47 protein-coding genes and 1 pseudogene are annotated in these 57,541 nt (G+C 71.8%); 20 read left to right on the top strand and 28 right to left on the bottom strand.

Annotation, left to right across the window (positions count from 1 at the left end; genetic code table 11):
• Positions 1–253: 253 nt before the first annotated feature.
• The 4 genes from AB0G17_RS32260 to AB0G17_RS32245 form a co-directional block, all read right to left on the bottom strand.
• Positions 254–2,521 carry a hypothetical protein gene (locus AB0G17_RS32260; protein ID WP_361390342.1) on the bottom strand — a complete coding sequence of 756 codons (2,268 nt, stop codon included), beginning with the start codon at positions 2,519–2,521 and terminating at the stop codon, positions 254–256.
• A 9-nt stretch (positions 2,522–2,530) separates the two neighbouring features.
• Positions 2,531–2,986 carry a hypothetical protein gene (locus AB0G17_RS32255; protein WP_361390340.1) on the bottom strand — a complete coding sequence of 152 codons (456 nt, stop codon included), beginning with the start codon at positions 2,984–2,986 and terminating at the stop codon, positions 2,531–2,533.
• 130 nt (positions 2,987–3,116) lie between these two features.
• Positions 3,117–3,818 (bottom strand): response regulator transcription factor, encoded by a 702-nt coding sequence (locus AB0G17_RS32250; protein ID WP_361390338.1) that lies wholly within the window; start codon positions 3,816–3,818, stop codon positions 3,117–3,119.
• Positions 3,815–5,095: a PspC domain-containing protein gene (locus AB0G17_RS32245; protein WP_361390336.1), complete on the bottom strand. Its 1,281-nt coding sequence runs from the start codon at positions 5,093–5,095 to the stop codon at positions 3,815–3,817. Before AB0G17_RS32245 ends, AB0G17_RS32250 begins: the two co-directional genes overlap by 4 nt.
• Positions 5,096–5,381: 286 nt before the next feature.
• Between AB0G17_RS32245 and AB0G17_RS32240 the strand changes: the two genes are divergently transcribed.
• Complete coding sequence (locus AB0G17_RS32240; protein WP_361390334.1) at positions 5,382–6,731, top strand: PspC domain-containing protein; 1,350 nt, start codon at positions 5,382–5,384, stop codon at positions 6,729–6,731.
• The gene (locus AB0G17_RS32235) at positions 6,718–6,984 is read left to right on the top strand and encodes a hypothetical protein (protein ID WP_361390332.1); all 267 of its coding nucleotides are present in this window, start codon (positions 6,718–6,720) and stop codon (positions 6,982–6,984) included. The genes AB0G17_RS32240 and AB0G17_RS32235 overlap by 14 nt, the downstream gene beginning before the upstream one ends.
• Here AB0G17_RS32235 and AB0G17_RS32230 read toward each other — a convergent pair.
• From AB0G17_RS32230 to guaA, 4 genes are all read right to left on the bottom strand, one after another.
• On the bottom strand, positions 6,888–7,418 hold the full coding sequence (locus AB0G17_RS32230) for a DoxX family protein (protein ID WP_361390330.1): 531 nt from the start codon (positions 7,416–7,418) through the stop codon (positions 6,888–6,890). The genes AB0G17_RS32235 and AB0G17_RS32230 overlap by 97 nt on opposite strands.
• A 123-nt stretch (positions 7,419–7,541) precedes the next feature.
• Positions 7,542–8,792 carry a hypothetical protein gene (locus AB0G17_RS32225; RefSeq protein ID WP_361390358.1) on the bottom strand — a complete coding sequence of 417 codons (1,251 nt, stop codon included), beginning with the start codon at positions 8,790–8,792 and terminating at the stop codon, positions 7,542–7,544.
• Positions 8,793–8,906: 114 nt separating this feature from the next.
• Positions 8,907–9,722, bottom strand: a complete 816-nt coding sequence (locus AB0G17_RS32220) for a class II aldolase/adducin family protein (protein ID WP_361390328.1) — start codon at positions 9,720–9,722, stop codon at positions 8,907–8,909.
• A 113-nt stretch (positions 9,723–9,835) separates the two neighbouring features.
• Positions 9,836–11,425, bottom strand: coding sequence for a glutamine-hydrolyzing GMP synthase (gene guaA, locus AB0G17_RS32215; RefSeq protein WP_361390326.1), 1,590 nt, complete (start codon positions 11,423–11,425; stop codon positions 9,836–9,838).
• Between the two features lie 310 nt (positions 11,426–11,735).
• Between guaA and AB0G17_RS32210 the strand changes: the two genes are divergently transcribed.
• On the top strand, positions 11,736–12,023 hold the full coding sequence (locus AB0G17_RS32210; RefSeq protein WP_361390324.1) for a chorismate mutase: 288 nt from the start codon (positions 11,736–11,738) through the stop codon (positions 12,021–12,023).
• A gap of 790 nt (positions 12,024–12,813) precedes the next feature.
• Here the strand turns inward: AB0G17_RS32210 and AB0G17_RS32205 are convergent.
• The 7 genes from AB0G17_RS32205 to AB0G17_RS32175 all read right to left on the bottom strand — a co-directional run bounded on the left by AB0G17_RS32205 (position 12,814) and on the right by AB0G17_RS32175 (position 27,873).
• Complete coding sequence (locus tag AB0G17_RS32205) at positions 12,814–14,640, bottom strand: GMC family oxidoreductase (protein ID WP_361390322.1); 1,827 nt, start codon at positions 14,638–14,640, stop codon at positions 12,814–12,816.
• 70 nt (positions 14,641–14,710) lie between these two features.
• On the bottom strand, positions 14,711–16,327 hold the full coding sequence (locus AB0G17_RS32200) for a succinic semialdehyde dehydrogenase (protein ID WP_361390320.1): 1,617 nt from the start codon (positions 16,325–16,327) through the stop codon (positions 14,711–14,713).
• Between the two features lie 248 nt (positions 16,328–16,575).
• Positions 16,576–18,231, bottom strand: coding sequence for a serine/threonine-protein kinase (locus tag AB0G17_RS32195; protein ID WP_361390318.1), 1,656 nt, complete (start codon positions 18,229–18,231; stop codon positions 16,576–16,578).
• A 92-nt stretch (positions 18,232–18,323) separates the two neighbouring features.
• Entirely contained in the window at positions 18,324–19,949 is a 1,626-nt protein-coding gene (locus tag AB0G17_RS32190) for a serine/threonine-protein kinase (protein ID WP_361390316.1), read from the bottom strand.
• 296 nt (positions 19,950–20,245) lie between these two features.
• Entirely contained in the window at positions 20,246–21,829 is a 1,584-nt protein-coding gene (locus tag AB0G17_RS32185; RefSeq protein ID WP_361390356.1) for a serine/threonine-protein kinase, read from the bottom strand.
• A 178-nt stretch (positions 21,830–22,007) separates the two neighbouring features.
• The gene (locus AB0G17_RS32180) at positions 22,008–25,736 is read right to left on the bottom strand and encodes a serine/threonine protein kinase (protein ID WP_361390314.1); all 3,729 of its coding nucleotides are present in this window, start codon (positions 25,734–25,736) and stop codon (positions 22,008–22,010) included.
• 106 nt (positions 25,737–25,842) lie between these two features.
• Positions 25,843–27,873 (bottom strand): serine/threonine-protein kinase, encoded by a 2,031-nt coding sequence (locus AB0G17_RS32175; RefSeq protein ID WP_361390312.1) that lies wholly within the window; start codon positions 27,871–27,873, stop codon positions 25,843–25,845.
• Positions 27,874–28,121: 248 nt separating this feature from the next.
• On the opposite strand from AB0G17_RS32175, the gene AB0G17_RS32170 reads away from it, so the two are divergent.
• Positions 28,122–29,183: a serine hydrolase domain-containing protein gene (locus tag AB0G17_RS32170; RefSeq protein WP_361390310.1), complete on the top strand. Its 1,062-nt coding sequence runs from the start codon at positions 28,122–28,124 to the stop codon at positions 29,181–29,183.
• A gap of 13 nt (positions 29,184–29,196) precedes the next feature.
• On the opposite strand, the gene AB0G17_RS32165 is transcribed toward AB0G17_RS32170, so the two are convergent.
• Positions 29,197–30,903 (bottom strand): glycerol-3-phosphate dehydrogenase/oxidase, encoded by a 1,707-nt coding sequence (locus AB0G17_RS32165; RefSeq protein WP_361390308.1) that lies wholly within the window; start codon positions 30,901–30,903, stop codon positions 29,197–29,199.
• Between the two features lie 219 nt (positions 30,904–31,122).
• On the opposite strand from AB0G17_RS32165, the gene AB0G17_RS32160 reads away from it, so the two are divergent.
• Together AB0G17_RS32160 and AB0G17_RS32155 are read left to right on the top strand one after the other, a co-directional pair.
• On the top strand, positions 31,123–32,367 hold the full coding sequence (locus AB0G17_RS32160; RefSeq protein ID WP_361390306.1) for a nucleotide sugar dehydrogenase: 1,245 nt from the start codon (positions 31,123–31,125) through the stop codon (positions 32,365–32,367).
• A gap of 116 nt (positions 32,368–32,483) precedes the next feature.
• Positions 32,484–32,969: a hypothetical protein gene (locus AB0G17_RS32155; RefSeq protein ID WP_361390304.1), complete on the top strand. Its 486-nt coding sequence runs from the start codon at positions 32,484–32,486 to the stop codon at positions 32,967–32,969.
• Positions 32,970–33,080: 111 nt separating this feature from the next.
• Here AB0G17_RS32155 and AB0G17_RS32150 read toward each other — a convergent pair whose 3' ends face one another.
• The 4 genes from AB0G17_RS32150 to AB0G17_RS32135 form a co-directional block, all read right to left on the bottom strand.
• On the bottom strand, positions 33,081–34,205 hold the full coding sequence (locus tag AB0G17_RS32150) for a GuaB3 family IMP dehydrogenase-related protein (RefSeq protein WP_361390302.1): 1,125 nt from the start codon (positions 34,203–34,205) through the stop codon (positions 33,081–33,083).
• Positions 34,206–34,336: 131 nt separating this feature from the next.
• On the bottom strand, positions 34,337–35,842 hold the full coding sequence (gene guaB / locus AB0G17_RS32145) for an IMP dehydrogenase (RefSeq protein ID WP_361390300.1): 1,506 nt from the start codon (positions 35,840–35,842) through the stop codon (positions 34,337–34,339).
• Positions 35,843–36,067: 225 nt separating this feature from the next.
• The gene (locus tag AB0G17_RS32140) at positions 36,068–36,643 is read right to left on the bottom strand and encodes a sigma-70 family RNA polymerase sigma factor (RefSeq protein ID WP_067163238.1); all 576 of its coding nucleotides are present in this window, start codon (positions 36,641–36,643) and stop codon (positions 36,068–36,070) included.
• Between the two features lie 255 nt (positions 36,644–36,898).
• The gene (locus tag AB0G17_RS32135; RefSeq protein ID WP_003948568.1) at positions 36,899–37,510 is read right to left on the bottom strand and encodes a response regulator transcription factor; all 612 of its coding nucleotides are present in this window, start codon (positions 37,508–37,510) and stop codon (positions 36,899–36,901) included.
• Between the two features lie 406 nt (positions 37,511–37,916).
• Here AB0G17_RS32135 and AB0G17_RS32130 point away from each other — a divergent pair, with 406 nt between their 5' ends.
• Positions 37,917–38,249, top strand: coding sequence for a WhiB family transcriptional regulator (locus tag AB0G17_RS32130; protein WP_361390298.1), 333 nt, complete (start codon positions 37,917–37,919; stop codon positions 38,247–38,249).
• A gap of 213 nt (positions 38,250–38,462) precedes the next feature.
• On the opposite strand, the gene AB0G17_RS32125 is transcribed toward AB0G17_RS32130, so the two are convergent.
• Positions 38,463–39,359 carry a LysR family transcriptional regulator gene (locus tag AB0G17_RS32125; RefSeq protein ID WP_361390296.1) on the bottom strand — a complete coding sequence of 299 codons (897 nt, stop codon included), beginning with the start codon at positions 39,357–39,359 and terminating at the stop codon, positions 38,463–38,465.
• Positions 39,360–39,440: 81 nt separating this feature from the next.
• Here AB0G17_RS32125 and AB0G17_RS32120 point away from each other — a divergent pair, with 81 nt between their 5' ends.
• Positions 39,441–40,121, top strand: a complete 681-nt coding sequence (locus tag AB0G17_RS32120) for an MOSC domain-containing protein (protein ID WP_361390294.1) — start codon at positions 39,441–39,443, stop codon at positions 40,119–40,121.
• Between the two features lie 50 nt (positions 40,122–40,171).
• On the top strand, positions 40,172–40,945 hold the full coding sequence (locus tag AB0G17_RS32115; RefSeq protein ID WP_361390292.1) for an SDR family oxidoreductase: 774 nt from the start codon (positions 40,172–40,174) through the stop codon (positions 40,943–40,945).
• Here the strand turns inward: AB0G17_RS32115 and AB0G17_RS32110 are convergent.
• The gene (locus tag AB0G17_RS32110) at positions 40,908–42,578 is read right to left on the bottom strand and encodes a DUF2264 domain-containing protein (RefSeq protein ID WP_361390290.1); all 1,671 of its coding nucleotides are present in this window, start codon (positions 42,576–42,578) and stop codon (positions 40,908–40,910) included. The genes AB0G17_RS32115 and AB0G17_RS32110 overlap by 38 nt on opposite strands.
• A 30-nt stretch (positions 42,579–42,608) precedes the next feature.
• On the opposite strand from AB0G17_RS32110, the pseudogene AB0G17_RS32105 reads away from it, so the two are divergent.
• The 4 genes and pseudogenes from AB0G17_RS32105 to AB0G17_RS32090 all read left to right on the top strand — a co-directional run.
• A pseudogene (locus AB0G17_RS32105) lies at positions 42,609–43,271 on the top strand (sugar ABC transporter permease); the annotation flags it as partial.
• Positions 43,268–44,209 carry a carbohydrate ABC transporter permease gene (locus AB0G17_RS32100; RefSeq protein WP_361390288.1) on the top strand — a complete coding sequence of 314 codons (942 nt, stop codon included), beginning with the start codon at positions 43,268–43,270 and terminating at the stop codon, positions 44,207–44,209. The pseudogene AB0G17_RS32105 and the gene AB0G17_RS32100, both read left to right, overlap by 4 nt.
• A 116-nt stretch (positions 44,210–44,325) precedes the next feature.
• Entirely contained in the window at positions 44,326–45,354 is a 1,029-nt protein-coding gene (locus tag AB0G17_RS32095; RefSeq protein ID WP_361390286.1) for a hydroxyacid dehydrogenase, read from the top strand.
• A 135-nt stretch (positions 45,355–45,489) separates the two neighbouring features.
• Entirely contained in the window at positions 45,490–46,185 is a 696-nt protein-coding gene (locus AB0G17_RS32090) for an ester cyclase (RefSeq protein WP_361390284.1), read from the top strand.
• A 218-nt stretch (positions 46,186–46,403) separates the two neighbouring features.
• Here the strand turns inward: AB0G17_RS32090 and groL are convergent, their stop codons facing one another.
• From groL to AB0G17_RS32075, 3 genes are all read right to left on the bottom strand, one after another.
• Positions 46,404–48,032, bottom strand: coding sequence for a chaperonin GroEL (groL, locus tag AB0G17_RS32085; protein ID WP_266982706.1), 1,629 nt, complete (start codon positions 48,030–48,032; stop codon positions 46,404–46,406).
• A gap of 114 nt (positions 48,033–48,146) precedes the next feature.
• Positions 48,147–48,455 (bottom strand): co-chaperone GroES, encoded by a 309-nt coding sequence (groES, locus tag AB0G17_RS32080; RefSeq protein ID WP_361390282.1) that lies wholly within the window; start codon positions 48,453–48,455, stop codon positions 48,147–48,149.
• A 687-nt stretch (positions 48,456–49,142) separates the two neighbouring features.
• A complete protein-coding gene (locus tag AB0G17_RS32075; RefSeq protein WP_361390280.1) occupies positions 49,143–50,078 on the bottom strand; it encodes a polysaccharide deacetylase family protein in 936 nt (311 codons plus the stop codon).
• A gap of 92 nt (positions 50,079–50,170) precedes the next feature.
• Between AB0G17_RS32075 and AB0G17_RS32070 the strand changes: the two genes are divergently transcribed.
• From AB0G17_RS32070 to AB0G17_RS32040, 7 genes are all read left to right on the top strand, one after another.
• Positions 50,171–51,376 (top strand): class I SAM-dependent methyltransferase, encoded by a 1,206-nt coding sequence (locus tag AB0G17_RS32070; protein ID WP_361390278.1) that lies wholly within the window; start codon positions 50,171–50,173, stop codon positions 51,374–51,376.
• A gap of 142 nt (positions 51,377–51,518) precedes the next feature.
• The gene (locus AB0G17_RS32065; protein ID WP_361390276.1) at positions 51,519–51,914 is read left to right on the top strand and encodes a WXG100 family type VII secretion target; all 396 of its coding nucleotides are present in this window, start codon (positions 51,519–51,521) and stop codon (positions 51,912–51,914) included.
• A gap of 52 nt (positions 51,915–51,966) precedes the next feature.
• Complete coding sequence (locus tag AB0G17_RS32060; RefSeq protein WP_361390274.1) at positions 51,967–52,269, top strand: WXG100 family type VII secretion target; 303 nt, start codon at positions 51,967–51,969, stop codon at positions 52,267–52,269.
• Positions 52,269–53,990 carry an RNase A-like domain-containing protein gene (locus AB0G17_RS32055; RefSeq protein WP_361390272.1) on the top strand — a complete coding sequence of 574 codons (1,722 nt, stop codon included), beginning with the start codon at positions 52,269–52,271 and terminating at the stop codon, positions 53,988–53,990. The genes AB0G17_RS32060 and AB0G17_RS32055 overlap by 1 nt, the downstream gene beginning before the upstream one ends.
• 19 nt (positions 53,991–54,009) lie before the next feature.
• Entirely contained in the window at positions 54,010–54,675 is a 666-nt protein-coding gene (locus AB0G17_RS32050; protein WP_361390270.1) for a hypothetical protein, read from the top strand.
• Positions 54,676–54,692: 17 nt separating this feature from the next.
• Positions 54,693–54,998, top strand: a complete 306-nt coding sequence (locus AB0G17_RS32045) for an RNase A-like domain-containing protein (protein ID WP_361390354.1) — start codon at positions 54,693–54,695, stop codon at positions 54,996–54,998.
• Positions 54,999–55,050: 52 nt separating this feature from the next.
• On the top strand, positions 55,051–55,713 hold the full coding sequence (locus AB0G17_RS32040) for a contact-dependent growth inhibition system immunity protein (protein ID WP_361390268.1): 663 nt from the start codon (positions 55,051–55,053) through the stop codon (positions 55,711–55,713).
• Here AB0G17_RS32040 and AB0G17_RS32035 read toward each other — a convergent pair.
• The 3 genes from AB0G17_RS32035 to AB0G17_RS32025 form a co-directional block, all read right to left on the bottom strand.
• The gene (locus tag AB0G17_RS32035) at positions 55,697–56,062 is read right to left on the bottom strand and encodes a hypothetical protein (RefSeq protein WP_361390266.1); all 366 of its coding nucleotides are present in this window, start codon (positions 56,060–56,062) and stop codon (positions 55,697–55,699) included. The two genes, AB0G17_RS32040 and AB0G17_RS32035, sit on opposite strands and share 17 nt — an antisense overlap.
• A 46-nt stretch (positions 56,063–56,108) precedes the next feature.
• On the bottom strand, positions 56,109–56,738 hold the full coding sequence (locus AB0G17_RS32030; RefSeq protein WP_361390264.1) for a hypothetical protein: 630 nt from the start codon (positions 56,736–56,738) through the stop codon (positions 56,109–56,111).
• 111 nt (positions 56,739–56,849) lie between these two features.
• Positions 56,850–57,341: a VOC family protein gene (locus AB0G17_RS32025; protein WP_361390262.1), complete on the bottom strand. Its 492-nt coding sequence runs from the start codon at positions 57,339–57,341 to the stop codon at positions 56,850–56,852.
• Between the last annotated feature and the right edge of the window lie 200 nt (positions 57,342–57,541).

The raw sequence follows: 57,541 nt of genomic DNA, 5'->3' as shown, positions 1-57,541 counted from the left end.
GGTTGACTGGTTTGCCGGTTTTTTACGTGCGGGGACTCCGACGTCTTGGTGATACGGGCCAGATCCTCCGCCGAGCGCCCGGTCTCGGCCTTCCGGAGCGTCGCGTACGCGGGGTCGTCGGAGACCGCCCTCATGACCAGGATGAGCGACTGGGTCTCCACCGGCATGCGGACGACGCCGGAGGGCCGGGGCGCGCGTGGCGCCGACGGCGCTTGTGAGTTCGTGACTGTCACGGCTCCGTGGCGCCCCCGCGTCAGTTGGTGGTGTCGGTCAGATAGCCCTTGGCCTGGGACAGGCCGGTGGTGTGGCTGTCGTGCATGCGCCGGATGTACTCGTCCACCAGCTTCCGCGCCTCCGGGTCACCGGTGCCGTAGCGGCCCTCCCCCCAGGTGTTCACCACCGTGCGCATCTGGGTGTCGGCGTTGAGGTAGGTGTCGGAGATCTTCGCGTTGGCTTTGGCGTCCGCAGCCGCCTTCAGGTCGTTCCCCCACATCCATGCCAGTGTGTCCACACCGCGCTGCTGCCCGTCTCCGACGACGAACGTCCCGCCGCCGGCCATGGGGATCGACATCGGCGTGACGATTCCGCCGATGATGTGGTAGGCCACCTTCGCCTTCCAGTCCGCCGCCGAATAGGCTTTGACGCGGCCGTCGTTGAGCACGTCCTCACGGATCGCCGTGTACGTGCCCAACGCGTTGCCCGACTTGGCGAGGAGATCGTTCTGGTCGAGCGGACTGGCGCCCTTCGGGAGTCTGCCCAGCTCCTGGTCCAGATAGCGCAGTTCCGTCTTGCTGAGGTCCGCGAAGGCGGCCGGATCCTCGGAAAGCCCCCGCATGACGTGCACCAGCTTGTCCGGTGTCGTGGCCAGGTGCGCCATTCCCTGGTCGTCCACGAAGAACCCGCCGTTCATACCGCGGATGTAGCCGCCGCCGGCGTTGCCGAGGATCTGGTGGGTGTCCGGTGTGTACTCGGCCAGGGCCTTGGCCACCGCCGCCTGCATGTTCTTGTGCACCTCGGTACTGGTGCCCTGGTCGAGCGTGCCGATGATCCCGTTCATCACGCGGGCCTGAGCCCCGGTGTGCGTGGGCACCGGCCAGGGGTCCTGGTTCGGGCCGAAGGGCGGGTGTCCGGTCGCCGCCGCCTCCAGGGCGAGCCCCAGTCCGGCATGACTGTCGGGCAGGTCGAACGTCGCCGTGGCCACCACCACCACCCCGCCCGTCACCATCTGCTGCGGCCACTCGCGCGTACCGCTCCCGTGCCCCGCGAGGTAGTGGAGGTGGTCCGCGCCCGTCCTGTCCGCCGGGTCGAAGAAGAACGTCGCCGCGTCCGGGTTCTTGCTCATCACGCCCAGCAGCGCGTCGATCGGGTCCGGCGTGATGCCCTTGTAGTCGGCGCCCGATGTGTCGAAGCGGCCGTGCTTCTCCTCTTTCTCGGCGGCGATCATCTGGTCGCCCAGCGCGTTCAGATACTGGTCGTCGTACGGGGTGTCGGCCTTCTGCATCAGCGTGGTGAGGATCTGGTACCCGTGCAGCGGCCGCGATTCCTCCCCGTAGTTGTGGACCCCCGCCTTCTCCATCCCCTCCATCCACCCCTTGTAGAACTTCCCGTCCGGGCTGTTCAGCCACTCGTTGTACTTGGCCGAGCCCGGCGGCAGGTCCGCGACCCTGCCGGGGACCGTCGTCGCGGTGGCCAGGGACGTGGCGAAGCCGCGTTCCAGGGTCGCGTAGTCGTCCTTGTGGGACTTGCCGGAGATCGACCAGTCGTTCACGTGCCGGGTGAACTTGATCGCTCCGTCCGGCCCCAGGCTCTGCAGCAGGGTCTGGGTGAAGACCTTGTCGTGGGCGTTGTCCCGGAACAGGGCTTCGGCCCGGGCCAGTTCCTCCGGGGACAGCTTGTCGCCGTCCTTGATCTTCTCGGCCAGCGGGATCGCGGCCTGGGCCTCGTAGTACTCCACGTCGCCGTTTGCCTTGGCGTTGAAGCCGTTCGAGTCGTCCAGCGGGTCGGTGTCGCGGCCCACCGCTTCCAGGGCGGTCCTCACCCCCTGGTCGGCGTCGTTCATCGCCGACACCGCCTGGTCGATGTGCTGGGACCAGGAGTTCTCCACATCGCGCAGCTGCGGGTCGTGCCGGATGGCCTCGCCCTCCGCCGCGCTCACGCTGCTGTAGTCGAAGCTCGCCACGCCCGCCTCGGAGACCTTCATATGGGCTCTGATGGCATCGTCCCGCGCGGACTCCACCCTCTTCTTCAGGTCCACGAACTGGGCGTACGCGTCTCGCAGCAGCGAGGCGACCGCCTTGGCCTCGATCTGCGCCGCCGCGTACTGGCCGCGCGTCTTCGTGAAGCTCGGCCGCGAGTAGAGCGACGCTTTCCCGGTCCAGGTGCCGTCCAGACTCACGCCTTGGACCTGGCCCTTGTACCGGTCCTCCAGCTTCTTGAACTCCCCCGCCATGTCGTCCCACTTGGCGGCGGCCGTATTGAGCTGCGACAGGTCGGTCTTCATGATCTGTTCGTAGGTCGGCATATCGGGCTCCTACGGTCGCTGCGGCGGCGAGATCCGGTTGAGCTGGGACGGCCTGACGAGCGGGGCGAAGTCGTTGCCCACGAAGATGTCGTTGGTGACGAACAGCCTGTTCGTCTCGCGCAGCGCGGACTTCTCGCCGGCCAGTCGGCCGAGCAGCACCATGAGCGACTTCCACCAGGCGTCCTGGGCCTTGGTCAGCCCGGCCGCCGTCGCCCAGCCGTCGAACGCCTTGACCGCCGTGATGCTCGCCTCGTCCGCCCAGACACCGGCCCGCCTGCTGTTGGGCTCGAAGTCCGTCTCTATGTCGTTGGCGGCGGCCTTCTTGCGCTCGGGGCTGGCGTTCAGGTCCTTGTCACCGCCCGGCGACGGCGGAAACGGCCCGTCGTATGCCCCGTTGAGCCGCGTGCTCGCCGGCTGTCGTGCCGCTGCCGCCTTGCTCGACACCCACTCCTCGTCAAAGCCCATGGACGACCCCTCCCCCGGGTCCGGCGATCACCTTTGCATCGCAACTACCGTGCGTGGAGCGCATGTTGGGATTGACGCCGTCCTGACAATCCCGGTTCCCATGTACCTCCCCCCGTTCGGCCGGGCCCCCTCAGACCAGCCGCCGAGCCGTAGCCCACCGCGTCAGCTCATGGCGGTTGGAGAGCTGGAGCTTGCGCAGGACCGCCGAGACGTGGGACTCGACCGTCTTCACCGAGATGAACAGCTGCTTGGCGATCTCCTTGTACGCGTAGCCGCGGGCGATCAGCCGCAGGACCTCCCGCTCGCGCTGGGTCAGGCGGTCCAGGTCCTCGTCGACCGGCGGCGCGTCCGTCGACGCGAACGCGTCCAGGACGAAGCCCGCCAGGCGCGGCGAGAACACCGCGTCGCCGTCCTGGACCCGGAAGATCGAGTCGACCAGGTCCGTACCCGTGATCGTCTTGGTGACGTAGCCGCGGGCGCCGCCCCGGATCACCCCGATCACGTCCTCCGCCGCATCCGAGACGGACAGCGCGAGGAAGCGCACCGGATTCTCCGCGGCCGCCATCAACGGGGCCGAACGGCGCAGGACTTCCACGCCGCCGCCGCCCGGCAGATGGACGTCGAGCAGGACGACCTCCGGCCGGGTCGCCGTGATGACGGTGATCGCCTGGTCGACGTCGGCCGCCTCGCCGACGACCTCCACGCCCGTCTCCTCGGTACGGCCGATCTCCGCCTGGACGCCCGTGCGGAACATGCGGTGGTCGTCGACCAGGACGACCCGCACCCGCCGCTCGGCACCGCCCTGGGCTCCCTGGGTCTGTTGCGTCGTCATCCGTCCGCCCTCTCCATCTCCAGCTCGACCTCGGTGCCCCCGCCGGGCACCGAACGCAGCCGCGCGGTTCCGCCGTTGCGCTGCATCCGGCCGATGATCGATTCTCGTACGCCCATGCGGTCGTCCGGGACCGCGTCCAGATCGAAGCCGGGGCCCCGGTCCCGTACGGACACGAAGACCGTACGGCCCTCGACCTCCGCGAAGACCTGGACGGCGCCGCCCTCGCCACCGTACTTGGCGGCGTTCACCATCGCCTCGCGCGCGGCCTGCATCTGTGCGGACAGCCGGTCGTCGAGCGGGCAGTCGCCGACGACCACGACCTCCAGCGGCACACCGTGCTTGTCCTCGACCTCGGCCGCGGCCTTCTTCACCGCCTCGGCCAGGGTCTCCGGCTCCTCCGACTCGTCCTTGCCGGTGCCCCCCGGCTTGTAGAGCCAGGCCCGCAACTCCCGCTCCTGGGCGCGGGCGAGGCGCCGCACCTCGCCCACGTTCTCCGCGTTGCGCTGGATCAGCGTGAGGGTGTGGAGCACCGAGTCGTGCACATGGGCGGCGACTTCGGCGCGCTCCTGGGCGCGGATGCGCATCAGGCGCTCCTCGGAGAGATCCTGGGTCATCCGGACGAGATAGGGGCCCGCCAGCAGGGCTATGCCCGCGATGACCGCGAGCGCGGCCGTCAGGACGTTGCCGAGCTGGGCGGCCGAGCCGCGCACCACCACGAACCCGGTGAAGCCCGCGCCGACCAGCGCCACCCCGGCCAGCCCCCGGGCCAGCGGCAGCAGCCGGCTGCGCCGGGCGCCCTCGGTCCAGCGGGCCCGCCGGGCGTTGTCCGCCTGGCGCCACACCAGGATCACGCCGGCGCCGACGAGCAGCGTCGGCCAGATGTACGGACTGGCCCAGCCGCCCACGTTCACATTGCCGGCGAAGATCGCCGCGCCGACGCAGAGTGCGATCAGGGCGACGACCTGGCCCTTGTCGGGCTTGCGCAGCCGTCTGCGGCCGTCGGGGCTGACCTCGAACGCCGAGCGCGGCTCGGCCGCCGTACCGCCCAGGCCGAGCGGCACCACGAACCAGAACACCGCGTACAGCAGCGCCCCCAGCCCGTCGATCATGAACAGGCCGAGGAAGACGATCCGCACCCACACGACCGGCAGCCCGAGGTGTCCGGCGAGACCGCGCGCCACGCCACCGAGCATCCGCCCCTCGGCCGAGCGGTAGAGCTTGCGCACGGGGGGTTCGTCGGCCTCGGGGGGCGCGGTTCGGGCAGCGGCGACGGGCATGCACCGATCGTCACACGTCCGTGCGGGTGCGGGCATCAGGGTAAGCCCCCAGGACGCCCCTGATCCGAGATCCACGGGAGGGGGAGACGAGATCCGCGGGAGGGGGAGACGAGTTCCCCGTCCGAGGGAGCCGAGGTCCCCGCCCGGGGTGAGCCGGGATACCCGCACAGGGGACCCGGGATCCCCCGCCCGGGGGAGGCCCCACCTCCGCATCAGGGGCAATCTCAGGGAGAGGCCAGGGTCGGGGCGGGTGCCGCCCCGGCGGACCGCCCGTCACCATGGAGTCATGACTCAGCCGACCGAGACCCCCGTCGCGCCCCCGGACCCGGATCCGGACCCGGCGCCCGCTGCGCCGCAGCTGCGCCGCAGCGGTCACAACAAGGTGATCGGCGGCGTCTGCGGCGGGCTCGGGCGGTACTGCGACATCGACCCGGTGATCTTCCGGATCGCGCTCGGCGTGCTCACCGTCACCGGCGGCCTCGGCCTGGTCTTCTACGGGTTCGGCTGGCTGCTGCTCCCGCTCGACGACGAGGACGAGAACGAGGCGCGGCGGCTGCTGTCCGGGCGGGTCGAGGGCCCGGCGCTGGCCGCTGTGCTGATGGCGCTGGCGGGCTGCGGGATCTTCCTGTCCATGCTCAGCAACGGCTCGGTGATGAGCTTCGCCTGGCTGCTCACGCTGGCCGTCGCGGGCCTCGGCGTCTGGTCCCAGCGCCGCTCGGGCACGCACACGGACATCCCGGTGGACGCGGCGGCCGACCGGACGGCGCCCGGGGTCGCCTCCCCGGCCTTCGGCCCCGGGGCGGCCCCGCCCGAGACCAAGGCGCCGCCCACCCCCGTCTCGCCCTCCTGGTGGCGCGACCCGATCGTCAAGGACGGCACCACGGGCCCGGTCGGCACCGGCTATCTGTGGGGTGCCGAGGGCGCCGACGCCCTGCCCGCGTCCGAGGCCGGGGCGCGCGCCAAGGCGGACCGGGCCAAGAAGGCGGCCGACCGGGCCACCCGCGGCCCCCGTCCCATCGGCGGGTTCGTCTTCCTGCTCGCACTGCTCGCGGGCGGTGTGGGCACCGCGGGCGCCTGGAGCCACCAGCCGCTGGGCACCGCGCTCCAGATCGGCCTCACCGCGGCCCTCGTGGTGTTCGGACTCGGCCTGGTGATCAGCGCGTTCGTCGGGCGCACGGGCTTCGGCACGCTCTTCATGGCGGTGCTCACAGCCGCCCTGCTCGCCGGGGCCTCGGCGCTGCCCAAGACCATCACGACCCAGTGGACCAGGACCGACTGGGCCCCGGTCGCCGCGGCCGACGTACAGCCGTCGTACGCCCTGGGGTCGGGCGAGGGCACCCTCGATCTGAGCAAGGTCGCGGTCCCGGTGGGGCAGAGCGTGAAGACGCGCGCGGAGGTGGGCGCCGGGCGGCTCAAGGTCGTCGTGCCCAGGGGAGCGACCGTGAAGGCGCACATCGTGGTGGGCGTCGGTGACGTCCAACTGCCCACCGAGAAGCCGGAGGACGTCGACATCCAGCCCAACCAGAAGAAGACCGTGACGCTGCCGCCGCCCGCCGGGGCGGCCCCGGCCGGAACGCTGGAGCTCGATCTGCACGTCTCCATCGGCCAGGCGGAGGTGGACCGTGCCGCGTCATGAGTTCCGGCCCGGACGGCTGATCGCGGGAGTGGTCATGCTGGCCACCGCCGCCCTGTTCGCGGGCGACGCGGCCGACGCGTGGCAGACGCCCTGGTACCGGGCGATCCCGCTGGTCTGCGGCGGCCTGAGTCTCGCCGGGCTCGCCAACTGGATCGCCTACGGGGTGCGCAAACGGCGCCGCGACGCGAGCCAGGCGTCGGCGGACAGCAGCGGTGTCCCCGCCAGCACCAGCGGCAGCCAGGCCATCAAGTAGGCCAGGTCGTTGCCGTAGTAGTACGGCGTGGTCGCCCAGCTCACGGTCAGCCACAGGCTCAGCGAGATCAGCGCGCCGCCGGTCGCCGCGAGCCGCCCGAACAGGCCGACCAGGATGCCGAGTCCGACGGCGATCTCGCCGATGGCGATGGCGTACCCGAACCCGACCGGGTTCTTCAGGGCCAGGTCGACGAGGGCGGGGATCGCGGAGCTGTCGTGCACCGAGTGCATCAGCTCCCCGATCGAGCCGCTGCCGCTCGCCTTGAGCGTGGTGGTGCCGCCGGTGAGCTTGTCGAACCCGGCGTAGACGAAGGTGACGCCGAGGAAGACGCGCAGCGGCAGCAGCGCGTATTTGCCGGCCGTCGCCTTCGGCCCCCGCAGGCCCCCGCCGGTGGCCGCCTCGCCTCGCGTCCGGGTGAGATTTCCGTGTGCCATCGCCGTTCCCGCCTTCCGTAACCCCTGTCACCAGACCATACGTACGGGAGCGGCGGGCGGCTCAACCGGTTCACCTCTCAACCGCTTCGCCGCGCGAGCGGTTCCCCGGCCGGTGGCGCGGGCTCAGTCGGTCACGTCGATCGCCACCCGGTTCGTCTCGACGCCGGCCGCCGTGATCACCCGCACCTCCACCCGCCCCGGCTCGACGTCCACCGGGACCGGCACGGTCAGCACGGTGTCGCTGGGGTTGGCGAAGCCGCCGGTGACCGGGATCAGCGGCACATGGACGTGGACCGCGCCGATCCGCACGACCATCCGGGCGAGCCGGTCGGGGGTGCCCGCTCCGGGCGGCACGAATCCGGCGCCGCGGATCTCGATGTCGTCACCGGTACGGATCGGCGCGTCCAGATCGCCCGCCTCGCGCGCCCGGACGACCGAGAGCACGACGGGACGACCGCCTTCGGCGTACTTCCCGGCGAAGTACGTCAGCGCGGAGACGGCCACGAGGATGGCCAGCGCCCACGGCAGATCGGGCAGCCGGTCGGGCCGCCGGGCCAGGCGTACGGCGGCGAACAGCACCGCCACCGTGGAGACCAGGACGTACTGCACGTCCGCGAAGCTGCCGCGCCCGGCGTCGTCGGTGAGCAGGTCGGCGGCGCGCGGCCGCTCCGCGCGCACCTTCTGCAGCCGCTGCCCCGCGATGCGTACGGCCACCACCCGGCGCACCACCACGCTCACCGCGCTGACCAGCGCGACCACCGTCAGCAGGCCCGCGCCATGGGAGACTCCGAGGCCGTCGATCAGCGCGTCGCGCTCCTTCGCGCCGGACGCCCCGGCCAGCCGGACGGCGAGCAGGAGCACCGCGAAGGCCACCAGCAGCACCCAGGCGGCGGCCACCGCGCGCGAGGTGGAGAGCCGGTTGTCCTCGCCGACGACCGGCGCGAGCAGTCCGCCGCGCGCCCGGTGCAGCCACGCCGCCCCGGTCAGCGCCACCGCCACGCCCAGGGCGGCGGCCAGCCCGGCGCTCCTGGGGTGGGTCCAGCCTGCGCCGATCGCGGTGAAGGACTCCACCAGGGCCAGCACGGCGACGCTCCCCCACACGCTCGCGAGGGTGGCCCGCCAGACCGCGCTGGGCCAGGCCTGGCCCGCCTCCCGGCCGCGTTCGGCGAGCGCCCGGGCGGACTGGGTCAGCTCGTCCGAGACCCACTGGCGGGACGCCCCGGCGGAGTGCGCGACGGCGGCGGGCAGCCCTTCTCCGGCGGCGAGCCCGTCGCGCTTGGCCAGGAACTCCGCCACCGCGCGCCGGTGGCCGTTCCGCGCCCCGGGACCGCAGTCACCACCGCATTGCCGAGCCTCCTGCACCGCCACGGAAATGTCGCCCTTCCCTCAAGTCACGTCGACTGTCAGGGAATTGTGCCGTACGAAAGCCGTCCTCCGGTCGACAGGGGCGCGCTGCGCGAGTGATTGACGCATCATCAAATTGACGTGCTACGACAGGAGTTCGGGTTCCGACTCGCTGATCTGGCGCCACATCGGCTGGTAGTTGATCCACGCGACCAGATCGCTGCCCAGTTGGTCGCGGGTGGTGACCGCGTCCCGGCGGTCGATGAGCACCGGCTTCCCGGCCGCCCGCGCGGCCAGCTGCACCTCGCTGCACCGCTCCATCGAAAGGAACCACCAGGCCGCCGCGTCCACCGAGTCCCCCACGGTCAGCAGCCCGTGGTTGCGCAGGATCACCGCCTTGTACGGGCCGAGCGCGGCCGCGATCCGGCGCCCCTCCCCGGCGTCGACGACGACTCCCGTATAGGCGTCGAACAGCGCGTGGTCCTCGAAGAAGGCGCAGGCCTCCTGGGTGTACGGCTCGATCAGATCGCCGAGCGCCGCCAGCGCCCTCCCGTACACCGAGTGGGTGTGCGCCACCGCGACCACCTCGGGGCGGGCCCGGTGCACCTGGGCGTGGACCGCGAAGGCCGCCTGGTTGACGTGGTAACGGCCGTCGACGACCTGGCCGTCCCCGTTGACCATGACCAGCTCGCCCGCGGTGACGCGCGCGAACGGCACGCCGAAAGGGTTCACCCAGTAACAGTCCTCGAACTCCGGGTCGCGCGCCGAGATGTGCCCGGAGACCCCCTCCTCACAGCCGGCCCGCGCGAACAGCCGCAGGGCCCCGGCCAGCCGCTCCTTGCGGTGCTGCCGCTCCTCGGCCGGGGTGGCGTGGACGGGCGGCAGGGCGAAGTGGAGCGAGTCGACGGGTATCGGCGCGGGGGCGGGCCGTTGCCCGGACGGCTGCGGGATCTCGGTCATGGCCGGGAAGTTACCGCGCGTTCCCGCAGGTGAACAGAGTCGTGCGGGAGCGGATACAACGGCGCCGCCGCCCCGGAACCCGGGACGGCGGCGCCGATCGGCTCATGCCGAGGTCACTCCCACTCGATCGTGCCCGGCGGCTTGCTCGTCACGTCGAGAACCACGCGGTTGACGTCCGCGACCTCGTTGGTGATACGCGTCGAGATCTTCGCCAGCACGTCGTACGGCATGCGCGTCCAGTCCGCCGTCATGGCGTCCTCGGAGGAGACCGGGCGCAGCACGATCGGGTGGCCGTAGGTGCGGCCGTCGCCCTGGACGCCGACGCTGCGGACGTCCGCGAGCAGCACGACCGGGCACTGCCAGATCTCGCGGTCCAGACCGGCCGCCGTCAGCTCCTCGCGGGCGATGGCGTCGGCCTCGCGCAGCAGGTCGAGGCGGTCCTTGGTGACCTCGCCGACGATACGGATGCCCAGGCCGGGGCCGGGGAACGGCTGGCGCTGGACGATCTCCTCCGGCAGGCCGAGCTCCTGGCCGACCATGCGGACCTCGTCCTTGAACAGCTTGCGCAGCGGCTCGACGAGCTCGAACTCGATGTCGTCGGGCAGGCCGCCCACGTTGTGGTGCGACTTGATGTTCGCGGTGCCGGTGCCGCCGCCGGACTCCACGACGTCCGGGTAGAGCGTGCCCTGGACGAGGAAGGCGACCTCGGGGCCCTCCTCCTGGAGGATCTCCAGCTGCGCCTGCTCGAAGACGCGGATGAACTCACGGCCGATGATCTTCCGCTTGGTCTCCGGGTCGGAGACACCCGCGAGCGCGGTGAGGAACCGCTCCTGCGCGTCGACGACCTTCAGCTGGACGCCGGTGGCGGCCACGAAGTCCTTCTCGACCTGCTCGGTCTCGCCCTTGCGCATCAGGCCGTGGTCGACGTACACGCAGGTCAGCTGGTTGCCGATGGCCTTCTGTACGAGGGCCGCGGCGACCGCGGAGTCGACGCCGCCGGACAGGCCGCAGATGGCGCGCTTGGTGCCGACCTGCTCGCGGATGAGGGCGACCTGCTCCTCGACGACGTTGTGCGTCGTCCAGGTGGGCTCGATGCCCGCGCCCCGGTAGAGGAAGTGCTCCAGGATCTGCTGGCCGTGCGTGGAGTGCATCACCTCGGGGTGGTACTGCACGCCGTACAGCTTCTTCTCGTCGTTCTCGAAGGCGGCGACCGGCACGACGTCCGTGGACGCGGTGACGGTGAAGCCCTCGGGCGCGGCCGAGCAGGCGTCGCCGTGCGACATCCACACCGACTGCTCGGTGGGCGTGCCCTCGAAGAGCGTGGAGCCGGCCTTGGTGACGTGCAGCGGCGTACGTCCGTACTCGCGCGCGCCGTTGTCGTCGACGGTGCCGCCGAGCGTCGTCGCCATCAGCTGGAAGCCGTAGCACATGCCGAAGACCGGGACACCGGCCTCGAAGAGCTCGCGGTCCAGACGCGGGGCGCCCTCCGCGTACACGGACGAGGGGCCGCCCGAGAGGATGATCGCCTTCGGGTTCTTGGCCAGCATCTCGGCCACGGGCATCGTGCTGGGCACGATCTCGCTGTAGACCCGGGCCTCACGGACGCGGCGGGCGATGAGCTGGGCGTACTGCGCGCCGAAGTCGACAACGAGGACTACGTCCGGGTTGGATGCGGGCGCGGCAGCTGGGGACGCTGAGGACACTGGCGGCCTTCCGGCGGTGGGAGGGGTCGGTAATTGTCGATTCTACCGGGGTGCGGCGCGGGACCTTCCGTCTCACCATCCGAACCGGGATTGGCCCGGCCCGGGGCGGCCGGTCCATACTGTCGCCATGCGCAAGCACCAGACCTTCGTCTTTACCTATGGCACCGGCCCGTCCGGCTGCCATGGTCGTGCTGCTTGAGCTGACAAGCGACTTCCCAGGCGCCCCGGGCCGACAAGGCCCGGGGCGTTCTGTTGTTTCCGGGCCTTGCCGCTCCGGGGCCGCCTCACCCGATACCGAGGAGCCCCGAGCATGACCACCACCCAGGCCGAGAAGACCGGCGCCCGTACCGACGAGGCCGCCGCCGTGATCACCGGCGCCCGGGACCGCATCGACGCGCTCGACGACCGCATCATCGGTCTGATCCAGGAACGGATGGCCGTCTCGGCCGTCATCCAGGAGTCCCGGATCGCCTCCGGCGGGCGCCGGGTGAACCTGAACCGCGAGATGGAGGTCCTCGCCCACTACCGCGACGCCCTGGGCAGGCCCGGCACCGCGCTGGCGATGACGATGCTGGAGCTGTGCCGGGGCCGGATCTGAGTTCGGCCCAGCCTCACCCGTCCGGCGCCGTGACCGGCCGGTGCCCCACTTCGTTGGTCCGGGTGTCCGTGCCAGCCAGGGGCGGGCCCGAAAAAACCACGCGTGGCACCGCTGGAGCGTGTGACGTGCCGACGGCGCGTCGTGGGACCTCGCCCCAGCGCGCGTGACCGGTCGGCAGGGGACAGCAGCCCGGTCACCCCTTAAAGAGCGGTCGGCGCCGGGGACGCCCGGGGCCGGCCGCATCCGGTCCAGACGGTTGCGCGGTCCGCAGCCCATACCGCACGATGCAGAGACAAAGTCCCCTCACTGCGCAGAGCGACTGCCAGTGGTCGACACCACCCGTGCGCCCCCCGCGCGCCGGATCGGCCACCCGCGCTCAGCCACCGGCGTCGCTACCCCCCGGCGCCGCTCCCCGCAGCACCGACGCTGCCCTGACGTCGGTGCTGACGGCCAAGGGCCCCGCGAGCCATCCCCAGGACGGATGACCCGAAGCGGGGCCCTTCGCTCTGCCGGGGCGCGGCCGCGTACGGCTTCCATCGCCGACCGGTTCCCTTTGCCTCCGCTTTTGGCGTGATCCGAACACCCCGGCGCGGCCCCCGCGACCAGCGGTGTGACAGGGAGCACATAAAAATCCTGTGAGTCCTGGGACAACCATTGACAGGATTGGCTGGTCATCCTTGCGGAACCAACGGCCCCGCCTGTTTTCGGCGCGCGGCCCACGGACGAGCGGGGAGCGCTGCACTCGGAGGGGGGTGCAGCGCTCCTCGTTTTCCGTTTGGCCGAAGTTGATCTACTCGGCGTCCTTCGGCGGCACCGCCGGCATCCCCAGGAACGGCAGCCGCAGCGCGCCGAACGCGTCCGCCGGGACCGCCGGAGCCTTCGGCGCCACCGCCGCGACCCGTACGTACGGCTCGCCCTGGGCCGGGCGCGGGTCGGTCTCACCCTTGTTCGGCCACAGGGACATCGCCCGCTCGGCCTGCGCGGTGATCGTCAGCGACGGGTTCACGCCCAGGTTCGCCGAGACGGCGGCGCCGTCGACCACCGAGATGCCCGGGTGCCCGTAGAGCCGGTGGTACGGGTCGATCACGCCCTCCTCCGCCGACGCCCCGATCGGGCAGCCGCCCAGGAAGTGCGCGGTCAGCGGGGTGCCCATCAGCTCCCCGACGTTCGAGCCGGCGAAGCCGTTGATCTCGGCGGCGATCGCGGTCGCCGCCTCCGAGGCCGCCCGGATCTGCTTCGGGTTGGGCGCGCCGTGGCCCTGGCGGGCGGTGAGCAGGCCCTTGCCGACGCCGTCCGGCTTCAGATACGTCGTCAGGGAGTTGTCCAGCGACTGCATCACCAGGCCGATGATGGTCCGCTCCGACCAGCGGTGGTTGCTGAGCGAGCGGGCCAGCAGCCCGGGGTGCTTCACCGCGTTCGCCAGCCAGCCCAGCGCGAGCGAGGAGCCCTCCGCGTACGGGACCTGGAGGATCGACATGCCGCCCATCGCGTTCGAGCCCCGGCCGTAGCGGACCGGCTCGATGTGGGTGTTCTCGTCGGGGTGGACCGAGGACGTGATGGCCACGCCGCGGGTGAAGTCGGCCTTGGCCGCGCCGTGCGCCTTGCGGTAGCGGCGGTTGCTGGTCTGCGCCCCGACCAGCGCCTCGGAGTTGGTGCGGGTCAGCTCGCCGAGCCGCTTGGAGAGGTACGGGAGCTGGCCGCCCGAGCGCATGCGGTGCAGCAGGGTCTGGGTGCCGTACGTGCCGGCCGCGATCACCACGCGCCGCGCCTTGAAGAGGCGGCCCGGGGCCTTCTTGCGGTTGTCCGTGGGCAGCGTGGCGACCGCGTACCCGCCCTGCGAGTCGTCGGTGACCGAGATGACCGTCGTCATCGGGTGCACGACCGCGCCCGCCTTCTCGGCGAGGTAGAGGTAGTTCTCGTTGAGGGTGTTCTTGGCGCCGTGGCGGCAGCCGGTCATGCACTCGCCGCACTCGGTGCACGCCTTGCGGTCCGGGCCCGCCCCGCCGAAGTACGGGTCCGCGACCGACTCCCCCGGCTTCGCCCTGGCCGTACCGTCCGCGTCCTGGCCGTCCCCGAAGAACACCCCGACCGGCGCCATGTGGAAGGTGTCGCCCACGCCCATCCGCTGCGCCGCCGCCTTGAGGTGGACGTCGGAGGGGGTCATGGTCGGGTTGAGCCGGACCCCGAGCATGCGCTTGGCCTGCTCGTAGTACGGGGTCAGCTCCTCCTGCCAGTCGGTGATGTCCTTCCACTGCGGGTCGTCGAAGAACTGCTTCGGCGGTACGTAGAGCGTGTTGGCGTAGTTCAGCGACCCGCCGCCGACCCCCGCGCCCGCGAGCACCATCACGTTGCCGAGCAGATGGATGCGCTGGATCCCGTACATGCCCAGCTTCGGCGCCCAGAGGTAGTTCTTGATGTCCCACGAGTTCTTGGGCAGCGTGGCGGGCGTGAAGCGGCGGCCCGCCTCCAGGACGCCCACCCGGTAGCCCTTCTCGGTCAGGCGCAGGGCCGTCACCGAGCCCCCGAAGCCGGAGCCGACGACGAGGACGTCGTACTCGTACGACGAGTCGTCGTCCGGGTGGAGTTCCTCATTCCGGGCGCGCGTCTCCTGGGGCATCGGCTCTCCTCGTACGCAACAGAAAGGGCGAAACAGAAAGGGCGGGGCGGAACAGGGAACGGGCGGGGGGTCAGCGCAGGCGCAGGGCCTTCATCGCCTTGAGGCTTCGGCTCATGAACGCGGCGTACTTCTCGTCGTCCATCCCGAAGGACGGCGCGAGCGGCAGGACGCGCTGCTGGGCGACGGTCTGGGCCTCGGTGTACTTGAGGATGCCCTCGGAGCCGTGGCGCCGGCCAAGGCCGGAGTCCTTCATGCCGCCCATCGGGGACTGGACGCTGCCGTAGGCCGGCGCGTACCCCTCGTTGATGTTGACCGTACCGGTGCGCAACCGCGCGGCGACCTCGTGGCCGCGCCGCGAATCCTTCGTCCAGACCGAGGAGTTGAGGCCGTACGGGGTCGCGTTCGCGGCCTCGATCACCTCGTCCTCGTCGGTGAACCGGTAGAGGGAGACGACCGGGCCGAAGGTCTCCTCGGTGCAGACGGCCATCGGGGCCTCCACCCCGTCGAGGATGGTCGGCTCGTAGAAGAGCGGGCCGATGTCGGGGCGGGCGACGCCGCCCGCGACCAGCCGGGCGCCCTTGGCGACGGCCTCCTCGACGTGCCGGGTCACCGTCTCCAGCTGGCGCTCGCCGACGAGGGAGCCCATGTCGGCGCCGTACGCGAGGGAGTTGCCGAGCCGCATCGCCTTCGTGCGGGCGGCGAACCGCTCGACGAAGGCGTCCGCGATCGACTCGTGGACGTACAGCCGCTCGATGGAAATGCAGAGCTGGCCCGCCGAGGAAAAGCAGGCGCGGACCGCGCCCGCCGCCGCCTTCTCCACGTCCGCGTCGCGCAGCACCAGCATCGCGTTCTTGCCGCCCAACTCCAGCGAGACGCCCACCAGTCGGGCCGCCGCGCCCTGGGCGACCTCGCGGCCGGTGCGGGTGGAGCCGGTGAAGGAGACGTAGTCGGCGTGCTTGACGACCTCGGGGCCGACGACCGGGCCCTCGCCGAGGACCACCTGGAACACCTCGGCGGGCAGCCCCGCCTCGATCAGCAGGTCACGGGCCCACAGGGCGGTGAGCGCGGTCTCGGTGTCGGGCTTCATCACCACGGCGTTGCCGGAGACGAAGGCGGGCAGCGCGTCGCCGACGGACAGCTCGAACGGGTAGTTCCAGGGCGCGATCTGCCCCACCACACCGCGCGGCTGACGCAGTTCGGTGACCTTGGTGAGGGTCGGCACCACACCGGTGTGCCGCTTGGGCCGCAGATACGCGGGCGCCTTGCGCCCGTAGTGGCGCGCGGCCACGGCGACGGCCTGGACCTCCTCGTGCGCGTGCAGGCGCGCCTTGCCGGTCTCCAGCTGGATCAGGTCGAGGACTTCGGCCTGACGGGCGAGGACCAGGTCGTGGAAGCGCAGCAGGACGGCGGCGCGCTGCCGGGCCGGGGTCGCGGCCCAGGCGGGCTGCGCGGCGCGGGCGCGGGCGAACGCCCCGGCGACGTCGTCGGGCGTGGACTCGGGCAGGTCGGCCAGCTTGTCGCCGGTGAACGGCGTGTGGTTGGCCGTACGGCCGGAGCCGGCCACTCCCCGGGTGAGCCTGGCGACCACCTCCGGGGTGACCACATCGGCGGCGGTGCGGGCGCCCGCCGGGGCGGCGGCGACCGGGTTCGTACGGGTGCTGGTGGGCGTGGCCTGCGAGTCCGTCATGGGAGCGAGCGTATGCCGGGCACGGCGGTTTGGGTACCCGCCGGTAACACTTTTCGGAACCCTTCCCACCGCGCCAGCGACCACTGGCGACATAAGCGCTGATCAGCGCGTTGTGCCCGGAGAGCGACTGCGTTGTGCCCAGAGAGCGACTTCGGAGGCCTGCCTCGGAAGCCGCTTCGGAGGCCGCTTCGGAGGCCGCCTCGGAGGCAGCTTCAGAGGCCGCTTCAGAGGCCGCTTCAGAGGCCGCTTCAGAGGCCGTGTATCTCCAGCCCGTCACGGACCTGTGCGAACAGCTTCGCGCCGTCCTTCGCGGCCTGCCCGCCGGCGGGCGCCTTCACCCGCATCCGCCAGTAGACCGAACCCTTCCCGGGGACGAGCAGTTCGTAGTAGGTGAAGCGGTACGGATCGATCGCGCTCGTCGACGTGCTGTACGGGACGTACTCCGTGACCAGCTCGGCGGCCTCCTTGCCCTGGAACGTGGTCTTCTTGGAGGTCACCTTGGCGTCCCGCATCTCCGTCTTGGCGTCGCCGCCTTCGGTGTAGTGCGCCTTCCAGTCGGTGACCGAACCCCCGACGGCCTCCTTCTCCTTGCCGGTGTCGGTGCGCCAGAAGTCGATCTCGAAGATCCCGCTGGGGTCGTAGTACCAGAGCGCGTCGATCTTGTCGGACTGCACCCGCCGGTAGTCCCCCGGCACCGCCACGTCCGCGTTGAGCACCTCGGTCTCCGGCCGCACCTGCCAGCCGGACGGCAGCCCTCCGCCGCTGAACGGCTCGACGAGGGCGAGCACCAGCGCCGCCGCCACCGCGAGCGCCCCGCCGCCCAGGCCGTACCGGGCGCGCCGGCTGCGGGCCAGGACCGGCGGGACCCAGGTGCGCAGCCCCTCGGCCGCGCCCGCGCCCGCGAGCAGCCGGGTCGCGGCGAGCGAGGCGGGCGCCGGATGCGCGACCGACTCCAGGGTCTGGCGGATCTCTGCGGGGCCGGGCCGCGCCGCCGGGTCCTTGCGCAGCAGCTGCATCACCAGCGTGCCGAAGGCGCCCGTGCCCCGGGCCGGCATCTGCGGCTCGGCGGAGAGGACGGCCTGGAGGGTGGCGGGGGTGTTGCTGCGCCGGTACGGGGACACGCCCTCGACCGCCGCGTACAGCACCACGCCGAGCGACCAGAGGTCGGACTCCGGGCCCGGCCGCTGGCCGAGCACCCGCTCCGGGGCGATGTACTCGGGCGAGCCGACGAATCCGCCGGTCTCGGTGAGGCCCTGCTCGCCCTCGACCTGGGCGATGCCGAAGTCGGTGAGCACGACCCGGTCGCCGCGCCCCAGCAGGACGTTGGCGGGCTTCACATCGCGGTGCAGGACGCCCGCCTCGTGCGCGGCGGAGAGCGCGCCGAGCACCGCGAGCCCGATCCGGGCGGCCTCGCGGACGTCGAGCGTGCCCTCCTGGAGCCGGTCGGCGAGCGAGTGGCCGCGCACCAGCTCCATGACGATCCACGGCTTGTCGTCCTCGACGACCACGTCGTGCATGGTGACCACGGAGGGGTGGTCGATCCGGGCGGCGGCCCGCGCCTCGCGCTGCATCCGCAGATGGACCGTGGCGCGCTCACGCTCGCCCAGGTGGTCCGGCACGCGCGGCTCCTTGACCGCCACGTCGCGGTCCACCACGTCGTCGTGGGCCCGCCAGACCGTGCCCATCCCGCCGTGGCCGAGGCGGTCGACGAGCCGGTAGCGGCCACCGAGCGTCCGGCCCGCACCCGACGCGGACGTCGCGTCCCCACCGGTGACCTGCTGCGTGGGCTCGTACTGCCGTGGTACGGGCGGCCGTTCGGGCGCCGGCTGCGCCTGCGGTACGGACTGCGGCGGCCGGAGGCCGTAGCTGGTGGGCTCGTTCGCCCGTCCCCCATCGTTCGTCATGCGCACATCCTGTCGAACGGCCCGTGCCGGCACCAACCGAGGGGCGTGAGGGATGCGGACCCGTGACACCGCCACGAGCGGATGCCGACGGATCAGGCCGACGGCGTGAAGGAGTCGAGCGCCGTGTCGAAGTGCCGCTTGGCCTCGTCGAGCCGCGCGACCGGCGCCGAGACCCACACGTCGTACATCTTCCCGTTCTCGTCCCAGCACTCGTCGTAGGTGTGCCGGGGCCCCTCGGTCTTGCTGAAGCCGTCCCAGGTGAACTCCCACAGCGCCGCGTCATGGCCCTGGTGGGTGGTGGCGACGACCTTGCCGCCCCGGTAACCGGGGTTGGTGGTGGGTCCGTTGGCGTCGGCGTCGCGCATGACGCCGAGCGGGCCGCCGGCGACGGAGTTCTGCAGCCGGATGCCGAGGCGGAAGGTCCCGTCCGGCGACACGTAGAAGACCCGTCGGTCGTCGGTGGTACGGACGAAGCCCGCCGGGACCGTGAGGCTGAAGCCGTCGGGGTCGCGGACGTGGCGGTACCCGGCGGGCGCGGTGCCGGCCGGGACCGGCTCGCCGGAGCGCGTGACCGTCACGGTGGGGACGGGCGGCTCGGACCCGACCGAGGCGGAAGCGGACGCGGGCGCGGAGGGGGACTTGGGCGTGGGTGCGGACGCGGACGCGGTGACCGTCGCCGTCGTGCCGCCGCCCGTCGCCACCTGGGCCCGTCCGCCGCCGTCGCCGTCGTGGCCTCTCAGCAGCATCGCGGCGGCGGCGCCGGCGCCGGCGAGGACGACGACGAGAGCCGCCGCGATCAGCGCGGTCCTGGTCCGGGACCTGCCCGCCGGCTGCGCCACGGCGACCCGCTCGGTCGGCGTGTAGTGCCTCGGCGCGACGGGAGTGGAGCCGGTCGCCACGTAGGCGCGCAGCAGCTCCCGCGCCCCGTCGGCGGAGAGCCTGCGCGCGGGGTCGCGCTCAAGGAGTCCGCGCACGACCGGCAGCAGCGGTCCGGCGGCCTCGGGCGGGCGGATCTCGTCGGTGACCACGGCGTGCAGCACACCGCCCAACGAGTCACGGTGGAAGGGGGATTCCCCGGTCAGCGCGGCGCACAGCAGCACGCCGAGGGACCACAGGTCGGACTCGGGCCCGGCGGCGGCGCCGTGCATCCGCTCCGGCGAGGTGTACTCGGGCGAGCCGACGAAGGCCCCGTCCTCGCTGATCGTGGTGGATCCCGGCAGCTGCGCGATGCCGAAGTCGGTGAGCACGACCCGGCCGGTGCCCTCCTCCAGGAGGACGTTGGCGGGCTTGAGGTCGCGGTGGAGCACACCCTGGCGGTGCGCGGCGCTCAGCGCGCCCAGCAGCGCGATGCCGATCCGGGCCGCCTCGGGGGCGTCGACCGGGCCCCGGGTGCGCAGCCGGTCGGCGAGCGAGCCGCCCTCGACCAGCTCCATCACGATGTACGAGCGCCCGTCCTCCTCGACGACGTCGTGGACGACGATGACGTGCGGGTGCTTGAACTGCGCCACGGCCCGGGCCTCGCGCAGCGCGGCGGTGGCCGGGGCGCCGGTGTCGGTGTGCAGCTCCTTGACGGCGACCTGGCGGCCCAGGAGCTGGTCGGTGGCGCGCCAGACGGTTCCCATGCCACCACGGCCGAGCCGGGCCGTCGGCCGGTAACGCCCGGCGATGAGACGGTCCTCGGCCGCGCCATCACGCGGATCACTGGATGGTGCGGGCACCGCTTCCCCTCGCTCCTTGGTCCTACGGCCATCATGCCGCACGGGCCCGGGTTCGGTCGGCGCGGTTGATTGCGGTTCAGCTCTGTTGACTGCGGTTCGGCTCTGTCGGCTGCGGTCCGGCTCTGCTGACTGCGGTCCGGTTGAGCCGGCTGCCGTTCGGTGCGACTGATCGCGGTTCAGCGCGGCGGCGTGCGGTTCAGCGCTTGGGCATGGCGTTCAGCGCTTGGGCATGGCGTTCAGCGCGGGGGCACGCGGTTCAGCGCAGGGGCATGCGGTTCAGCGCAGGGGCATGCGGTTCAGCGCAGGGGCGGCGGCTGCCAGCCGCGCAGCACCGTGTCGAACTGCTCACGGGTCGTCGCCCAGTCGGACTCGGGCCCCGACATGTAGACCGCGTACTCGGCGGCGCCGCCGTCGGCGAAGTACATCTGGTCGATCGCGTGCCGCTTGCCCGGGAAGCCCTTCTTCTCCACGTACGTGAACTCCCAGAGCGAGGAGTTCACCTGGTCCCGGAAGGTGTTGGAGTGCAGCGTCACCCGCTGGTACTTGGGCAGCCGCTTCTCCAGCGCCTTCTCCAGGTTCAGCTGGTGCATGTACGGGTTCTCGAAGTCGGGCTTGCCCACGCTGACACGGATGTAGTGACGGCCGTTGTCCGGCGTGTAGTCGACCTCCTTGCCGTCCATCTGGCGGCGCCAGCCCTCGGGCACGAAGAGGGTGAACCCGGCCGGGTCCTTCACCCGCTTCCAGCCCTCGGGCACGGACGCGTCGCCCTTGGGCTTCTTGCCCGGATTGGCGGCGGGCGACTGGGACGTGGCGGTGGCCCCCGAGTCGCCGCCGCTGTCGCGGTACTTCAGCGCGGCGAGCCCGGCCGCGCCGCCGAGGACGGCCGCGAGCACGACCACCAACGCGACGGTCCGCCCGCGCCTTCGGCGGGCCGGGCGCACGGGAGCGGGGGCGACCGCTTCCGGAGCGGGGGTCCGGACCGTCCCGGACGCGCCCGCCGGAGCGGTGGCGGCCCGCAGCTCGGCCTCGGAGACTTGGCGCGTCGGCACGTACTCGTGCGCCGACTTGGGCTCGCGTCCCTCCATCGCCTCCAGGAACATCCGCTCGGCCTCTTCGGCCGAGGGGCGGTCCTCGGGCTCCTTGCGCAGCAGAGCGGTGATCACCGGCGCCAGTGCGCCCGCGTGCGTGGCGGGCGGCGGTTCCTCGTTCACCACGGCCTGCATGGTGGAGATGGGCGAGGAGCGGCGGAAGGGCGACTCGCCCTGGACTGCCGTGTAGAGCGTGGCGCCGAGGGACCACAGGTCGGAGGCGGGACCGGGTTGTCCTCCTCGTACCCGCTCGGGCGCCAGATAGTCGATGGAGCCGACCAGTTCACCCGTGCGGGTGATCGTGGAGTCGCCCTCGATGGCGGCTATGCCGAAGTCGGTGAGCAGCACGCGCGCGTCGCGGGCGAGCAGGACGTTGCCGGGCTTGACGTCGCGGTGCAGTACGCCCGCGGCGTGGGCGGCGCGCAGGGCGCCCAGGACGTGCAGTCCGATGCGGGCGGCCTCGCGGGCCTCGATCCGCCCGGTCTCGGAGGCCTTGACGGCGTCGGCGAGCGAGGGCCCGTCGACGTACTGCATCACGATCCAGGGGCGGTTGTCGTGGTCGAGCACATCATGGACGGTGACCACGCCGGGGTGGGTGATGCGGGCGGCGGCCCGCGCCTCCTTCTGCGTACGCGCGTGCAACACGACGCGGTCGGCCTCCGCCACGTACAGCGCGGCGGTCAGCTCCTTGACGGCCACCGTGCGGTGCAGGACCTCGTCGTGGGCGCGCCAGACCTTGCCCATGCCGCCGCGGCCGATCGTGTCGCCGAGCCGGTAGCGCCCGGCCAGCAGCAACCCTGTCGCCACCGCTTCCGCGCCCTTGCCGCTCTTGCTCTGGTTCTGTTCCACGTCCCCCGCCCGGCCGGTTCTTAAGGGGCAAGGTTACGGAGCGGATTCCAGCCAGGGAACCTCGGGGGCACCTTGTGACGTACCTACCAAAGGGTATGTGTCTGAGGCAACCTATGAAGGGTCAACGAGTGGCGCTGTAAGCGGCCGTGGCCTGCGTGTAGATCTCGGTCACCTTGTCCCGCTGCGACTCCGGACCGATGACGAGAATGGCGTGATACCGACCATTGATGATGGTCACTTGATTGCGGACGTAAACCGTGCGACCGGTGCTGTCACGCCAGGTGAACTGCCCCTCGGCGGTGACCTTCTGGCCGATGTCGACCCGCCGCAGACCCGTCGCGGTGGCCCAGGCCGAATCCCGGAAAGGCTGGAGTTCGCGCTCCTTGTCCCGCTGGTACGCGAGCGGGTCGCCGCCGACGTCCTTGACCGCGTCCCGGCCGGGCACCATGAGCAGCGTGAAGTCACCGCCGACATAACGGACTTGTCCGGCGTCGTTGATGGGTCGCCGCTGGAAGGAGGGGTCGACCGCGGTCCGGAACCCCTCAGGGTCGGTGCGCAGCACATACCCCTTGGCGGGCGGCTGTCCGCCTGGCGCGGTGGTCTGCGTCTGCGGCGTCGAGGGCGTGCCGGAGCGGGGGGACGTACTGGGCGCGGGGGTGCCCGGCGGCGCGCTCGCGCTCGTACGGGCGGACGGGGCGCCCCCGTTGTCGGCCTCGCCCCTGTCCTTCGTCCCGGCCTTGGGCATGAAGAACACGGCGTACGCGAGCGCGGCGGCGAGGAGTAACAGGACGAGCAGGACGAGGGTGCGGCCGAGCGAGCGGGGCGCGCGGGTACGCGTGCGCGTGCGCGTGGCGGACGCTCGGGGGTTGGATGTACGGGGGTTGGGCGTGCGGGAGTTGGGCGTGAGCGGCGTGGACCGGCCCAGCCCTTCGGGCATATCGGACGCGACCAGCCGGTCCGATCGCCGGTCCGATCGCCGGTCCGGACGCCGGTCCTGTCGCCTGTCCTGTTGCCGATCGAGCCTGCGGGGCTGCGTACGGCGCTGCTGGCGGTGGCGGCCGTGCTCGCCGGAGCCCCCGCGGCGGCGCCGGACGAGCTCGCCCCGGCGCCGCACGATCGGCAGCCGGGTCGCGTCGGGCGCGGGCAGCGGGACGATCTCGGTGCCCGCGTCAGGCTCGGGCGCGGACCGCACGATCGAACGCAGCCAGCCGCGCAGCTCCTCGAAGTCCGGGCGCTCGGTGGGGTCCTGGCGCAGCAGCGACTCGACGACCGGCCGCAGCGGGCCGCACTCCTCGGCGAACGCGGGCGGCTCGCCGCACACCATCTGCACCAGCTCGACGGCGCTCTCCTCCGGGTACGGCGCGTGTCCCTGCACGGCCCGGAAGAGCAGCGCGCCCAGCGCCCACAGATCGGTGGCGGGCCCGATCGGCGGCGCGAGGCGCCAGTTCTCGTGCACGGGCCCGGCCTGCTCGGGCGCCCACCGCTCGGTGACGGCCCCGACGACGGCGATCCGCGTCTGCCGCGCCCGCTCGGCGGCGAGCCGCGTGGCGGGCCCCCGGTACCCGTTCCCGTGCCGCTCCGGAACGGCCGCCTCCCAGCCACGGCCCTCCCGGGCGGCCACGGGCACGCTGACATGCGTCTGCCGCCGAGCATCGGCCCGCAACGCCTCAGCCCCGGCCCCCACGGCCTGCGGAGGCGCGGGCCGGGGATCGGCGGAGGGCCGGGGGCCGGTGGTGGCGGGGGGCTGGCGGTGCACGCTGGGCCGGGCTGGGCCGGGGCGGGACGGGTCGGGGTGCGGGGGCTGGGTGGGGTGCGATGGCTGGCGGGGGTGCGATTGCTGCGCGTGCGGGACTTCGAGGCGGGGGAGTTGGGGGTGGGGCGTGCTGGTGGGGTGGGCGGGGCCGAGCTGCGGCGTCGGACGGCCAGAGGCCTCGGGGTGCGAGTCCGACGTGCCTGCCGGGCGGCCGGGGCCGAGCTGTGGCGTCGCACGGCCGGAAGCCTCGGAGTACGGGTCGGGCGTGCCCGCCGGGCGGCCGGGGCCGAGCTGTGGCGTCGCACGGCCGGAAGCCTCGGAGTACGGGTCGGAAGCGCCTGCCGGGCGGCCGGGGCCGAGCTGTGGCGTCGGACGGCTGGAGGCCTCGGGGTGCGAGTCCGACGTGCCTGCCGGGCGGGGCTGCTGCGCGGGGCGCGGGACCCAGCGCCCCGTCACCGGGTCGTACGCACGCCGCGTACGCCCCGAGTCCGGGCCCTCCTCCACGGCGTACGGACTGGCCGCCGAGGACGCCCCGGATCCCGCCGCAGGCGTACGCGGCACCCGGGTCCCGCTCACCGGGTCGTACATGCCCTGGTCGGCAGCCTCGCGCCAGGCCTCGTCCAACTCGGCCTGAGTGAGCTCGGCCCGCTGCACCGGCAGCGCCGCCCCGTCGTCGTCCACGCGCGCGGCGGCCCGCGCCCCGGCCCGGTACGCCGCGATGGCTCCGGCCCGCGCGGCCCCGGAGGACGCACCGGCACGGGGCGCGTCCACCCCGCCCTGCTGAGCCCCTTGCTGAGATCCCCGCTGAGCCCCCGGCTGGGCACCGGGCGGCCCGCCCTGGCCACCACCCTGCTCATCGCCCTGCGCATCACCCTGCGCGTCACCGCTCTGCGGCCCCGCCGGAGACCATCCTGCGGGCAGGGCCGGCGCCCTGGTGGAGGGCAGGGGCACAGCGGGCCGCGGGCCACTGGGCAGCGGGTCCGGACGGCCGGAGAACCCGTCCGGGCCGCGGAAGTCCGGGGTGGCTGGGGAGTCGGGGGCGCCCGGTGAGTCCGGAGCATCCCGGTATCCCGTGGGGCCGGCGGAGCCCGGGGTATCCCGGTAGCCCGAGTAACCCGTGCGGTCGGGGGCATCCGGGGAACCTGGGGTCTCCGGGGAGCCCGAGGAGCCCAGGGCTTCCGGGTAGCCCGGCGGGTCCGGGTAGCCCGGCGCGTCCCGGTAGCCCGAGGAACTCGTGGGATCGGAGGCATCCGGGTAGCCGGAACGGAACGTGGGGTCGGAGGCATCCGGGTAGCCGGGGTAACCCGCCGGGCCCGGGGAGCCCGCGGAGTCCTGGGCATCCGGGTAGCCCGGCGCGCCCGAGTAGCCCGGGGCATCCGCGTAGCCCGGGGCATCCGCGTAGCCCGGGGCATCCGCGTAGCCCAGGGCATCCGGCCACGCGGCCTCAGCCGCGTCCGCCGCCTCCCCCGGCACGCCGAAGTCGTCGCTCTCCTCACCGGGTGGCGGCGGCACCACCACGTAGCCGCACAGCGCCTCCTCCGCCGCGCCGGCCGCCAGGCCGGTCAGCATCACGCGGCCGTCGTCGCATATCAACACCGTGCGCTCGGTGATGTTGCGGTGCGTCCAGCCGTGCGCGTGCAGCACGCGCAGCGCGGTCAGTACGTCGGAGGCGACCTCCGCCGCCCGGTACGGTGCCATCGGCTGCTCGGCGAGGAGCGCGGCCAGTGGCCGGGCCAGAACGAGCTCGCTGACGATCCACAGCGAGCCGTCCTCCGCGAAGACGTCGAAGACCTGGTCGAGCCGGGGGTGGTCGGGGATCTGCGCGGCCGCCTGGGCCGCCTCGATCGCGCGCCGCAGCGCGGGGTCCGCGGGCCGCCGCGCCGCTCCGGCGCCGTATCCGTCCCGCCCGTCCCCGTACCGCCCGTCCGCGCCCTGCACCTCCGCGTCCACGACCTCCGGCAACGGCACCTGCCGCACCAGGACTTCCTGGCCGCTGTAGGTGTCGAAGGCCCGGGTCTCAACGGGCTCGTACTCGTCGGAGGAAGGCAGCGGCAGCCGATAGCGGTCGGCGAGCACCCGACCCGCGTAGTCGTCCACGACGCCTCCCCACAGCGCGCTGTTCCCCCGAACCCGTCAATTCCGGTCGATTACCGGCCCCTTGTGGCTGCGTACGGTTCGCGAGCTCTCACGATACGTGGCCTGCTCAGTCCTTGGGGCTGAACGTGTCGAACGCCGTCTTGCGCAGCGTCACGCACGCGTCGGCGTCCCACTCGGCCGCCTTGCAGGTGATCATGATCGCGTAGCCGTGCGACCCGTCGACCTTGAAGCCGCGGTTGAGTACCCGTACCCGCTCGCCGCCCTGTTCCCGCTCGAACTGCCAGTCGGCGACCGTCGGGTACCCCTTGTAGTCGACTTTCTGTATGCCGAGCAGATGGTAGTTGCTGCTGCTCCCGGCGACCGCGCCGGCGAGCTCCAGCCAGGCCCGCCGGGCGTCGTCGGTCGGCTTGGCGTTGAAGTCGACCTGGATGCGCGGGAAGCCGCCGTTGGCGCTGTATATGCCGCCGGAGTTGGACCCGGCTATGCCGGTGCGGTGGAACCCGGCGGGCATGGCCATGGAGAAGTGGAAGTCGCCGTCGGTGACCGTCGAGTACCCATTGGGCAGCCCGGCTCCCGCCCCGTTGCCTCCGGTCCCGGGAGTCTGGGGGGACGCGGACGTGCTGCCGCCGCTCTGACCCTGGGTCTGGCCCTGGGTCTGGCCCTGAGTCTGACCCTGCGTCTGGGTCTGACCCTGTCCCTGCTGCTGGCCGTTGCCCTGGCCGGTGCCCTGGGTGCCGCCGGTCTTGCTCTTGCCGCTGCCGTCGCCGCCCGCGGTGGCGCCGCTCGACGCCTTGTTGTCGCTCTTGCCGCCCTTGCCCTTGCCCTTGTCGTCACCGCCGCCGCTCAACGCGACCGCGAGCACCGTCCCGAGCACGGCCAGCGCCGCGACGATCGCGATGATCACCAGCGTCCGGCGCGGGACGACATCGGTGAGCGGGGCCCGCACCGGCGCGGGCGGCCCGGACCGCGCCGGCGGCGCGACGGGCGCGGCCCCGGCGGAAGCGAGCGGCCCGGCGGCGGCCGTCCTGGCCACCGCCTTGTCCTTGGCCTTGTCCTTCGCCTTCTCCTTGGCCGTGGTCTGCGCCGCCACCGCCGCGTTCCGCACGGACTTGAACGCGCCGCGCATCCGGTCGGCGGCCGCGTCGGCCACCTCCTTCGCCTTGGCACCCGCCTCGCCCTTGGTCTCGCCCGGCACGGGGGGCAGCGCGACCACCCGGGTCACCTCGGACGCCGGCTCCGGCGCCCGCACGGCCCGCTCCGGGGCGTGCAGCACCTCGGTGAGCAGCACCCGCGCCGCCTCGTTGTCGAGCCGCTGCTCCGGGTCCTTGGCGAGCAGCCCGTAGATGACCTTCTCCAGGAGCGGTCCCGCGTTCGCCGGCGGGTCCACCGGCTCGGTCATCACCGCGGTGAGCGTCGCGATCGCGGAGCCCTTGTCGTACGGCGGAACGCCCTCCACGCACGCGTAGAGCAGGCCGCCCAGCGACCACAGGTCGGCGGCCGGGCCGGGCTTGTGGCCGCGGGCGCGCTCCGGCGAGATGTACGAGGGCGCGCCGACCAGCATGCCCGTCGAGGTGATGGACGGGTCGCCCTCGACCTGGGCGATGCCGAAGTCGGTGAGCACGACCCGGCCGTCCTCCGCGATCAGCACGTTGGACGGCTTCACATCGCGGTGCAGGATGCCCTCGCGGTGCGCGGAGCGCAGCACGTCGAGGATGGCGAGCCCGACCTCGGCGGCCCGGCGCGGCGTCAGCACCCCGTCCTCGCGCACCGCTTCGGCGAGCGACTTGCCCTCCACGAGCTCCATGACGATCCACGGCCGGTCGTCCTCGTCCACGACGTCGTAGACCGTCACCGCGCTGGTGTTGCGGATCCGGGCGATCGCCTTGGCCTCGCGCAGGGTACGCGTGATCAGCCGGCGCTTCTCGTCGTCGTCGATGCTGCTGGGAAAGCGCAGCTCCTTGACGGCGACGGTACGGCCCAGCGTCTCGTCGACGGCACGCCAGACCGTGCCCATGCCTCCACGGCCGAGCACATCCCCGAGCCGGTACCGATCGGCCAGGAGTCGGCCCTCGGCCTTACCGCCGGACTCCTTCCGCCCGTCCCGCTGGGGCTCCCGCGACTGCTCCGCCTCCGACATGCGTCCCCTCTGCGATCCCTGATCCGCGCCCCCACCGACCGCTTCCCGGCCGACGGCTCCCCGCAACTTGCCTCGTGAGGCGGCCCGGTTCACCGCTCCGACCTGCTTCTCCTGCCGGGGGTCCGGGGGTTGGCCCCCGGGGGAGCGGCACCCGCCCTGGCAGAGCGACCATTGTCTCTCACGTCGGGACCAATGATTGTCCCGGGTCCGCCGTCCGCCAAGATGGCTCGGGAAGGGGGACCACCACGATGCCGACACTCCGGGCACTGCTCGCCATGCCCCTGGCCGTGCTGCTCTGCGGCCTGGGCACGCCGGGCGAGCCGGACCGCCCGGACCGCACCGGCCTGAAGGGCCCGCAGACCACGGCGCTGGCACGGCTGGTGACCGGCACGGGCGCCCCGGCCGCCGCCCTGCTCACCGACGACGGCCACCGCTCCCGCTTCGGCACGGCAGGATCCGGGCTCGGCCGCGACGACCGTTTCCGGGCGGGCAGCGTCACCAAGTCCTTCGTCGCGACGGTGGTGCTCCAGCTCGCCGCCGAGGGCAGGCTGCGCCTCGACGACACGGTGGAACAGCATCTGCCGGGTCTGATACGCGGCCATGGAAACGACGGCCGCCACCTCACCCTGCGCTCCTTGCTCTCCCACACCAGCGGTCTGTTCCCCTACACGGCCGACAGCACCGTCCCGGTTCCCCTCACCCCCTCACAAGCCGTACGCATCGCGCTCGCCCACTCCCCCGGGCCGCTCGGCACCTACGCCTACTCCAACACCAACTACGTCGTCCTCGGCATGGTCGTTCAGCAGGTCACCGGCCATACGTATGCCGCCGAGGCCGAACGTCGCATCATCACTCCCCTCCGTCTCACCGGCACCTCCTTCCCGGGCGCCCGCACCACGCTCCCCTCCCCGCACAGCCGCGCGTACTCGCCCGACGGCCGCGACGTCACCGACCTCGACCCGCGCCAGGCGGGCGCCGCCGGTGAACTCATATCGACGCTCACCGACCTGAGCCGCTTCTACGCGGCCCTGCTCGGCGGTGACCTGCTGCCCGCGCCCCAGCAGCGCGAACTGCTCGACACCGCCGCCACCCACGGTGTCTACGGCCTCGGCGTCTACCCGCGGCGGCTCTCCTGCGGCCTCACCGTCTGGGGCCACAACGGCCACATATCCGGCAGCCTGGTCCGCGCGGCCGCCACCGTCGACGGCCGCCACACCGCCGTTTTCCGTATCAACCAGGACATCGCTCTCAGCCCCTCCCTCGAACTCTCCCTGCTCGACAGCGAGTTCTGCCCTACTCCTACCCCCTAGCCCAGGTTCCTCCCTAGATCGGCACGATGTCCGGCGCGCCCAGCCGCGCCGCGTCCGCCGTCAGGTCGTCCGGCTGGCGCTGCGACTCGCGCTCGGCCTCCACCCTCTTCTCGTAGTGCTCCACCTCCTTCTCGATCTGCTTGTTGTCCCAGCCGAGGACCGGTGCCATCAGCTGCGCGCACTCCCGGGCCGACAGCGTGCCCCGGTCGAAGGTCTCGATGGAGATCCGGGTGCGCCGGGTCAGCACGTCGTCCAGGTGGCGGGCGCCCTCGTGCGAGGCGGCGTAGACGATCTCGGCCCGCAGATAGTCCTCCGCCGCGCTGAGCGGCTCACCCAGCGAGGGGTCGGCCACGATCAGCTCGATGAGGTCCTCGGTCAGCGATCCGTACCGGTTCAACAGGTGCTCCACACGGACCACATGGATCCCGGTGCGCGCGGCGATCCTCGCCCGTGCGTTCCACAGCGCCCGGTAGCCCTCCGCGCCGAGCAGCGGCACGTCCTCGGTGACGCACTCCGCGACCCGCTGGTCCAGGCCGTGCACCGCCTCGTCCACCGCGTCCTTCGCCATCACCCGGTACGTCGTGTACTTGCCGCCGGCGATGACCACGAGGCCGGGCACCGGGTGCGCCACCGTGTGCTCGCGGGAGAGCTTGCTGGTGGCGTCCGACTCCCCGGCGAGCAGCGGGCGCAGGCCCGCGTAGACCCCCTGGACGTCGTCGCGGGTCAGGGGCACCGCGAGCACCGAGTTGACGTGTTCGAGGAGGTAGTCGATGTCCGCGCTGGAGGCCGCGGGGTGGGCCTTGTCCAGGTCCCAGTCCGTGTCGGTCGTGCCCACGATCCAGTGGCGCCCCCAGGGGATCACGAAGAGCACCGACTTCTCGGTGCGCAGGATGAGGCCGGTGGTGGAGTGGATCCGGTCCTTCGGGACCACCAGATGGATGCCCTTGGAGGCCCGGACGTGGAACTGGCCGCGCTCGCCGACCATCGCCTGCGTGTCGTCGGTCCACACCCCCGTCGCGTTGACGATCTGTTTGGCGCGGACCTCGTACTCCCCGCCGCCCTCCACGTCGCGCACCCGCGCCCCGACCACCCGCTCGCCCTCGCGCAGGAACCCGGTCACCCGGGCCCGGTTGGCGGCCTGCGCCCCGTAACTCGCGGCCGTCCGCACCAAGGTGGCCACGAAGCGCGCGTCGTCCATCTGCGCGTCGTAGTACTGCAACGCCCCGACCAGCGCTTCCCTCTTCAGGCAGGGCGCGACCCGCAGGGCGCCGCGACGCGTGAGGTGACGGTGGACGGGCAGGCCCCGGCCGTGGCCGGACGAGACCGACATCGCGTCGTACAACGCCACGCCCGAGCCCGCGTACCACCGCTCCCAGCCCTTGTGCTGGAGCGGGTAGAGGAACGGCACCGGTTTCACCAGGTGCGGGGCGAGGCGCCCCAGGAGCAGCCCGCGCTCCTTCAGCGCCTCACGGACCAGCGCGAAGTCCAGCATCTCCAGATAGCGCAGCCCGCCGTGGATCAGCTTGCTCGACCGGCTGGACGTGCCCGAGGCCCAGTCCCGCGCCTCGACGATGCCGGTCGACAGTCCTCGGGTCGCGGCGTCCAGCGCGGTGCCCGCGCCGACCACCCCGCCGCCGACGACCAGCACGTCGAGCTCGCGCTCGGCCATGGCGGCGAGCGCCTCGGCGCGCTGCACCGGTCCCAGTGTCGCTGTCCTCACGGGTGCCTCCCGTTGATCGGGGTGGTCTGGCTCACACACTCGATTCTGGACGCGACCACCGACATCGGCCACCGCCTGTGGACAACACTCGGACAACCCCGGGCCCGCAATACGGCATAACGGTCATATTTACTCTTAGTCTGACATTGCGTCCGCCCATTCTGTCCACAGGGCTTGCGCGCCATGTCCCCTCCGGTTATGGGAAGGACGGTCACCCGCATGCCCGCAGACCTCGCCGTCATCGGACTCGGCCACCTCGGCCTGCCCCTCGCCCAGGCCGCCGCCGCCGCGGGCATCGAGACCGTCGGCCACGACACCGACCCCCGGGTCCTCACCGACCTCCGCGCCGGGCGCCCCCCGGTCGACGGCTCCCTGACCGCCGCCGAGCTGCGCCGGATGCTCTCGGGGGGCTTCCGGACCGCCACCGACCCGGCCGCGCTCGGCCGGGTCCGTACCGCCGTGATCTGCGCCCCCACCCCGCTCGGCGCGGACCGCACCCTGGACCTGAGCGCCGTCGCCGACGCGGCCCGCACGCTCGCGGCCCGGCTGCGCCCGCGCACCACCGTCATCCTGGAGTCCCCCGTCTACCCCGGCACCACCGAGGACTTCCTGCGCCCGCTGCTCGAAGCGGGCTCGGGGCTGCGGGCCGGGCGCGACTTCCACCTCGCCTACTCCCCCAGCCGCCTCGACCCCGGCAACCGCACCCACGGCTTCGCCGCCACCCCCAAGGTCATCGGCGGTCTCACCCCCGCCTGCACCGAGTCCGCCGCCGCGTTCTACGGCCGGATCACCGACAAGGTCGTCCGCGCGCGCGGCACCCGCGAGGCCGAGATGGCCAAGCTCCTGGAGACCAACTACCGCCAGGTCAACATCGCACTGGTCAACGAGATGGCCGTGCTCTGCCACGACATGGGCGTGGATCTGTGGGACGTCATCCGGTGCGCCGAGACCAAGCCGTTCGGCTTCCAGCCGTTCCGGCCGGGCCCGGGCGTCGGCGGCCACGGCGTCCCGCTCGACCCGACCCCGTTGCCGTACACGGGCCTGCGGATGGTGGGGCTGGCCCGGGAGATCAACGCGCACATGCCGCGGTACGTCATCCAGCGCTCCACCACGCTGCTGAACGAGCACGGCAAGTCCGCCCGGGGCGCGCGCGTGCTGCTGCTCGGCGTCACCTACAAGCCCGACCTCGCCGACCTGGAGGGCTCCCCGGCCGCCGAGATCGCGGGCCGGCTCATCGACCTCGGCGCGGCGGTGAGCTACCACGACCCGTACGTGCCGGACTGGCGCGTGCGCGACCAGCCCGTACCGCGCGCGGACTCGCTCTACGAGGCGGCCGCCCACGCCGACCTCACGGTGCTGCTCCAGCCCCACCGCACGTACGACCTCCAAGGGCTCTCGGTCAAGGCGCAGTTGCTGCTCGACACCCGGGGCGTCACCCCCGGGGGCGCCGCACACCGGCTGTGACCCCCGGGACATCCGGGCCGCGCCACGCCCGGCCGGTTGCTACTCTTCGGGTCGCCCGATCGCACAGCCGTGCGCACACACGGGCTCGCGTTCACTTACCTCGGGGGGATCCGAAGATGAGCCAGTCCTTTCCGCCACCGCAGCAGCAGCCCCAGCCGGAGTTCCCTGGCTTCGCCCCGGTCCCGCCGCCCGCACCGGTCCGCGACAACTTCGCCGGCGGGCTGATCACCGCGATCGCCGCCGCCGTCGTCTGCGCGGGCGTCTACGGCGCGATCATCGGCGGCACCGAGCACGAGATCGGCTACGCGGCCGTCGGTGTCGGCTTCCTGATCGGCTGGGCCTCGGGCAAGGTCGGCGGGCGCAACCCCGCCCTGCCGGTGCTCAGCGCGGTCCTCGCCCTCGCCGCGGTCTACGCGGGCCAGCTGCTCGGCGAGGCGATCCTCATCTCCAAGCAACTTCCCGTCAGCGTCTCGGAACTGCTGTTCCAGCACCTCGACGTCGTGAACGACGGCTGGAAGTCCGGCGTCGACCCGATGTCGTTCCTGTTCTTCGCGATCGCCGCGGCCGCCGCGTTCTCCGGTTCCAAGAAGGCCGCCGCGTAACCGCCGTACACCCGCGAAAGCCGTACACAGGACAGGCCCGGACCGTCGAACGGTCCGGGCCCTTTCACCTACGTACTACGTACGTCGAAGACGTACGTAGTACGGCGGGTGTCAGCGCTTGTGCTGCGCGTCCGCCACCGTCACCTCGACGCGCTGGAACTCCTTGAGCTCGCTGTAGCCGGTGGTGGCCATCGAGCGGCGCAGGGCGCCGAAGAAGTTCATCGAGCCGTCCGGGATGTGCGAGGGGCCGGTGAGGATCTCCTCGGTGGTGCCCACGATGCCCAGGTCGACCAGCTTGCCGCGCGGCACGTCCTCGTGGACGGCCTCCATGCCCCAGTGGTGGCCCTTGCCGGGCGCGTCCGTGGCACGGGCCAGCGGGGAGCCGATCATCACCGCGTCGGCGCCGCAGGCGATCGCCTTGGGCAGGTCGCCGGACCAGCCGACGCCGCCGTCCGCGATCACGTGCACGTACCGGCCGCCGGACTCGTCCATGTAGTCGCGGCGGGCCGCGGCCACGTCGGCGACGGCGGTGGCCATCGGGACCTGGATGCCGAGCACGTTGCGCGTGGTGTGCGCGGCGCCGCCGCCGAAGCCCACCAGGACGCCGGCCGCGCCGGTGCGCATCAGGTGCAGGGCCGCGGTGTACGTGGCGCAGCCGCCGACGATCACCGGGACGTCCAGCTCGTAGATGAACTGCTTCAGGTTGAGCGGCTCGGCCGCGCCCGAGACGTGCTCGGCGGAGACGGTCGTGCCGCGGATGACGAAGATGTCGACACCGGCGTCCACGACGGCCTTGGAGAACTGGGCCGTGCGCTGCGGCGAGAGGGCGGCCGCGGTGACCACACCGGAGTCGCGCACCTCCTTGATGCGCTGCCCGATCAGCTCTTCCTTGATCGGGGCCGCGTAGATCTCCTGGAGGCGGCGGGTCGCGGCGTCCTCGTCCATCTGGTCGATCTCGTCGAGCAGCGGCTGCGGGTCCTCGTACCGGGTCCACAGGCCTTCGAGGTTCAGCACGCCCAGACCGCCGAGCTCACCGATGCGGATCGCGGTCTGCGGCGACACGACGGAGTCCATCGGGGCGGCCAGGAAGGGCAGCTCGAACCGGTAGGCGTCGATCTGCCAGGCGATCGAGACCTCCTTCGGGTCCCGGGTGCGCCGGCTCGGGACGATGGCGATGTCGTCGAACGCGTACGCCCTGCGGCCGCGCTTGCCGCGCCCGATCTCGATCTCAGTCACGTTGTGTGGGCCTTTCCCTCTACGTCTGCGGTCCCAGTATCCCCGACATGTGTGTCCCCGACCTACGGGCGAGGGGCGGCCCCGGATTTCCGGTGCCGCCCCTCACTCGGTCCACGCGCGCGTGGGCGTGGTCAGCGCTTGGTGTAGTTCGGCGCCTCGACCGTCATCTGGATGTCGTGCGGGTGGCTCTCCTTGAGGCCCGCCGAGGTGATCCGGACGAACCGGCCGTTCGTCTGAAGCTCCGGGACCGTGCGGCCGCCGACGTAGAACATCGACTGACGCAGGCCGCCGACCAGCTGGTGGACGACCGCGGAGAGCGGACCGCGGTAGGGCACCTGGCCCTCGATGCCCTCGGGGACGAGCTTCTCGTCGGAGGCGACGCCCTCCTGGAAGTAGCGGTCCTTGGAGAAGGACTTGCGGTCGCCGCGGGACTGCATCGCGCCGAGCGAGCCCATGCCCCGGTACGACTTGAACTGCTTGCCGTTGATGAAGAGCAGCTCGCCCGGGGACTCCTCGCAGCCCGCCAGGAGCGAGCCGAGCATCACCGTGTCGGCGCCCGCGACCAGGGCCTTGGCGATGTCGCCCGAGTACTGCAGGCCGCCGTCGCCGATGACCGGGACGCCCGCGGCCTTGGCGGCGAGCGAGGCCTCGTAGATGGCGGTGACCTGCGGGACGCCGATGCCGGCGACGACACGGGTCGTACAGATGGAGCCGGGGCCGACACCGACCTTGATGCCGTCGACGCCCGCGTCGATCAGCGCCTGGGCGCCGTCGCGGGTGGCGATGTTGCCGCCGATGACGTCGACGCCCGCCGCGTTCGACTTGATCTTGGCGACCATGTCGCCGACCAGCCGGGAGTGGCCGTGGGCGGTGTCGACGACGATGAAGTCGACGCCCACCTCGATCAGCGCCTGGGCGCGCTCGTAGGCGTCGCCCGCGACACCGACGGCGGCGCCGACGACGAGCCGGCCGTCCTTGTCCTTGGCCGCGTTCGGGTACTTCTCGGCCTTGACGAAGTCCTTGACCGTGATCAGGCCCTTGAGGATGCCGGCGTCGTCGACGAGCGGCAGCTTCTCGATCTTGTGGCGGCGCAGCAGCTCCATCGCGTCCACACCGGAGATGCCGACCTTGCCGGTGACCAGCGGCATCGGGGTCATGACCTCGCGCACCTGGCGCGTGCGGTCCGACTCGAAGGCCATGTCGCGGTTGGTGACGATGCCGAGCAGCTTGCCCGCCGGGTCGGTGACCGGGACGCCGCTGATGCGGAACTTGGCGCACAGCTCGTCGGCCTCGCGCAGCGTGGCGTCCGGGTGGACGGTGATCGGGTCGGTCACCATGCCGGACTCGGAGCGCTTGACCAGGTCGACCTGGTTGGCCTGGTCCTCGATCGAGAGGTTGCGGTGCAGCACGCCGGCGCCGCCCTGGCGGGCCATCGCGATGGCCATGCGCGCCTCGGTGACCTTGTCCATCGCCGCGGACAGCAGCGGGACGTTCACCTTCACGTTCTTCGAGAGGTACGAGGAAGTGTCGATCTGGTCGGGCGCCATGTCGGACGCGCCCGGCAGCAGCAGCACGTCGTCGTATGTCAGCCCGAGCATCGCGAATTTGTCGGGCACTCCGTCGACGTTTGCAGTCATGACACCTTCCCCATGGCCTTGATCGGTGCGGATGTCCATGCTAACGGGCTGGCGCGGTGTCTCATTCCATGAACAAGATCAACCGACTTCTTTGTACGTTCACACGGACGCGCCGCATACGGCTACGCGCGCGTAGGCGTCGTACGTGTGCGTGCTCAGGCGTCGTACGCGGGCCGGACAGACGAGCCCAGGAGGCGCACCCCGAAGGCCGCGGGGTGCGCAACGTCACTGTTCGGCGAGCGCCCTCAGACGGCTGAGCGCCCGGTGCTGGGCGACCCGCACCGCGCCCGGCGACATCCCGAGCATCTGGCCGGTCTCCTCGGCGGTGAGGCCGACGGCGACCCGCAGCACCAGCAGTTCGCGCTGGTTCTCCGGCAGGTTGGCGAGCAGCTTCTTGGCCCACTCGGCGTCGCTGCTGAGCAGCGCGCGCTCCTCGGGGCCCAGTGAGTCGTCGGGGCGCTCCGGCATCTCGTCGGAGGGCACCGCCGTGGAGCCCGGGTGGCGCATCGCGGCCCGCTGGAGGTCGGCGACCTTGTGCGAGGCGATGGCGAAGACGAAGGCCTCGAAGGGCCTGCCGGTGTCCCGATAGCGCGGCAGCGCCATGAGCACGGCCACGCAGACCTCCTGCGCGAGGTCCTCCACGAAGTGGCGAGCATCACCCGGCAGACGGTTCAGCCGGGTGCGGCAGTAGCGCAGTGCGAGCGGGTGAACATGGGCCAAGAGGTCATGCGTGGCCTGTTCGTCGCCGTCGACGGCACGGTGAACGAGTGCACCGATCACCGTTGGCTCGTCGTCGCGCATCGATCCATGGTGCCCCGGCGTCGCAGAATCCGTGGCACCGCGTCCATAGTTGTGCACCGAAGCGTTATGAGCAGGTGCGCCGGAAGTCATCTCCTGCGCCCTCCCCTCCCGCTCGACCGACTCGTCCCCGAGGAACTCCACACCTTCAAGGATGCGGCATCGCGCGCGAAGCGTCACACGCCGCTCCACGGAGCGGGGGGACGGACCCGCCCGCCGACGACGGACGGGGATCCGGCCGACCACGCCGCGGGCCGGTCAGCGCACCAGGCCCCAGCGGAAGCCGAGCGCCACGGCGTGCGCCCGGTCCGAGGCGCCGAGCTTCTTGAACAGCCGCCTGGCGTGCGTCTTCACGGTGTCCTCCGAGAGGAACAGCTCGCGCCCGATCTCGGCGTTGGACCGGCCGTGGCTCATGCCCTCGAGCACCTGGATCTCGCGCGCGGTGAGCGTGGGCGCCGCGCCCATCTCGGCCGAACGCAGTCTGCGCGGGGCCAGCCGCCAGGTCGGGTCGGCGAGCGCCTGGGTGACGGTCGCGCGCAGCTCCGCGCGCGAGGCGTCCTTGTGCAGATAGCCGCGGGCGCCCGCGGCGACGGCGAGCGCCACCCCGTCGAGGTCCTCGGCGACCGTCAGCATGATGATGCGGGCGCCGGGGTCCGCGGACAGCAGCCGCCGGACGGTCTCCACGCCGCCCAGACCGGGCATGCGTACGTCCATCAGAATGAGGTCCGAGCGGTCGGCGCCCCAGCGGCGGAGGACTTCCTCGCCGTTGGCCGCCGTCGTCACACGCTCGACGCCGGGCACGGTCGCTACCGCGCGCCGGAGCGCCTCTCGGGCAAGCGGGGAGTCGTCGCAGACGAGGACGGATGTCATGGCCGCCCTCCGCAGCTGATGCGCGTCACCTTGAGCCTCCAGGCTGGTTACGTATCGTCACCTGTGCGATTGACGCTCTCGGACACCTGCCCGAGCGCTTGTTCTCTCAACCGCTCCACACTCTCAACGACGGTCACTCGAAAGAGTTACGGGTCGGACGGGCGCCTTCGGCACTCTACGTGAGGAAGCGTGTGCGTTGGGCGCGCATCGCGGGTCGCTCGTCGTTCGCTTGGAGGTATGCCCCATTTAGCGGCTTTTCTTCCCTTTTTCTGGTGTCTGTGGCTAGATTCGCAATGAGTCATATTTACATCTACTTACACCGTAGATGTACGTTCGTCGGTACACCCCAGCGATCCGGGGTACCCGGCCCATCCGCCTCAGGCACGGCTTCAAGGGGACATGAGCAATGGCAGATTTCTCCCGCCTTCCCGGACCGAACGCCGATCTGTGGGACTGGCAGCTCCTCGCCGCATGCCGCGGGGTCGACAGCTCCCTCTTCTTCCACCCGGAGGGCGAACGCGGCGCGGCCAGGAGTGCGCGCGAGAACTCGGCGAAAGAGGTGTGCATGCGGTGCCCGGTGCGCGCCCAGTGCGCCGCGCACGCCCTGGCGGTGCGCGAGCCCTACGGCGTGTGGGGCGGCCTCACGGAGGACGAGCGCGAAGAGCTGATGGGCAGGGCGCGCAACCGGCTGGTGACGGCGGCGAGCGCGGGAGCGGCGGGCGAGCGGGGCCACGGCTAGCGCCGGACGCGCTTCGATTCGCAGAAACGTTCCTGCGCTGTGGGGCGCGGCGCCGGACACATTCGTGCGCTCGTGGGCGTGCGCTCCTGGCGTGCGCGTTTTACCCGTGCGTGTTTGGCCGTGCGTGTTTGGCCGTGCGTGTTTGGCCGTGCGTGTTTGGCCGTGCGTGTTGTGGCGTCGGTTGCTGGGTGGCCGCTCCCGGGCGTGCGCCGCTCAGTTGCGGGCGGCCGCTCCGGCCAGCTGGTCCAGGGTGGCCGCGACGGCCGGGACCCGGGCCAGATCGGGCAGCGTGAGCGCGACGATCTCGCGCTCCACGGCGGGCTCCACCGTGACCGTACGGGCGCCCTTGGGACGCACCGAGGCGATCGCCAGCTCCGGCAGCACCGCGACCCCGAGCCCCGCCCCGACCAGGCCGATCACCGCCGGATAGTCGTCCGTGGCGAAGTCGATGCGCGGAGTGAAGCCGGACTCCTCGCAGACATCGACCAGTTGGCGCCGGCAGCGCGGACAGCCCGCGATCCACGACTCCTCGGCGAGGTCGCGGATGTCGACCGTGCCGCTCTCGGCCAGCCGGTGGCCCTCGGGCACGAGCCCCACCAGGCGGTCGATCAGCAGCGGCCGTACGACCAGGTCGTCCCACTCCTCCGCGGTGGCCGCCCCGTACCGGAAGGCGAGCGCGATGTCGCAGTCGCCGTCGCGCAGCATCTCCACCGAGCGCGGCGGCTCGGCCTCGACCAGGGAGACCCGGGTGCCGGGGTGGGCGGCTCGCAGCGCGGCCAGCGCGCTGGGCACCAGGGTGGAGGAGCCGCTGGGGAAGGAGACGAGCCGGACGCGGCCCGCGCGCAGGCCCGCGATGGCGGCGACCTCCTCCTCTGCGGCGGTGAGGCCCGCGAGGATGCCGGAGGCGTGCCGCACCAGGACCTCGCCGGCCTGGGTGAGCCGGGTCTCGCGGCCGGTGCGGATGAGCAGGGGGGTGCCCGCTGACGCTTCGAGGGCCTTCATCTGCTGGCTGACGGCGGGCTGGGTGCAGCCGAGCTCGCGCGCTGCCGCCGAGAAGGAGCCGGTGGCGGCGACGGCACGCAGGACGCGGAGATGACGGGCCTCGATCACGTTTCGAGCATAAGGGGTACTTGGGTATCCCGCGGGTTATCGAGTGGCTGCTTTGAGACAGTCCGGGTTAGCGTGCGCCCCATGAAGCTTCTGTCAGTGAACGTGGGGCGCGCCACGGTCGTCGAGTACACCGATGCCGAAGGCGGCCTCACCGGCATCGGCAAGCGCCCGGTGGAAGGATCCGTACGGATCTTCCGGCCCGGCCCCAAGGGCGTGGGCGCCAGCGGTGTCGCGGGCGACGAGGTGTGCGACAAGCGCCACCACGGCGGCGACCACCAGGCCGTCTACGCCTACGCGCGCGAGGATCTCGACGCCTGGGAGAAGGAGCTGGGCCGCGAGCTGCCCGGCGGGATCTTCGGCGAGAACCTCACCACGTCCGGCCTGGACGTCAGCGACGCCCGGATCGGCGAGCGCTGGCGGATAGGGCCGGACGTGGTCCTGGAGGTCTCCTGCGCGCGCATACCCTGCCGTACGTTCGCGGGCGCCCTGGACGAACAGGGCTGGGTCAAGCGGTTCACGCAGGCCGCCGCTCCCGGCGCCTACCTGCGGGTGATCGAGGAGGGCGAGATCCGCGCGGGTGACGCGATCGAGGTCGTCCACCGGCCCGAGCACGAGGTGTCGGTGGCCTTCTGGTTCCGCGCGTTCACCGTCGAACGGGAGCTGATGCCGCGCACTCTGGCGGCGGGCGAGGCGATGCCGCGGGAGGCCCACGACAAGGTACGCAAGTACCTGGAGCGGCAGGCCGCCGGGCCGGCTTCCTGACCGGACAAGCCGTCACACCGCTGTCACGTGCGGGGCATTAACGTGCGCGTATGACGACTGCACTGATTACGGGAGCGACGGCGGGAATCGGGGCCGCTTTCGCGCGGCGGCTGGCCAGGGACGGGCACGATCTGGTGCTGGTGGCCCGTGACGGCAAGCGGCTGCGGGAGCAGGCCACCGAGTTGCACGACCGGCACGGCGTGGAGGTCGAGGTGCTGGCGGCCGACCTGTCCACGGAGGACGGCATCGCGGCGGTGGAGACCCGGCTCGGAGAGCCCCGCAAGCCGATCGACCTGCTGGTGAACAACGCGGGCTTCGGCAACAAGGGCCGTTATCTGGACGTGTCCATGGCCGACGAGCTCAAGATGCTGAAGGTGCACATCGAGGCGGTGCTGCGGCTGACGTCGGCCGCGACCGAGGGCATGCGCGAGCGCGGGCGCGGCGGGGTCGTCAACGTCGCCTCGGTCGCCGCGTTCGTGCCGCGCGGGACGTACGGCGCGTCCAAGGCGTGGGTCGTGCAGTTCACCCAGGGCGCGGCGCGCGACCTGGCGGGGTCCGGGGTGCGGCTGATGGCGCTGTGCCCGGGCTTCGTACGGACGGAGTTCCACCAGCGGGCCGGGATGGGCACCGACAACATCCCCGGCTGGATGTGGCTGGACGCCGACAAGCTGGTCTCCGCGGCGCTGTCCGACCTCGCGCGCGGAAAGACGCTGTCGATCCCGGACCCGCGCTACAAGGCGCTGATGGGTGTGGTGAAGCTGGCCCCGCGCGGTCTGCTGGGCGGGGTCACGTCCCGTACGGGCCGCAAGTACGGCCCTCAGTGAGGCGGAAGGACCCTGGGCCCGGCTCGTCGCCGCTGAGCGGGAGCTCGGCCGTCGTGCCGTCGCGCCAGGTCACCCGCACCGCGTGACCTTCGACCCGGATACGGGTGACGAGATCGGGCAGCGGGGCCAGGTGCTCCTCTCCCGTGAGGGAGACGAGGGCTACGAAGACGGACGGGCCCTCCCCGGTCGTCCCGTCCAGGACCGCGACCTGTGAGCGCGGGCCGAACAGCGTGGACCCGGCGTCCACTACGCGCGCGTGGGGCTCGTACCCCTCGACGGCGTGCACCTGGCAGCTCTCGTCCGGCCGGGTGACGGCCCACCCCGTCTGGCGCACCCGGGTGCCGGGCGGGGCGCCGTCGACCAGATGGGCGCGGAGTTCGGCGCGGCCGTGGACGAGGGTGGCCGAGACGATCCGCACGCCGGGCAGCGGCCGTGACACGGAGGCGGCCCAGCCGGGACCGTGCCCGACGGGCTCGGCGTGCCCCCGGGCCGTGACCGTGCCGTCGTCCAGGACGAGCCCGAAGTGGTTGTCGCGCACGCCGGCCGAGGCCGGGCCGGTGCGGGTCGAGTACGCGAACCGGGCGTAGCAGGGGTCCTCGTCGGTGCCGACGTGGTTGTTGGTGCCGTGGTTGTGCAGGCGTACGAGGCCGTCCGAAGCGGTGGACTGGATCAGGGTGTTGGGCGGGCGCAGGGCCACGGCCGCGTCCCCCCGCTCCACCGGCAGCGGCTCCTCCACCTCGGTCCACACCGGGTGCTCCGGCGGCATGAGCAGTCCGAGGAATCCTTTCGCCGCCCAGTACGGGGAGGCCGGGCCCGAGTAGCTCTGGACGATCGGCGGGTACGGGCCGTGCCAGCCCAGGGTGAGCAGACCCCGCTCGTCGATGGCGCCCCGGCCCGGCCTCCGGCGGTCCGGTCCCCCTTCCGGTTCGCGGTCCGGACCCCTTTCCGGCTCACGGTCCGGTTCGCGGTGCGGCCCGAGGCCCGGTTCACGGTCCCGCTCGGGGCCTGTGAAGTACCGCAGCGCGCCGGAGGCCAGGCGGCGGGTGGCGCCGGGGGTGAGCGGGGTGTGACCGGTGAGCGCGCCGAGCCAGGGGGCCGCGGCGGCGGCGAAGCGGTAGGTGAGGGAGCGCCCGTACGGCAGGGGGGCGCCGTGGGCGCCGAACATCCGCGTGTACGCGTCGAGATGGGCGTGCAGCCGGGGGCCGTAGCGGTCGAGGAGTTCCCGGTTGTCACCCAAATGAGCGTGCAGGACGGGATAGAAGTGGAGCGCCCAGCCGTTGTAGTGGTCGAAGGAGCGGTTGGGGCCGTCGCTGTACCAGCCGTCGCCGAGGTACCACTGATCGACGTGTTCCAGCGCGCGTTCGATGGTGGCCGCGGCACGATCGGTCTCGATGCCGGCGTCCTGGAGGAATCCGGCGACGGTGAGACCGAAGAACCACCAGTTGTTGTCGACGGGCGAGGGGCCGAGGGCGGGCAGCAGCCAGTCGACGACCCGCCGGCGCACGCGGTCGTCGAGCCCGTCCCACAGCCAGGGGCGGGTGAGGCGTAGCCCGAGGGCGACGGAGGCGGACTCGACGACGGCCTGGCGCACCTCGGCCATGCGGGGCCAGGAGTCGGGGGCGCCGCTGTCCAACTCCCCGGTGGGCAGCGGGTGTTCGGTGCCGGATACTGCGCCGTCTACATCCCCCTGATGGTCGGCGGCGCGCTCGCCCTCGCCCTGCTGCTCGACTCGGGGTTGGCCCGGGCCCGCCGCTTCTTCCAGCTGGCGCTCTTCCTGCCGCACGCCGTGCCCGGCATCATCGCCGCGCTGATCTGGGTGTACCTCTACACACCCGGTCTCAGCCCGGTGGTCGGCGCGATGCGCTCGGGGGGCATCGGCTTCAGCTTCTTCTCCTCCGGCGGCACCCTCCCCTCGGTGGTCAACATCGCGCTGTGGGAGTGGCTCGGCTACAACATGGTGATCTTCTACGCGGCCCTCCAAGCCATCGACCGGTCCGTCCTGGAGGCGGCCACGATGGACGGCGCGGGGGCCTGGCGCACGGCGCTCAACGTGAAGATCCCGCTGGTCCGGGCGTCATTGGGGATGGTCGCGCTGTTCACTGTCATCGGCTCGCTCCAGCTGTTCACCGAGCCGCTGATCCTCAACCAGGGGACCGGATCGGCGGTCACCTCCAGCTGGACGCCCAACATGTACGCCTACACCGCGGCCTTCGCCCGCAACGACTACGGCCTCGCCGCGGCCGCCGCCGTCCTGCTCGCCCTCACCGCGGCGCTGCTCTCCTTCGCCGTCACCCGCCTCACCACCCGGAAGGGGGCGCGGGTATGACCTCCCCGGCCACCACCGGCACCACACCGGCGCCCATGGGCCCCGAGCCCGCCGCCCGTACCGCGACCACCCTTCGTACGCGAACGAAGGCCGCGCCCGCCCCCGGCCGCTGGCTCTCCAAGACCGCCGTCAACGGCGCGCTGCTGCTCTCCGTCGCGTACACCCTCTTCCCCCTCGTCTGGCTGGTCACCGCCGCCACCAAGGACACCGGCGGGCTGCTCACCGGCGACGCCTTCTCCTTCAAGGGCTTCGACCTCGGCCACAACCTCTCCGAGCTGGCGTCCTACAACGACGGCGTCTATCTGCGCTGGTACCTCAACTCCCTGCTGTACGCGGGCGGGGGCGCGCTCGTCTGCGCGCTGGTCAGCGTCGCCGCCGGGTACGCCTTCGACAAGTACCGCTTCCGGGGCAAGGAGAAGCTGTTCGGGGTGGTCCTGCTCGGCGTGCTCGTGCCGTCCACCGCGCTCGCGCTGCCGATGTATCTGCTCGCCAGCAAGACAGGGCTGGTCAACACCTACTGGTCGGTGCTGATCCCCGTCCTGGTGAACCCGTTCGGGGTCTATCTCTCCCGGGTGTTCAGCGCGAGCTACATCCCCGACGAGGCGCTGGAGGCGGCGCGGATCGACGGCGCGGGCGAGCTGCGCGCCTTCTGGTCGATCGGGCTCCGTATGGCCATGCCCGGGTTCGTCACCGTGTTCCTCTTCCAGTTCACCGCGATCTGGAACAACTTCTTCCTCCCCCTGGTGATGCTCTCCGACCAGAAGCTCTTCCCGCTGAGCCTCGGTCTGTACGCGTGGAACTCCAACACCCACGCCGAGCCCTCCTTCTACCCCCTCGTCGTCACCGGCTCCCTCCTCGCCGTCCTCCCCCTCGTCGTCGCCTTCGTCGCCCTCCAGCGGCACTGGAAGGCGGGTCTCACGGCGGGCAGCGTCAAGTGACCGGACGGACGAACAGCCGGTTACCCATGGACGACCGGATACCCATGGACGACCGGATACCCGTGGACGACCGGTCACCCATGGACAACGCCCCCGTGAGGAGCCCGAGTTCCACCATGCACCACGCCACTGACAACCGCCCCGCCGTCCTCCTCGCCATGGGCCCCGGGGTCGCCGAGCGCCTGCTCGCCGAGCGGCACCGCGCCCGCCTCGCCGCGCTCGCCCGTACCGACCCGTACCTCGTCGCGCACGAGCTCGTCGCTCCCACGCCGGCCGTGGCGGCGGCGCTGGCCGAGGCCGAGGTGCTGCTGACCTGCTGGGGCGCGCCCCCGCTCACCGCCGAGGTGCTGGACTCGGCGCCCCGGCTGCGGGCCGTCGTACACGCCGCCGGGTCGGTGAAGCACCACATCACCGAGGCGTGCTGGGAACGGGGCATCGCGGTGACCTCGGCGGCGGCGGCCAACGCGCTGCCGGTCGCCGAGTACACGCTGGCCGCGATCCTCTTCGCGGGCAAGCGCGTCCTGGCCTCGGCCCAGCGGTACGCGGAGCTGCGCGCCCCGCACGACTGGCTGCGCGAGGGCGCCGGCACCGGCAACTACCACCGTACGGTCGGCCTGGTCGGGGCCTCCCGGATCGGGCGCCGGGTGATCGAGCTGCTGCGCCCCTTCGACTTCCGGGTGCTGCTGCACGACCCGTACGTCGACGCGGCCGAGGCGGCCCGTCTCGGCGTCGAGCTCGTCGCCCTGGACGAGCTGTGCGCCCGCAGCAGCGTCGTCTCCGTCCACGCGCCGCAGCTCCCGGCCACCGAGCGCATGATCGGCGCCCGTCAGCTCGCCGCGATGCCGGACGGGGCGACCCTGGTCAACACCGCGCGCGGCTCCCTGGTGGACGGGGAGGCCCTGCTCGGCGAGCTCCTCTCCGGCCGCCTCCATGCCGTACTGGACGTCACCGAGCCCGAACTCCCGCACCGCGAGAGCCCGTTGTACGACCTGCCCAACGTCCTGCTCACCCCGCACATCGCCGGGTCGCTCGGCAACGAGCTGCACCGGATGGCGGACCTGGCGCTGGACGAGGTGGAGCGGTTCGCGGCCGGGGCGCCGTTCGCGGACCCCGTCCACGCGGCGGCCCTGCGCCACTCGGCGTGAGCCGCCCCGGCCAGGTGAAACCACACTAAGCTGGACATATCTCACCCCTGGGACGCATGGACCGCATCAAGCGCAACGACCGTAGCGACCGCATCAAGCGCAACGACGGCAGCGACGGCAGCACCGGGAGGCGCCATGAAATTCGCACAGATAATCGACTTCAAGACCGAGCGGTTCGACGACATGGACCGGCTCATGGACCAGTGGGTCGAACAGACCAAGGGCAAGCGGACCGCCACGCGCGGCCTCATCGGCAAGGACCGCGCCGACGGGTCGCACTTCGTCGAGGTCGTCGAATTCCCCTCGTACGACGAGGCCATGGCCAACTCCCAGCTCCCGGAGACGAACCGTATCTTCGAGGAGATGGTGGCTCTCTGCGACGGCACGCCCACGTTCACCGACCTCGACGTGGTCCGCGACGAGCAGTTGAACGCCGCAACCGTCCGCCGGTTCTTCCACGAGGTGGCCGGCGGGGGCAACCTCGACGCCGTCGACGAGATCTTCGCCGCCGACTACGCCGACCACGACATCATCAAGGACGAGGAGACAGTCGTCGGGGCCGACGTCATCCGCCAGGACGTGAGCTCGTGGCGGGACGCCTTCGACTTCACCTTCTCGCTCGACCGGCAGATCTGCGAGGGCGACGACGTGGTGACGCTGTGGACCTGGACCGGCACCCACAAGGGCGACTTCATGGGCATCGCGCCCACCGGCAAGGTGTGCACCATGACCGGCACCACGGTCTTCCGCTGCAAGGACGGCATGATCCAGGAGGGCTGGTGGCACGAGGACGCGCTGGGGCTGATGAAGCAGCTCGGCGCCGCGGGCTGACACCGGCCGCCCCGGCATGGGGAAGGCCCCTGTTCCACCGCTTCCGGCGGAACAGGGGCCTTCACCTGCCGTGCGTACATCAGTGACGCAGCGACTCACTGATACGTCAGTGACTCACTCCTACATCAGCGACGTCAGTGACTCATGCGTACATCAGCGACGTCAGTGACTCATGCGTACGTCAGCGACGTCAGCGACGTCAGCGACTCATGCGTACGTCAGTGGCTGTGGCCGTGACCGTGGCCGTGACCGGCGTCGCCCTCGTCCTCGGCCGGCTTCTCGACGACCAGGGTCTCGGTCGTGAGCAGCAGGGAGGCGATGGAGGCGGCGTTCTCCAGGGCGGAGCGCGTCACCTTGACCGGGTCGATGACGCCGGCCTTGACCAGGTCGCCGTACTCGCCGGTGGCGGCGTTGAAGCCGTTGCCCTTCTCCAGCTCCGCCACCTTCGAGGTGATGACGTAGCCCTCGAGACCGGCGTTCTCGGCGATCCAGCGCAGCGGCTCGACGGCGGCGCGGCGGACGACCGCGACACCCGTGGCCTCGTCGCCGGCCAGGCCGAGGTTGCCCTCCAGGACCTTGACGGCGTGGACGAGCGCGGAGCCACCACCGGAGACGATGCCCTCCTCGACCGCGGCGCGGGTCGCGGAGATGGCGTCCTCCAGACGGTGCTTCTTCTCCTTCAGCTCCACCTCGGTGGCGGCGCCGACCTTGATCACGCACACGCCGCCGGCCAGCTTCGCGAGGCGCTCCTGGAGCTTCTCGCGGTCCCAGTCGGAGTCCGTGGACTCGATCTCGGCCTTGATCTGCGCGACGCGGCCGACGACGTCCTCGTGGTTGCCGCCACCGTCGACGATGGTCGTGTCGTCCTTGGTGATCGTGACGCGACGGGCCGAGCCCAGCACGTCCAGACCGGCCTGGTCGAGCTTGAGGCCGACCTCCTCGGCGATGACGGTGGCACCGGTGAGGGTGGCCATGTCCTGGAGCATCGCCTTGCGGCGGTCGCCGAAGCCCGGGGCCTTGACGGCCACGGCGTTGAACGTGCCGCGGATCTTGTTGACGACCAGGGTCGACAGGGCCTCGCCCTCGACGTCCTCGGCGATGATCAGGAGCGGCTTGGAGGAGCCGGCCTGGATGACCTTCTCCAGCAGCGGCAGCAGGTCCTGGATCGAGGAGATCTTGCCCTGGTTGATCAGGATGTACGGGTCGTCGAGGACGGCCTCCATACGCTCCTGGTCGGAGACCATGTACGGGGAGAGGTAGCCCTTGTCGAAGGCCATGCCCTCGGTGAACTCCAGCTCCAGGCCGAAGGTGTTGGACTCCTCGACGGTGATGACACCGTCCTTGCCGACCTTGTCCATGGCCTCGGCGATGAGCTCGCCGACCTGGGTGTCCTGCGCGGAGAGCGCGGCCACGGCGGCGATGTCGGACTTGTCCTCGATCGGGCGCGCGGTGGCGAGCAGCTCCTCGGAGACGGCCTTGACGGCCGCGTCGATGCCCTTCTTCAGGGCGGCCGGGGAGGCGCCGGCGGCGACGTTGCGCAGGCCCTCGCGGACCAGCGCCTGGGCCAGCACGGTGGCGGTGGTGGTGCCGTCACCCGCGATGTCGTTGGTCTTGGTCGCCACCTCCTTCACGAGCTGGGCGCCCAGGTTCTCGTACGGGTCGTCCAGCTCCACCTCGCGAGCGATGGTGACACCGTCGTTGGTGATGGTGGGGGCGCCGAACTTCTTGTCGATGACGACGTTGCGGCCCTTGGGGCCGATCGTCACCTTGACGGTGTCGGCAAGCTTGTTGACGCCGCGCTCAAGGGCGCGACGGGCGTCCTCGTCGAACTTCAGGATCTTCGCCATGGGAGCGGTTCAGCCCTCTCGGAAACTCGGTGATACGAAAACTGCGCCCCTCGCCGCCCGGCTGTCAGCAGGGTGGCCAGGGGCGCAGCTCAGAAGCATTCGCTTCGAGATGAATTACTTCTCGATGATCGCGAGCACGTCGCGAGCCGAGAGGACGAGGTACTCCTCGCCGTTGTACTTCACCTCGGTGCCGCCGTACTTGCTGTAGAGCACGACGTCGCCGACGGAGACGTCGAGCTCGACGCGCTTGCCGTCCTCGATGCGGCCCGGGCCCACGGCCAGGACGACGCCCTCCTGGGGCTTCTCCTTGGCGGTGTCCGGAATGACCAGGCCGGAGGCCGTGGTCTGCTCGGCGTCGAGCGGCTGGACCACGATGCGGTCCTCGAGCGGCTTGATGGCAACCTTGGAGCTGGTGGTCGTCACGATCCGGTCTCCCCCTTCGGAGATCTCACGGGGTTAACTGTTTGGGGTGGCGACCAGGTGGATCCGTCGTCGCGGGTGCCGGACCTGCCCGTCGCTGTTGTTGGCACTCTCCAGTGGGGAGTGCCAGAGCCGAGACTAGGACGGCGATTAGCACTCGGTCAAGCGGAGTGCCAGGCGGAGTCCTTGGGCGGACGGCTGTGGCGGCCGGATTTCGCGGCAGCGGATGGGGCGCGACGGCCGTTGCCGGGCGCCGGATTCACCCATCCGGTTCGCCCGGGGGGCGGGCGATGCGTACGGGGTGTACGGGGCGTACGGCGGCGTACGGGCGCGGAAGCGGGAGCCGGGCCCGGGACGGGGCGGGGCCCAGGGGGCGTGTGCTTTGGCTGCGGGTCGGTGGGGGCCGGTCGCGCAGTTCCCCGCGCCCCTTTTGGGCCCGGTGTTTGTCTGCCGGTCCGTGGGGGCCGGTCGCGCAGTTCCCCGCGCCCCTTTGGTAGACCGGGGCTCGGCAAATTCAGCCCCTCCGGCGTTTGAGGAGCGGGGTCCGGGGCGGAGCCCCGAAGCGGGTGCCGGGGCCGCAGGGCCCGGCAGGGGTGCAGGGGGTGGAGCCCCCGGGAGAACCCCCTTCCCCACCCCCGCCCCCGGAGGGTTTCGGGGAGGGGCGGGGTGGGGGAAAACCCCCGGGCCCCCTCAGACGTAGTCCTCCAGCCTCGCCACCGCGTACCCCTTGTCCGTGATGACCTTCATGACCTGCCGGATCATGTCCGGCATCGTGCCCTTCCAGTCCTCCCGCCCCCGGAAGTGCGTGAGCACGATGTCCCCGGGATGCAGATCGCGGTCCCACTCGCGCCACTCCATGTGGTCGGGGAACGCCTCCGCCGCCCACAGCGGCACCGCCTTGATCCCGCACGACTGGGCCGCGCGCAACGTGTCCTCGTTGTAGTTGCCGTACGGCGGCCGGAACAGCCGCGGCCGCTTCCCCGCCCACTTCTCGATCTTGTCCTGCTGGTCGCAGATCTCGTGCCGCTGCTCGTCGTACGAGAGCCCGGGCATATAGCGGTGGTTGAGCGTGTGGTTGTTGAGCGTGACGCCCAGGCCCTGCATCCGCTTGAAGTACGGGTAGTCGGTGCGGACCAGGTAGTCGCTGAGGAAGGCGCTGTAGGGGATGCGCAGTTCCCGCATCATCTTCAGCAGCTCCGGGTCCTTCTCGGCCCCGTCGTCGATGGTCAGGAAGACGATCCGGTCCTTGGTCGGGACCGTGGTGAAGACGGGCGGCAGCTCGTCACCGCCGTCCGTCTCGAAGCCGGGCCGGTTGGTGATCTTCGGCTTGACGGTGGGCGCCGCGGGCGTGGCCAGCGGCACCTTGGCCAGCTTCCACTTCTTGGCCGCGACGGCCCGCGCGGCCTGCGCCTCCTTGAGCTGGGCCGAGTAGCCGGCGATGGCACGGGCGGTGTCGCTGTCGTACGCCTGCGGCCCGGCGGCCGCGTTGCCGCCGTGCCGGCCGGGGTGGGCGTCCTCGGCGGCGCACCCGGAAGCGAGCGCGGCGGCGGCGAGCCCGGCCACCAGAACGAGCGGAGCCTTCGCGCGGCCCCGCCTGAAATCTTCCTTTTGCCTGACAAGCTGCATGGCGCCGCATCCTGTCAGCGCGGCGCCGGATCCCCGGGGCGACACCCGCCACGGGGCGCGCACCGTCCCCCGCCTGGCCCACAATGGGGCGGGTGAACGACCTCGACACCTTCCGCGCCCTGCTCACCCCCGAGGGCACGGGCCTGCTGGACTCGCTCCGCGACTACGACCCGGCCCAGGAGCTGGCGGTGGCGACCCGGCTGCGCCGGACGTACGCCCCCGAGCTGGTCTCGGCGGCTCTCGCTCAGGCGCGGCTGCGGCAGCGCGCGGTCGCGAAGTTCGGCGCGGACGACGCGTACCGGATGTTCTTCACGCCCAACGGCGTCGAGCAGTCCACGCGCGCGTCGGTGGCCGCCTACCGCGCCCGGGTCTTCGCCGCGCAGGGCGTACGGGGTGTGGCCGACCTGTGCTGCGGCATCGGCGGCGACGCGCTGGCGCTGGCCCGGGCGGGCATCTCCGTCCTCGCGGTGGACCGCGACGAGCTGACGGCACAGGTCGCCCGCGCGAACGCGGCGGCGCTGGGCCTGGCGGAGCTGATCGAGGTCCGGTGCGCGGACGTGGCGGACGTGGACACGTCGGGCTGGGACGCGGTCTTCGTGGACCCGGCGCGGCGCGGCGGGCGCGGCCGCGTCTTCGACCCGGAGGCGTACTCGCCCCCGCTCTCCTGGGCGGTAGGCGCGGCCCGGAAGGCCCCCTTCGCCGCCCTGAAGATCGCCCCCGGCATCCCTCACGAGTCGGTCCCGCCGGAGGCCGAGGCGGAGTGGATCTCGGACGGGGGCGATGTGAAGGAGGCGGTGTTGTGGTTCGGAGGCGCGCACGCCCCCCTGCACCCCCGCACGCCCGGCTCGGTCCGGGCCACGCTCCTCCCCGCCGAGGCCACCCTGTGGACCTCCGCCCCGCTCCCGGCACCGCCGGTCGGTCCGGTCGGGCGCTATCTCCACGAGCCGGACGGCGCGGTGATCCGCGCTCACCTCGTCGCCGAGATCGTCGCGGCGTGCGGCGGCCGCCTCGTCGACGAGACCATCGCGTACGTGACGAGCGACGAGCCGTACGACTCCCCGTTCACCACCGCGTACGAGATCACCGACGAGCTGCCCTTCAACATGAAGAAGCTGAAGGCGCTGCTGCGGGAGCGCGGGGTCGGGGTCCTCACGGTCAAGAAGCGCGGCTCGGCGGTCGAACCGGAGGAGCTGCGCCGCAAGATGAAGCTGCAGGGACGGGCTTCGGCGACGGTGTTCCTGACGCGGGTGGCGGGGGCGCCGACGATGCTGATCGGGCGACCGGTCCGGCAGGGGTGACCCCGACCGGTGCCGCGCGAGTGGCCCCGGTGACCCCGGCACCACCGTCGGCGTAACCCTCGTCACATTACCTCCACTTTGCAACTGCGGTGCTGTCAGTGGTCGTTGTTAAGGTGCGAGGAGATGGACGGGGGTGACGGACATGGGACCAGAGGGGCAGCGGCCCGACCTCGGCGTTCCCCAGGACGACGGGCTGACGAAGCTGGCGAACGACCTGGACGAGATGCGGCGCCATCTCGACGGCCAGGTCCGCCGGATGGACGGGATCGTCGACCGGATCGAGGCGGGCTGGCGCGGCCCGGCCGGCTCGGCGTACCGCGATCTGCACCGGGGCGCGGCCAAGGACGCCGTGCGGATACGGGAAGTGATCGAGGTCATCGAGGAGGCGGTCCGGCTGAGCCGGGACGGCTTCAGCGATCAGGACCTCGAAGTCCTGGCCCGTATGCGGGAGATACAGAACCACGTCGACGTCGCCCGCGAGGCCGACGCTCTCCAGGCGCCGGAGCCGGGCCCGCGCAGCAGCATCAGCGACCTGTGACGGCACGCCGGTCCGCCGGCCGTCCGAGGAAAACCGGGGGAATGGACGAGACATGCCCGACGACGACCACATAGCCGTCAGCTTCGGCGCGCTGCGCGAGCTCGCCGGTGAGCTGGAGGACATCCTCAAGCAGCTCAACGAGAAGCTGGGCGCGCTCTACGACCGTACCGAGAAGGTGGTCCTCACCTGGGACGGCGCGGCCCGCGAGGCGTTCGTGGACGAACTCGACCGCTGGGACCGCGACATGCGGGACCTCCAGGCCCGCCAGGCGTGGCTCCACGAGGTCGTCACCACCGGCCACGCGAACTACGCGGCGGCACACCGGGCGGTGCTGCGGGGCTGGGGCGGCGCCTGATGTCGACCCCCGCCCCCTCTTCCCCCGCCTCCCCCTTGGCGAACGGCACCATCGACGTCAAGCCCATGGACCTGCACCGGGTCTCGGGCGGCGTCGCCAGTCAGCAGCCCATGTTCGACCGGGCCGCCAAGGACCTGCTGACCGCCCTGCAGAAGTACCCCGACGCGGGTGGCTACGGCACCGCGCCCCAGGCGTTCGCGACCGCGTACGTCAAGGTGGGCAACCGCTTCCTGGAGGTGTGGGCCAAGGCCGTGGAGAGCGTGGGCGGCGTCGCCGTCGGCTTCACCACGACCGCCAACAACTACGCGAAGGCGGACGCGGCCGCGCACCCGGGCGGCCCGCCCGCCGTGACCCAGCCGCTGCCGCACGTCATCGACAAGGCGCCCGACTACGGCCACGTGCCCAACCTGAAGTGGGGGGACGACGACGGAGGCGACGACTTCATCCGCTCGCTCCTGGAGTGGGTGCCGGGGCCGGTCCGCGATGTGCTGCGGCCGGTCGTCAAGCACGCCTTCCGGATGGGCAAGGTCGCCGACGTCTACCCGTTCCCGCAGCAGCACTATCTGAACTCGCTGTCCAAGTCCTGGATGTCGATGACCATGAGCCTCTCCATGACGGAGAGCGCGCTGACCGGCCTGGTCGGCTCCATCACCCAGCAGACCAACAGCGAATGGCACGACGCCATGCGGCAGTTCTGCAGCTCGCTGTGGGGCACCAAGGCATGGGGGCAGTCCACCGCCGGATACGAGTGGAAGCACGACTCGGCGGCGTCGCAGACCGCCACGCACCCCGTGATGACGGTGCTGTTCGACACCGCGCAGAAGGTCAGCGATCTGCTGTACCACTTCGCGGAGGCAGCCGTGTACGTCAACCACGAGGTGCACGAGATCTATATGCAGGCGGTGCGCGACGCGCTCCCCAAGATCGACGTGGACTTCAAGGACGGCGTCGGCGTCAAGGACGTCGTGGGCCTGTTCAAGGGGGTCGTGAAGGGCGTCGCCAAGGGAGCGGTCCAGCTCGGCGAGGGCATCGTCCTGGAGATGGACACCGCCAAGCTCAACTCCGTCGTCGAGACCTACAACAGCAAGGTCAACGCGCTGACACCGCAGCTCAACGCGTTGATGGCGGCGCTGGACGAGGCGTATCTGAGCGCTCCCACCTTCCACGCGGAGGAGGCGCGGGCCGAGGGGTTCGGTGCCCGCGCCCTCCAGTCGTTCAAGGAGGAGCACCACTTCACCGTTCCGGGCGAGGACCCGAAGAACATCTACTACCCGGTCGATCTGGCGGGGCAGGAGGGCATTCGCGGCAGCCATCCGATCGACCGGCACGTGGGGATGACGGACGACCAGCTCGCGCAGCGGCTGCGCGACCAGGGCAACGCGCCCGCCGCGTCCTCGTTCAAGGATCTGGCGTCCGCCCAGAAGTTCACCCAGGCAGCGCTGAACGACCACGCCAACGCGATACGGATCGACGAATGGCTGCAGGGCGTCGAGAGGAGGAAAAGGAACAACCCGAATTGGGATCCCAACAACTCCTCGATCCAGCCGGCCATCAAGTTCACGTTCACCGAGGACACCGGCCGCACGATTACGCGCGCCGACTATGATGCACACGGCATGGGCGCCACGGCCGCCACCACGAAGTCGGTGCAGGTGGCGTTGAAGTACAAGGAGGGGATGGATCCTCCGTTCGTCGTCATCACCTCCATGCCGATCCCCTAGCAGCGAAGGCAGCAGTCACGTGCAGTCGTACACGGCGGCCCTGTTCACCGGCGGCCCGGTGGCGCACCTCCTCGACCTGGCCATCAGGGTGCAGGCCTCGCGGGGGGCGCTGTCCCTGGACGACGAGATCCGGCGGTACGGCCGCCTGGTCGCCGCCTCGGGGACGGCGCATCGCAACTGCCCCGTCCGCACCGGGGCGGCCCTGCTCGATTTCCTCGGGGATCTCCTGGAGCGCAAGGCTCTGGACGGCGCCCCGCTGGAATTCCTGGAAAAGGTGTCGGCGGCCGCCGAAGGCAGCGATCCGGCGGAATACCTGCATACGCTCGCCGGGATCGTGCGCATTCTGGACCGCGACCTTCCGCCCGAGTACGGGGAACTTCCCATGAACGCGTGGGAAGCCGGTCTCGCGTTCCCGTATCTCGCCGGATTCACCGCGCGGCTGACCGACGACCTCGAATCCGCCACGGTCGCGGACGCGGTACGGGCGTTCATCGCGGCGGAACACCCGTTCTGCCCGGATTCCCTGGCGCCCTGGGCCGCCGAGGCCCACCGGGCCCTGGTCCTCTTCCCGGACGCGGACGCCGTGCGGCGGAACCTGCTGCCCGCCATCCCCTGGATCTCCCCGGACGCGCTGCGCGAGCTGCTGGCGACCGTGGACGAGCACATGCTGCGGGAGCACTCATGAGCCGTACGGAGAACAGCATGCCGGCCCGGAACCGTTCCGCCACCTACCCCGACCGCGAAACCGCCCACTGGGCGACCCAGCACGTGGTGACCCGCAACGAGCAGGTCATCCACCGCTGGCTGGCCCAGTCGACCCGGCAGCGGCTCACCATCGAGGCCGCGTGGCCGTCGCGGGCCGAGCCGGTCGGGCGGGTGCTGCTGCAGGCGATGATGCTGGCGGGCCGCGAGCCCGTCGACGTACGCGCGGCCCGCGTGATCCTCAGGCGCACCGACGCGACCCCGCACGGCTTCACCGTCCACGCCACCTTCCCCGTCTACCTCTGACACCCTCCCGTCTGCCTCCGCACCCTCCCGTCTACCTTTGAAGGCGCGCCCGATGTCCCTCAAGCCGCTCGAACACGACCGCAAGTACGGCGAGCTGGACCAGGTCGTCCGCGCCTACCTCGGGCTGCGCGCCGACGACACCGCCGAGCGGCGCAGCGAGGCGCTCGACGCCTATCTGCGCCACACCTGGCACACCCGCCCCTGGGCCCTGGCCACCGCCGAGGCCCAGCTGCGCGAGTACGCCGAGAACCCGCCGGGCCGGCTCCGCCAGCGCCTGGGCGAGTTCTACCCGGTCCCGGACGTGGGCCTGGCCGACTCCGAAGTCCAGGAGTGGCTGCTCACGCTCGCCGACCACATCCGGCAGAGCATCGAGTCCGGCGAGGTCCCGCCCGCGACGGCGCCCCGCACCCACTGGGAGTGGCACGCCCGCTTCCCCGAGCTGGGCCAGCTCCTCGGCGGCTGGTTCTCGCAGGACATGCCGGAGGAGTTCGCGCACCACGAGACCGCGCTCCAGGACTACCTGACCACCACGGACCCGACGCTGACCGCCCGCCTCACGGGCGAGATCCACGAACTCCTGGCCCTGCGCCTGGACGACACCGAGTACGCCCAGGCCCTGTCCGACCTCGGCATGGAGATCGACCCCCCGGCCCCCTACGGCCCGGCGGCCTGGCTCACCGCACTCGCCGACCGGCTGGCTACGCCAAGTCCGTGAGCTCCTCCGCGAACACCTGGGACAGCGGCTGCGGCCCCACGTACTGCTGGCAGTTGCACTGGCCCGACTCGTAGCGGACCGGGTGCTTGGACTCGTCCCAGGCGACCGGGACCTCGACGCGCTCGTGGCACTTGCCCTGCTTGTCGTGCTTGGCGAGGTGGTGCGTGCAGCCGCAGACCGGCTCAGGGGGGCGGTTGGCCGCCTCCAGGGCGAGGCGTTCCTGCCTGGCCGCCTCCAGACGTTCGAGCTTGCGCTCGTGGCGGGTGCGCAGGGCCGTGCGGCCCGTGTCGGCGGCCCAGCCGAAGCCTCCCATCCAGAAGACTATGAGGACCCACCAGTACCATTCCATCTTCGTCGCCTTTCCCCCTGAGACCGTGCGGCGTACGCACGTACGTTCAGGATAGGCGCGCGGGCGGCAGGAGTCGTAGGGCCCAACGGCGGTGGGCCAGCGCCTTGGTGACCGCGATCAGCCCCATCAGCCAGCACACCAGGCCCAGGCCCATCCCCAGGACCACCTGGGCATACGTGTCGGCGCCCGGCCGCGCCGACGCCGGGACCGTCACGCACACGAACAGGCCGACCGCGCACATCAGCCCGCCCGGCAGCAGCCACGCCAGACTCAGGCCGGGGGCGCGCAGCCCCGCGTCCGTCGCCGGATCGCGGTCCAACTCGGCCCACTGCTCAAGGAGTCGCCGGATCCGGGCGTCCTTGCGCAGGCCCGCCGCGATCGCCACGCCGGTCGGCACCACCGCGCCGAGACCGATCATCAGGCAGACGATGCCGAACAGCATCGACAGCGCGTCCAGCGTCTCGGCGAACGCGACGATCGCCGTCCCCACGAACGCCCAGCCGGTGGCGAGCAGCACCGCCCAGCCCCAGTGCGCGGCGATCCGCCCCGGCCCCAACTGCCGGGCCACCAGGTCGTTCAGGACGCCCGCCCGGTCCACGAGCAGGGCGTTCCGGTCGGGCCAGGCACGGATCTCGACCGGGGGCGGGGGTGGCGGCAGGGGCGTGCGGGGTGACATGTGCACGAGATTACCGGCGGCGCCGCGGGGCCCCGCCCGCGTGCCCGTCCGTACGCACCCCGCACGGGCGGTGAGCGGCCCCGCCCCCGACGCCGCCCCTCCCGGCCCGGCTCACTTCCCCTCGTACGCCGCCCGCAGCTCCGCCACGTCCAGCTTCTTCATCTTCATCATGGCGGCCACCATGCGGTCCACCGCCGCCGGGTCGTCGCCTGCCGACAGGCGCTCGCTCAGGAAGGACGGGACGATCTGCCAGGACAGGCCGTACTTGTCCTTCAGCCAGCCGCACGGCCCTTCCTCGCCGCCGTCGGCGGTCAGCTTGGTCCAGAGGTCGTCGACCTCCTCCTGGGTCGCGCAGTCGACCGACAGCGAGATGGACTCGTTGAAGGACCAGTCCTGCTTGCCGCCGTTGAGCGCCGTGTACTGCTGGCCGGCCAGCTCGAAGACGACGGTCATCACCGAGCCCGCCTGGCCGGGGAACGACTCCGGATACCGCGTGGTCTCGACGATCCGCGAGTCCCCGCCGAAGACGGAGACGTAGAACTCCGCGGCCTCCTCGGCCTGGTCGGTGAACCACAGGAACGTCATGATCTTCTGAGCGGACATGGGTGCCGCCTCCCTCTCGACCGGCCCTCCGGCGGGTGCCGGCGGGGTCCGGAAGGTAGACCGGGGCGGTACGGGAAACTCATCGCCGGGCCCGCGTCCGCCGCTCCTAGTGACCTGGTTTGGAGATCCTGTCGCAGTAGCGGCAGATGCGGTCGAGGATCTGGTCGGCGGTCTTGGTCCATTTGAAGGGCCGGGCTTGG

It is taken from the genome of Streptomyces sp. NPDC023838 (assembly GCF_040639555.1).
GTDB lineage: Bacteria > Actinomycetota > Actinomycetes > Streptomycetales > Streptomycetaceae > Streptomyces.
This window is presented reverse-complemented; position numbering and strand designations above follow the sequence as displayed.

Coding starts and splice junctions, on each gene's coding strand:
- AB0G17_RS32075 (WP_361390280.1), bottom strand. CDS start 50,078: ATGCAGCTTGTCAGGCAAAAGGAAGATTTCAGGCGGGGCCGCGCGAAG.
- AB0G17_RS32025 (WP_361390262.1), bottom strand. CDS start 57,341: ATGTCCGCTCAGAAGATCATGACGTTCCTGTGGTTCACCGACCAGGCC.
- AB0G17_RS32060 (WP_361390274.1), top strand. CDS start 51,967: ATGCCCGACGACGACCACATAGCCGTCAGCTTCGGCGCGCTGCGCGAG.
- AB0G17_RS32120 (WP_361390294.1), top strand. CDS start 39,441: ATGAAGCTTCTGTCAGTGAACGTGGGGCGCGCCACGGTCGTCGAGTAC.
- AB0G17_RS32160 (WP_361390306.1), top strand. CDS start 31,123: ATGCCCGCAGACCTCGCCGTCATCGGACTCGGCCACCTCGGCCTGCCC.
- AB0G17_RS32055 (WP_361390272.1), top strand. CDS start 52,269: ATGTCGACCCCCGCCCCCTCTTCCCCCGCCTCCCCCTTGGCGAACGGC.
- AB0G17_RS32040 (WP_361390268.1), top strand. CDS start 55,051: ATGTCCCTCAAGCCGCTCGAACACGACCGCAAGTACGGCGAGCTGGAC.
- AB0G17_RS32210 (WP_361390324.1), top strand. CDS start 11,736: ATGACCACCACCCAGGCCGAGAAGACCGGCGCCCGTACCGACGAGGCC.
- AB0G17_RS32255 (WP_361390340.1), bottom strand. CDS start 2,986: ATGGGCTTTGACGAGGAGTGGGTGTCGAGCAAGGCGGCAGCGGCACGA.
- AB0G17_RS32095 (WP_361390286.1), top strand. CDS start 44,326: ATGCACCACGCCACTGACAACCGCCCCGCCGTCCTCCTCGCCATGGGC.
- AB0G17_RS32245 (WP_361390336.1), bottom strand. CDS start 5,095: ATGCCCGTCGCCGCTGCCCGAACCGCGCCCCCCGAGGCCGACGAACCC.
- AB0G17_RS32135 (WP_003948568.1), bottom strand. CDS start 37,510: ATGACATCCGTCCTCGTCTGCGACGACTCCCCGCTTGCCCGAGAGGCG.
- AB0G17_RS32115 (WP_361390292.1), top strand. CDS start 40,172: ATGACGACTGCACTGATTACGGGAGCGACGGCGGGAATCGGGGCCGCT.
- AB0G17_RS32175 (WP_361390312.1), bottom strand. CDS start 27,873: ATGTCGGAGGCGGAGCAGTCGCGGGAGCCCCAGCGGGACGGGCGGAAG.
- AB0G17_RS32260 (WP_361390342.1), bottom strand. CDS start 2,521: ATGCCGACCTACGAACAGATCATGAAGACCGACCTGTCGCAGCTCAAT.
- AB0G17_RS32130 (WP_361390298.1), top strand. CDS start 37,917: ATGGCAGATTTCTCCCGCCTTCCCGGACCGAACGCCGATCTGTGGGAC.
- AB0G17_RS32170 (WP_361390310.1), top strand. CDS start 28,122: ATGCCGACACTCCGGGCACTGCTCGCCATGCCCCTGGCCGTGCTGCTC.
- groL (WP_266982706.1), bottom strand. CDS start 48,032: ATGGCGAAGATCCTGAAGTTCGACGAGGACGCCCGTCGCGCCCTTGAG.
- AB0G17_RS32230 (WP_361390330.1), bottom strand. CDS start 7,418: ATGGCACACGGAAATCTCACCCGGACGCGAGGCGAGGCGGCCACCGGC.
- AB0G17_RS32100 (WP_361390288.1), top strand. CDS start 43,268: ATGACCTCCCCGGCCACCACCGGCACCACACCGGCGCCCATGGGCCCC.
- AB0G17_RS32205 (WP_361390322.1), bottom strand. CDS start 14,640: ATGCCCCAGGAGACGCGCGCCCGGAATGAGGAACTCCACCCGGACGAC.
- AB0G17_RS32045 (WP_361390354.1), top strand. CDS start 54,693: ATGCCGGCCCGGAACCGTTCCGCCACCTACCCCGACCGCGAAACCGCC.
- AB0G17_RS32155 (WP_361390304.1), top strand. CDS start 32,484: ATGAGCCAGTCCTTTCCGCCACCGCAGCAGCAGCCCCAGCCGGAGTTC.
- AB0G17_RS32195 (WP_361390318.1), bottom strand. CDS start 18,231: ATGACGAACGATGGGGGACGGGCGAACGAGCCCACCAGCTACGGCCTC.
- AB0G17_RS32140 (WP_067163238.1), bottom strand. CDS start 36,643: ATGCGCGACGACGAGCCAACGGTGATCGGTGCACTCGTTCACCGTGCC.
- AB0G17_RS32090 (WP_361390284.1), top strand. CDS start 45,490: ATGAAATTCGCACAGATAATCGACTTCAAGACCGAGCGGTTCGACGAC.
- AB0G17_RS32240 (WP_361390334.1), top strand. CDS start 5,382: ATGACTCAGCCGACCGAGACCCCCGTCGCGCCCCCGGACCCGGATCCG.
- AB0G17_RS32030 (WP_361390264.1), bottom strand. CDS start 56,738: ATGTCACCCCGCACGCCCCTGCCGCCACCCCCGCCCCCGGTCGAGATC.
- AB0G17_RS32250 (WP_361390338.1), bottom strand. CDS start 3,818: ATGACGACGCAACAGACCCAGGGAGCCCAGGGCGGTGCCGAGCGGCGG.
- AB0G17_RS32220 (WP_361390328.1), bottom strand. CDS start 9,722: ATGACCGAGATCCCGCAGCCGTCCGGGCAACGGCCCGCCCCCGCGCCG.
- AB0G17_RS32035 (WP_361390266.1), bottom strand. CDS start 56,062: ATGGAATGGTACTGGTGGGTCCTCATAGTCTTCTGGATGGGAGGCTTC.
- AB0G17_RS32200 (WP_361390320.1), bottom strand. CDS start 16,327: ATGACGGACTCGCAGGCCACGCCCACCAGCACCCGTACGAACCCGGTC.
- AB0G17_RS32065 (WP_361390276.1), top strand. CDS start 51,519: ATGGGACCAGAGGGGCAGCGGCCCGACCTCGGCGTTCCCCAGGACGAC.
- guaB (WP_361390300.1), bottom strand. CDS start 35,842: ATGACTGCAAACGTCGACGGAGTGCCCGACAAATTCGCGATGCTCGGG.